Source organism: Acutalibacter muris (assembly GCF_002201475.1).
In the GTDB taxonomy this organism is placed as follows: domain Bacteria; phylum Bacillota; class Clostridia; order Oscillospirales; family Acutalibacteraceae; genus Acutalibacter; species Acutalibacter muris.
In genome coordinates this window covers 1814665-1870838 of the sequence record NZ_CP021422.1, presented here as the reverse complement: position 1 = coordinate 1870838, position 56174 = coordinate 1814665, and the positions used below count along the sequence as shown (strand labels likewise).

The following is a 56174-nucleotide window of genomic DNA, read 5'->3' as shown; positions in this document are numbered from 1 at the left end:
AGAGCTGAATTACGTGATAGCCGCCGACAGCAAGGGGCTCTACGCCCGCCCCGCATGGGTGATCACCACCGCCATTGAGAAGAAGGCCGGGCAGGGGGACAGTACTGTGGATTTCGACTATACGGATTATGAAGTTACTGCCGTAAGCGCCTACAGCGGCGTAATTTTGGAAAGGGAGACGGATATGAGATGAAATTTCTGCTGGCCTTTCGTGTACAGCTCCGTCAGGCGCTATCCTGGCCCGTGGCCCTCTGTGGACTGCTCACGGCCGTGTTGATGGAACTGAGTGTGGCGGGGCTGATAGCCGATCATATTTCTGGGAGGACTCCCTACACCAGCGTGTGGTACCTGATAAATTCTACCGGCACCAATCTGCTGACCTTATTCGTGTTGCCAACCCTGCCCTTTGCCATGAGCCTTGCCCGGGACTGGGACAGCCGCGCCCTGCCCTACTGGACGGTGCGGGCAGGCATAGCCCGGTACACCGTTTCGAAACTGCTGGCAAGTTCTCTTGCAGGCTTTCTGACAATGGCTCTGGGGCTGACGTTGTTCGTACTGGCCAACGGCACGTTTCTGCCCTGGTTTGCCTCCTGCACGAGTGTGGACTATGAGGCGGTGTTTGAATCCGGCCATATTTTCCTGGGGTGGGCCTGTTATATTCTGCATATGTCCCTGTCCGGGGCGCTGATCGGCGCGCTGGGGATGTTCATGAGTATCCTTGTGTCAAACCAGTTTGTGGCTATCTCCGCGCCCCTTGCCATACACCTGACGGTTCTGCGGGTGATGCCAACCCACTTGATTTCGCCCATATCCATCTGGCACCCGGTGAACTGGGTGGAAAGCATCCACTATACCGCCGTGCCAGGGCTGACATTACATGGAAAGTTTTTACTTACCGCTGGATTTTGTGGGCTCATGTGTGGTTTGGGGTGTGTCTGCATGAAAAGGAGGATGGAGCATGGCTGAGATACGGAAATCCCTGCGCTGCTGCGGCATCCTCCTGCGGCGGGATCTGGGCGGCCCCAAAATGTGGCTGATTGTAGTGATGATGGTGGTGTTTAGTTTTTACAACTACGCCCCGCTCTGCACCATTGCCGACTTCTATAAAGTGCCGGTGGCCCCCTGGGCGTACCCCTTTTTCCTGTCATTTCCCACCATGCAGGTGGTGAACAACGGCCTGTGCCTGCTGTTGTTCTCCGACACAGGTGAAACGGATGGCTATGCGGAGCTGATGGTAGCCAGGAGCGGGCACAGAGCCTATATGACCGGGCAGCTGCTGTGCGTGATTTGCATGGCGTTTTTGTATGCCGCAGCGCTCTGGGCGCTGTCCATCTTGTTCACCCTGCCGGAAATTGGCTGGGACGCGGATTGGGGCGTGCTGCTGCACACCCTGGCAGAGTCCTCCGGGCAAGTGCAGGGACAGACCGGAGTGAACCTGTCCATCATTGTTTCTCCGGAGGTGTTGGCAATATTCACGCCTATAGAAACAACTTTAATCTGCCTTGTTTGTATAGGACTTTCGGCGGCGTTTATGGGAGTGCTTATCTGCTTTTTCAGAGTGTTCGTCAGCCGCCAGGCGGGGATATTTGCGTCTGGGGTTCTGACGGCAATGGCGTTGTTCGCAAACTCCCTGGGGGTGTTTACCTTTGGGAAGTGGCTGCAATTTGTTTCGCCGCTGAGCTGGTCGGGCCTGCTGGGGATAGACTGGTACCACAGCGGTTTTGCGCCCGGGCCGGAGTATGTGTTCACGGTCTGGACAGGGGGAATTGTTGTGATGTCATTTGCAGCAGTCTGGAAATTCGGCAGGCGTGATTTGGAGTAGGGAGGACAAAATGGACAACATCATCGAAGTGAAGAACGTGTCGAAAAATTTTCGGGAGACAAGAGCGCTGGATAATATCAGCCTCGACTTTGAGCGCGGAAAAATCCACGGCATCATCGGCAGAAACGGTTCCGGCAAAACCGTGCTCATGAAGTGCATCTGCGGGTTTATGACTCCTACCTCCGGCGAAGTCTTGGTGAATGGGGAGAAGGTTAGGCCGTCGAAAGCCCAGGAGAATATCGGCCTTATCATCGAAACGCCCGGATTTATCGGCGGCAAAAGCGGGCTGAAAAATCTCTTGTACCTGCTTGCCATGGGTGGTAAGAAGGACGTGGCCACAGCACGGAACGCCATGCGCGCGGTAGGCTTGGACCCGGAGAATAAGAAACCGGTGCGAAAGTATTCCCTTGGTATGCGCCAGCGGCTGGGGATAGCCCAGGCCATCATGGAGGACCCGGAGCTGCTAATTTTGGACGAGCCCATGAACGGCTTGGATAATCAAGGGGTGGAAGACATGCGCGGGCTGTTTGCGGAACTGCGAGAGCGGGGAAAAACTATCCTGCTGGCCAGCCATAGCAATGAGGATATCCGGGCCCTTTGCGATACGGTGTGCGAGCTGGATCACGGGCGGGTGATGGCAAGGATTGGGGAGGAGATTGAGGGTTAACGCAAAGGCTGTGCCGCATAACAAAGAAAAGACTTTATGACTCAGCCATCCACTTCTTGAACTCCTCAAAAGACATCTTGCCAGCAGCACACTCATCGCGCTTGCCCTTGGCAGTGGCGCTCCAAGCGTAGAACGTGCCGGGGCTGATTTTCCCGGCCTTAATCCAGTTGAAACGTTTCTTGTACTCTCGGCGGTACTCCTTGAACAGCTCATCCGAGTTTTTCTTCTCTGCCCAGCGCTTCCGCGCACCGACTTCCCGGCAGGTGTAACCGTTTTCATCTACGGTTAGGTTGCAAAATTCCGCCGTGTTACGCCGGGGGATTGCGAAATACTTTCCACAGTAGGAGCAGATGCGCATACGCTGTTCGCGCTTGACGCACTCGCGGAGGGAAAACTCGACCAAGTCATAGATGGAGGTTGGGTGCAAAACTTCTGCAAAGGTTCCCTCGCCAGTTTGCTCATAAGTGGTGGAAATAGGCTGAAACTTGTAAGCATAAAGCGGTTGGTTTTTCTCCCTTTGGAGATAAGCTTTCAGCTTTTCCTGCACGGGTTTCTTCTTGCCGTCGTCAATATCCAGCACATCCTCAAACAGACGCATGATTTGTTTTTGGAGCGTGTCGATGTCACTAGGGATGTGCCGCAACTGCTTGTGGGGCAGGTGTTTCTGAATATCCTTGTCAGGGTGCCGCTCAATATAGCGGAACCGCGACTGCCAGTCAAGGCGCAGAAACTCGAAGTAGATGTGCTCCTTCGCCAGCTTTTTCAACGTGCTCATCACAACGGCCTGAGAATCGAAGTCGGATTTCTGATAAAAGTTCAGCAGAGCGGCATCCATTTTCTTAAACAGATCCTCCATCGGCCAGATGTCCAGATAGGTGAAACGCAAGAGGCTTTCCAGAAATGGGAAGTCTTTTTCTATTGTCCTTGGGCGTTCTACCGTCAGATCTTTGTAGACGAAATACTCCCAGCCCTCCGCAAAGTAAGTGTAGAACTCATAAGCCGCCATGTTAACCGTTCTCCTTCACAAATTAAAAATATTTTTGAAATTGTCCTTGACAAATGAATAGCCGTATGTTACCATAAGACAGTCGAGCAAACTAAACTATCTTTAAGAGTAAGTCTACAACAGACGAACGGAAAAGTCAAGACATTTTTTAGGAGGTGCCAAGTGGTTCAATCCAAGTTCAAGAGTTATGACGAGCTGCCACTGTTTCTCAATGCGAAAACAGTGGCAGAGGTTTTGGGGATTTCTGTGGCAGGAGCCTACGAATTGTTGCATCAGGAGGACTTCCCAGTGCTGAGAATCGGTTCGCGCTTGGTGGTTCCCAAAGAAAAATTCCTCGCCTGGGTTGAGGAACAGACAGGAGGTAATGCAATATGAATAATTTCTTGAGAGCGTCATGCAGCGGAGCAAAGAACTTCTTTCCTCTGCCAAATGCAATTTTCAGTTTGGGATTGTCGGCTGGTGAGCTGGCAGTCTACGCCTATCTCATGTATTGCAAGGACAGGAAGTCGCATCAATGCTGGCCGAGCTACAAGACTATCGGTAGAGCGGTGGGCATGAGTGAGAACACGGTGCGGAAATATGTGCGGGAGCTGGAGTACAAAACGCTCATCCTTACAGAGCCTACAAAGTATGAGAGCGCCGATGGTCGAGTTAGAAATGGCAATTTGATTTTCACGATTCTCCCCATCCAGGGGGCAATCGAGTATCACAACGAGTGCCAGTTATGGAAGTGACCCGTTTGTGGCCCCTGTGAGGGCCGTGTCGGGCGATTTGGGGCCATTCTCGAGGTGCAAGACGAGAGCAGGCCCAGAACGCCGTTTTGGGGCATTTGTGGCGATTTGTGGGACAGTGTCAGCGGTGGATGGGAACTGCTCCAAATATGCAGAGGGTTGCAAGTTTATCCGGCAAAACAGGGCGCAGGAAACGGTCAAAAAGACAAGCAGGTTAAAGCGCGGGGTCTACCGCGCAGGTGACATCGTCCGGCAGAGCCGGTCGGTAGGGAAAAATCAGAGGTTACCGGCCCCTGAAATCAGGGGTCGGTCAGAAAGGAGAGCTTTTGAGCGAGAATAAGCAAAAATATGCATACTGGATGCGGCCCTCGATGGTCACAGAAATCGAGGAAATGCTCCCAGAAGCAAATGCCACCTCAAAGGGGGACTTTGTTTGCAAGGCGGTTGAGTTCTACATCGGGTATCTTCGGCAGCAGAAAAACATCAATTACTTGACTCCTATGTTGGCAGGAGCAATCAAAAGCGAGGTGCGTTCCCTCGGCAAAGATGTGTGTGAAATGCTGTTCAAGCTGGCGGTAGAGATGGGGATTATCAGCAACATTACTGCGGCGGTCAATGATATTCCAGATGATACTCTGGACACTTTACGGCTCAATGTTGCGCAAGAGGTAGCGTGGACAAATGGGATTCTGACCTTCGAAGATGCCGATGAGTGGCAGAATAGGGGTGACTGATTACGGCGAAAATTATTGTCACTAGCAGGTATATGCGGAACACCCCAAAGCGTTCGGCAACGGACTTGGTGAAGTATATGGGTACCCGCGAAGGCGTTGAGAAGGTGGCTGAAGGCATTGACAACTCCCCAGCTACAGTCCGTCAGCAAAGATTAGTGCAGGACATCATCAAGTTTGACTCGTCTGCCAAGGACTATGGCGAGTACCAGGACTACGAAAGCTTTCCCATCAAGAGCAATGCCAGCGAGTTCATCGACGCATTCATCGAGCGTAATGCTGACCGTATCGGCGAACTAGACAAGTCGGTTATTTTTTACGGACAGTTCAATACATGCCATCCTTTTCTGTTCCCTGCTCCTGCGTTTGCTCTCGTTTGACTTCTCCCTCTGTATCCTCTTGGCACAAGCAGGGCAATACTTCGATATGCCAGAGCCGGGGACGTATTCAAAACCACATACCGTAAAGCGTTTCGTCCCACACCTCGTTAAACTCCCTGTGCCGCTGATTCCATTGCTGAAGGTTTCTGTTCCTGCGCTCCATCTGACGAAATTCAATGAATAGCTGTTCTGACACTTCTAGTTCTTGGTGTTCGCCCTGCTCGTCCTTAAAGCTGATAAAATACCTTTTGCCGCTTTCCGTGGATTCCTCCCGAAGCGTGTATGTCTTTGCCCCGTATGCCATTTCCTTTCCTCCTGCTAAAAAGTAGGAGAGAGTTTTTCTCTCCCCACCAGATAGCCCATAGGAAAGCAGGATATATGAGACGCTTATAAAATTTTCCGCAGCTTCTTCCGCAGATGGTTGAGCCTTGCATAGACAGCCCCTGCCGTTAAATGCACAAGCGGGGCAATCTCCTTAGTGGAATAGCCCTGCATTTTCAGCAGGACGATTTGTAACGTGCGTTTATCTACCGTGATTAAAGCAAAGTACAGAGTTTCGCTCTCAATCTCGTCCAGTAAATCAGCAACAGACTTTACCTCCGTCTGCTTCTCCCTGTCCGCCATGCCCTCAAGGTATTCGCCGAAGTCGCTCGCCCATCGGTAAAACCGCCTGTTGGAATTAAAATCTGCCCTGTCGTCTGTGCGGATTTGTTCAATGGTTGCTTCATCAACGCCGCACTCACGCAGAATTTTTTCCTCGGCTTCTTTCCAGATACGCCATTTCCTATCCTCCCGTCCGTGGTTGTATGCCATCCTTATTTCCTCCAATCGAATTGATTGAGAGGGCAGGAAAAAGCCACCCCCATTTTCCCAAAGGAAAAAACAAGGGGGCTGAACGCCTTAAATTTTGTTTTCGATTATCTTTCTCAGCTTCACAAGGATTTTGGTTTTGCGCTTGTTCACAACGCTTTGTGTCACGCCTAACCGCAATCCGACTTCCCGCTCGGAAAGTTCCTCAAAGAAAAGGGCTTTTATCAACGCCTGCTCACTGCCCGACAATAAATGCAGGGCGGCTTTCAGTCTGTCCACCATCACCGCATGGACAACGGTTTCCGCAACGTCCACCGCTTCATCAACAATGAAATCAAGAATATTCCCCTCGCTGTCTGTAAATCCCTCCAATGACAGCAGGCTGTAGTTAATATCCAGTTTTTTCAGATAACGCCACCGTTCTTTATCTTTGTAGAACTCTGCGTACTGTTCCCGCACTACCTCAAGCAGACAACCTTGAATGGGAATAAACAGCTTGTCCATGTAACTCTGGTCGGCTTGCCTGCGGCGGCAGAAGTCCGTATAGGATAATTCCACATAGACATTGTTTTCTTTGATATATACTTTTCTTGGTGCATATTTCACCGTATTTTCCTCCAATCTGAATTTTTAAAATGCTAAAATCCAGATGAAGAGGGCGGCGAACGACAGCCAACAGCAGGAACAGCCCTGCGGCACATTCCGATAAAAAACGACAAAAGAAAAACCGCAAAGGTTCTGTGACCTCTACGGTTATAGGAGATATATGTTCTATTAAGTGGAGATTCTACTTCTGGTTTCATGGTGAGAAGTAGCGTTGCATGGGCAGGGATTTTTTTAACTGGCTTCCTGCCAATCCCCGATATGCTATGTATAAGTTATTTCTGCATTGCATGAGCAGATGGATAACTGCCCGAAAAAAAGACATAAAAAAATCCCTCCAAACTCAAAAACAGGTCTGGAGAGTGTCTGTTAAGTCTTTTCGGGCATAGCAATACCGCCCACCACACACCGTTTTTTTATATGGTGGGCGTTTGCCTTAAAATCCTATGAAATAAAATAGAGCCAACGAACTGTGATTTTATTTCACAAGTTCATCGGCTCTGCGTCTATGCGTCTGGCTCTGTGATGACTGTTATTTGCAAACTTTTGACTTCAATCAAAGTTTCCTGCTTGCATTTCGGGCAATAGAGGGGGTAGTTTTTCAAAACCGTATCTTCTCTAATTCTGTCACGGGTTTTGTTACCGCAAACAGGACAGAGTATCCACTTTTCTTTCATATACACTCCTATAATTGCTATTTATAATCTTTTAAATTACGGCAAACATCTGTATTTCCGACATTGTTAGTACATGGCAGATATTCTTTTAGCTTTTTCCTTTAGAATATTTCTCGCTTCAACAGGTTCAATAATTTCAACATATTCCCCAAAAGAAAGCAGATATAGGAAAGTCCAATCACTAAGCTGGTATCTAAAAGTCACTTCCAATGTTCCATCGTCTAATTTTTTAATGTATTTCTCTTGAAATTCATCATAGACTTTATACGCTATCTTTTCCGAAAAATGTAATACGAATATCGGCGTATTGTATTCTTCCTTGTAGGCAGGGGTAATGGAAAAATCCTTTGGTAATTCACGGTCAAATAATTGGTCTGTTATTTGAAGCTCCCTTATGCGAGACATCTTAAAAGTGCGAATATCATTTTTGCGCTTTGAATAGGCAACAAGATACCATGCATGAGATTTGAAAACCAATTTCAACGGTTCGACAATCTGATTGGTGATTGTCAATTCTGCATTAAAATAAGTGAACGTAATCACATACTTATTGATTATTGCACGTTCTAAAACCGTAATATTGTTTCGTTCCTTTTCAGGACTGCCCCAATAGGAAAAATCAATCTCTAGCCATTCGGACTGCAAATTGTGACTAAACAATCCAGCAATCTTGTTTAATGATTTATCAGCATCGGGATAATTTGATGACTTTAGAATCTGCAACGCCTGTATAATATTCTTTTGTTCTTCCTGCGTAAAATAAGATTTGTCCAGTGAAAAGCCTTGTAATAATGACAATCCTCCGCCATATCCCTTTTGTGATGTAATCGGTATTCCCGCAATCGATAGTATATTGATGTCCCTATATATCGTGCGGGTGGAAACGCAAAGTTCCACCGCCAGTTGCTTCGCAGTTATATTCTCATGCCTTAACAAGAGAAACACAATTTGAATAAGTCTGTCTATCTGCATATTATCACTCTGCCTTTTTGTGTTTAATGGCAAGCTGTTTTAAATGATTCAAATTTTCTGAATTATCACCTAAATTTTCTTCCAGTATAGAACATGGAAATTTGCCACACTCAGCACAACTTCCATAGGGTTTCTTAACGCCACATAGTCTTATTTCACAATCACCGCACATCTTTTGTGACACCATATCAGAATGGCATCCCAAACAATACATATCCTCTTTTGAGAATTTTGTAACATCAGTTGAATATTCGTTTGCCAATTTGATTTGTTCATCTGTATTTTTGCTGATAGTAGCCAAATAAACAGGACATTCATTACAATCCAATCCACAATATGAGAAATCCATTAAAACACTCCCTCTCCTAAATATTTGTCATGCGGAACTATTAAACATTTTTCAATAGACTTCCAATAGCTGTCGTAAAGATTTTTTTGTGCTGCTCCGTAGTTCTCTTTTGTATCAAATTCCCAGTAAAGCATATACTTAACACTTTTTACGATACGGTTAATTTTAAGAGGTGGAAGCCCCTCCTTAATTTGCTCCATGTCTATGCGATACCCTCTTTTGGCGAACCGAAGCAGAAGCAATCCCTCCTGTTTTTCTAAGAGGCTTTTGGCTTCAAGCATCAGAGCTTCAAATTCTTCTACCTTTTGCGGCTTGACTTGATAAATACATATTTCAGTAAACGGCATATTCAATTCCTCCTTCATTTTAGTTATAGCATTAGGAATGTGACAACAAGCATGTCGCATTCCTCAATTTATTTACAGTGAAATGATGATATAGTTCTTTATATTCTACCATGCTGAAACTCCTTCTGGCAAATATCAACTTTAATCAGCCCTATGAAAAGAAAAGTGACAGAACTTTTACATTCTGCCACCTTGCCTATCTATGCGAAAATAATTTCCTCATTCACAATCTCCCTCGCACACGCCCTTATGTTGTTGAGCCGTCCTGAAATCCAAACTTATATAAAATCCAAACTTTTCTGAAAACAGCTTGATAATTGGGGATTCTTGCCGGAAAAAGTTTGGATTTCGTTTCACAAAGTACAATACTCCAATTATGACAAAATGCGTAAAACATTGCTATTTAGCTCTGTTTCAATCAATTTATTCTCATTTCTGACAAGAGAAGTACAAAACAAAATCCAAACTTTTATATCAGAAAATGCCTTGAATAAAGGATTTACAGAGGAAAGTTTGGATTTCTTCTAAGTTTGGATTTTAGGCCAAATCCAAAAGTTTAGATTTGCTTTATCCATTCTAAGGCGTTTTCTTCCTTTAGCCGTTCCGTTATGCCCTGTGCCTGTTTCATGCCCTCTATGAGCCTTTCAAAGCGTTCCTGCGCCTGCCTGTCGATGTCGGCAAGGTAAGTGTTCAGCCTGCCGCTTGTAAGAAGATTGGTGTATGTAACCCTGCGGTACTGCTTCAGATAATCTAGATGCCGCTGTCCCCATGTGCCTATCGGCTGTTCTTCTTCGGCGGGTACGGTTAAGCACGGGATTAAGTAATCTCCTTGCCGCTCGTATTTTCCGCCCAGTTCCTCAAAAATCGTCTTTGCCATTGTCTGTTACCTCCACATTTTTTTATTTTGAATGTCCGCAAAATCCGTCCTACACAAGCTGGTCAGCTATATGGCAGAGCGGCCTGGGGTGGAAAAGCTAGGGTCACACGGGTTGTTTAGTCAGACCAATGACAAGATAGATTTGGATTCCGTCGCGGAAAAAGTGGGCCAGCACAAGGGCATCATCTGGACACACGTCATTAGTTTGCACCGTGAGGATGCGGAGCGGTTAGGGTACAACAGGGCCGAAGCATGGCGGGAATTGGTAAGGCGCAACGTCACCGAGTTGGCTGAGGCTCAGAAAATCGATATCAGTAATTTGCAGTGGTACGGAGCTTTCCATAACACCACGCACCACCCGCATATGCACTTGCTGGTCTATTCCAAGGACGCGAAACAAGGCTGGCTGACAAAAAATGGAATGCAGAACACTCTCAAAATTATGATGTGGGAAGTTCGATTCGGTCAGTGGTCAGCGCTCTATGTAAGCTGATTTCAAAGAGCTATGAAAAGAAGGTGGCACGGCTGAATACCCAAATTGATAGCAAACTCATGAGTAAAATTGAGCAGAAGAAGGCGGCGCATGGGTTGAAAACAGACCGCGGCGTCAGGCAGGAGATGGATGATGAGGACTATGGGATGAGGATGTAAGGAAGCCAAAATTTGCGCCGCAAAACAAAGAATACGGTTTTAGGGAAACCAGAAAAAGTAAGAAAAATGTCAGTGGACTTAGGTGGGTACTATGTGGTAGTGTTGGTAGTCAGAAAGGGGGCCAAGATATGGCGAAACGCAGAGCAAATGGTGAAGGCAACATACGCAAACGCAAGGACGGCCGCTGGGAGGGCCGCTATACAGCAGGCCGTGACCCGGAGTCCGGCAAGGTAATTTACAAGAACGTGCTTGGTAAGACGCAAGCAGAGGTCAAGGAGAAACTTGCTAGGGCTATTGAGGACAACAAGGGCTTGGATATCGTCAAAGCAGGCCAGTATACGGTAGGCCAATGGATGGACGTGTGGTTTGAGAACTACGCTAAAATCAAGGTGCGCCCGTCCTCGCACAAAACATACAAGGGTTATATTGAAAATCACATCAAGCCAAGTATCGGCAGAATACCTCTCGGCAAGCTAACAACGCTGGAAGTGCAGGCACTTTACAGAAAACTGTTGACCAGCGGCAGGGTAGAGCGTACAGAATCCAAGCAACAGCCCAACGGTTTGAGCGCGAAAACTGTGCGGAACATAAATCAGGTGATTTCGTCAGCGATGGAGTTAGCCAAAAGCCAGAAACTCATTACCACTAATCCAACAGACGGTTGCGCCCTACCAAAGGTAGAGCACCAAGAGATGAAAACGCTGACCGCCGACCAACTATCCGCCTTCTTCCGAGAGGCAAAGAACAGTGGTGTGTTCGAGATGTACTACCTGGAGTTAGCGACAGGCTTACGCCGGGGCGAACTGTTGGGCCTAAAGTGGGATGACATCAACTTAGAAACAGGCATAATCCAAGTGAAACGACAGGTAGCCAGAATCGACGGAGAGGTGGTAGAGGCTCCGCTGAAAACAAAAAATTCCTACCGCACGCTGTCCATCGGGGCAGACGCGGTAGAAATCCTCAAAGAGCAGAGGAGCAAAGTGGCTGGTGAGTATGTGTTTCCCTCGCCAAACGGTGGGCCGATTTCGCCCGACAGCGTCCTGCATATGCTACACCGGGTATTGGATAGAGCCGGATTGCCACCCTTGCGCTTTCACGATCTCCGCCACACGTTTTCGACCCTGGCACTCCAAAATGGAGTAGACATCAAGACAGTATCGGGGATACTGGGCCACTATTCGGCCGGGTTTACCCTGGACACCTACGCCCACGTCACCACCGCCGCGCAGAAAGAGGCAGCCCGGACGAAGGACAACTTACTATCCGGCAGCGTGTAGAAGTGCCCGGTCGTTTCCCCGTATGGGTCAGCGTATGGGTCAGCCAAGGGAAACAAAGGGAAAAAGCAAAATGAAATCCCCGGAAACCCTAAAGTTTCCGGGGAAAATTTGGTTGCGGGGGCAGGATTTGAACCTGCGACCTTCGGGTTATGAGCCCGACGAGCTACCGAGCTGCTCCACCCCGCGATATGTGCCGTCCCACTAGACAGCTTAATCATTATACTACAGCTCTCATAAAATTGCAACCCCTTTTTCACAAATTTATTAAAATTTTTTTCTGGGGGCAAAGTTTTGCGAAGGGGCTTTCCAATATCAAGGATTTGTGGTATAATAAAACAACATTTGTAAGTTTAGCACGGCAAAGGAGAGGGTTTTATGTGGGAGGAGCTGGGTATCAGCGGCGGTACGGCGCTGGTGATACTGATTGCGATGTATTTTGTTGTGAAATGGGCCGTGAAGAACGGCTTTGAGGAGGCATATAAGAAGACCTTTCGGAGAGATTTTAAAAAGTATTACGGCTGTTCGGACGATACGAAGGAGGATCAGGAGGAGGAAAAAGCATGATGGAAGAATATACCTTGCCGCTGTCCAAAATAATAGAACATGAGAAGCTGGAGCCCCTGCACCTGCCCAGGGACCCGGAGAATATAATCATACGTTCCCGGGATGTAATCCGTCCGGGCCTGGAGCTCAACGGCTTTTATGAGTATTTCGACACTAATCGTGTTGCAATAATGGGCCGGGCTGAGATGGGCCTATTAAACCGCTTCGGCGAGGAGCAGCGCACAGAGGTCATCGAGCGGTACTTTGCACTGCACCCCGTGGCGGTTATCCTAGCCCGGAGCATCCGTCCCTGGGACGCTATGCTGGAGGCTGCCGAGCGGTATGAGATACCGCTTTTGATGTCCGAGGACACCACCTCAGGGGCGGTTGCCAGCCTTGTGGCGTATCTCAATGTTGAACTGGCCCCACGCATTACCCGGCATGGGGTGCTCATGGAGGTATACGGCGAGGGCATTCTGCTGGTGGGTGACAGCGGCGTTGGTAAGTCAGAGGCGGCGATAGAGCTCATAAAGCGCGGCCACAGGCTTATTGCCGACGACGCAGTGGAAATACGCCGGGTTTCGGCCATCTCTCTCGTCGGCTCGGCCCCGGACAATATCAGGCACTTTATTGAGCTTAGGGGCATCGGGGTGATAAACGCCCAGCGCATTTTCGGCACCGGCGCGGTGAAGCCCAGCCAGAAGATAGAGCTGTGCATCAAGATGGAGCCTTGGGACGCCACCAAGGCCTACGACCGCATGGGTATTGAGAACGAGTTTGCGGAGATATTGGGTATTCGGGTGCCGGTTATTACAATACCTGTGAAGCCAGGGCGGAACCTGGCGGTAATAATCGAGGTGGCCGCCATGAACAACCGCCAGAAGGAGATGGGCTATAACGCCGCCCAGGAGCTCCTCGCCAATATGGGCATGGATTTCGATGAGCTCCAGCCCAAGGATGTGAAGATGGATCTGGATATATGAGCCCTGCGGCGCATATATTTACCGATACTATATTATAGAAGGGGGCCCGGTATGGACGATTTGAAATATCAGGAGCTCGACAGGCTTACAGCGGAGCTTGACTGCGAGCTCGTTCGGGACGAGCCGCTTAGTAAGCACACGAGCTTCAAGATAGGCGGTCCCGTCCGCAGACTTATCACAATATATAATTATGAACCGCTTTCTGGGATACTTCGGGAGCTTTCACGGCTTGAACTGCCGTACTTCGTACTGGGCAAGGGCTCGAATCTGCTGGCGGGGGATGGGGGATATCCCGGGGTTGCCTTAGTGCTCGAAGGAGTGTTCAACTCGGCAGCGGCGATCTCCATAGAGAATGAAGGCATGACCATACGCTCCGGGGCCGGAGTGAGTTTGGCAGCGACCTGCGTTTTTGCCCGGGACGAAGGCCTGACCGGCCTGGAGTTTGCGTGGCAGATACCAGGCTCCGTGGGCGGCGCGGTGTACATGAACGCCGGGGCCTACGGCGGGGAGATGAAGGACGTAGTCAAGCGTGTCTGGTACATGGACACCGAGGGCAGGCTTTTGGACTGCACCGGCGAGGAGCTGGGCTTCGGCTACAGAAAGAGCGCCTTTATGGACGGCGGAAAAATCATCACCAGCGCGGAATTTAAGCTAGCCCACGGCGACAAAGATGAGATAAAAGCTAGGATGGATGAGCTAAAGGCCCGCCGCCTTGAGAAGCAGCCCTATGACATGCCCAGCGCCGGCAGCACCTTCAAACGCCCCAAGACCGGCTACGCCGCCGCGCTTATAGAGCAGTGCGGGCTGAAGGGCCGAAGGGTGGGCGGCGCCCAGGTGAGCGAGAAGCACACGGGATTTATCGTGAACGCCAGCGGGGCCACCTGTAAGGACGTGCTGGAGCTGATGGACATTGTGCGGGAGACGGTGTTAAAAGAGACCGGCGTGGAGCTTGAGCCGGAGGTGCGGGTAATAGGGGAGAACTGAACGCCCGGTGGAAAAGGGAAGGGGAAATGAAAATGGAATTTGTTGTGCTTACCGGGCTCTCCGGCGCGGGCAAGACCCAGGCCATGCACTCAATGGAGGACATCGGCTTTTTCTGCGTGGACAATCTGCCACCGGCGCTGATACCTGTGTTTTACGACCTGTGTGCAGAGTCGGAGAGTACCATGGGCCGGGTGGCGGTGGTTTCCGATACCCGGGGCGGGGAGCTCTTTAAGTCCTTTTTTACGGCTATGAAAACCTTGAAGGAGGATAAAAAACCGTATAGAATACTCTTTTTGGACGCTTCGGACGGTGTGCTGGTGCGGAGGTTTAAGGAGACCAGGCGCAAGCACCCTCTTTCTGATGATTTGGCCGGGTCCCTTGAGCAGGCGGTGCGTCTTGAGCGGGACATGCTGAGGCCGGTGAGGGAGAGCGCAGATTTTGTCATAGATACCACCGGGCTCTCCCCGGCCCAGCTCAGGGGGCGGATAGCCGAGCAGTTTCTTTCAAGCGCCAGCGACTCCATGTCCGTGCACTGTATTAGCTTCGGCTTCAAACACGGCATACCCATGGAGGCTGACCTGGTGGTGGATGTAAGGTGCCTGCCGAACCCATTTTATGACCCGGAGCTGCGCCCAAAAACAGGGCTTGACCCTGACGTGCGGGACTACGTTATGGAAAAAGAAGAGACGATAGGATTTGTGGCCCGGTACATGGCGTTGCTGGACTATCTTCTGCCACTTTATGAAAAAGAGGGCAAGAGCCAGCTGGTGGTGGCAGTGGGCTGTACAGGCGGACATCACCGCTCGGTGGCGCTGGCGCAGTATATCTGCGACTACCTGGGGGAAAAGGGTGTAAAGGCCAGCGTCACACATAGGGATATGCTGAAGCATTAGGGAGAAGTATATGTGTTGCATTTTGGTCTGCGGTATACCAGCTTCAGGGAAAAGCTATGTGGCTAGGCAGCTATCGGAGATACTTGGAATACCCATGTTCTCCAAGGATGATATAAAGGAGCGGCTTTTTGATACGGTAGGTTTCCATAGCAGGGAGGAAAAGGTTGCCCTAGGAAACGGGGCCATGGAGATAATGTACTATGCGGCCGGACAGGTGCTGTCAAGGGGTGGAGCAGTTATTCTGGAAAACAACTTTGAGACCGCATCGATACCTGGCATAAAGAAGCTTATGGAGCGTTTTTGCTGCCAGTCGGTAACAGTCGAACTGACAGGGAAAGCCGATGTGCTTTACGAACGCTTCTTGGCTCGGGATCGGTCCTCCGGGCGGCACCGGGGCCATGTGCTGAATACCTGCTACCCGGAGCTGCCGGGACAGGCTGATACTTACGCGCCCATAAGCCTGGAGCAGTTTATAGAGGGGGTTACCAGGCGGGGCATGGCCGGGTTTGACATTGGCGGGCCGCGCATAGTTGTGGACGTGACAGATTTTCGGAGGGTGGACTGCGCCGCCGTGGCGGAGCAAGTAAGGGCGCTGCTATAGCGGAGTTGGGCAAAAAGTTATCTATTGCAGAGGCTGTAAATGTCATTTACTTCACAGATAAAATCCGAATTGTGCAAAATTGAATTGAAAAAGCAATGCTGTCTGCGGGCTGAATGTTACGGTGCTTGGCTTTTTTCCAAGTGCTTTAGCGTGAAGGAGAGCGCCTTTACTACAGAAAATGTCCATGTGGCACGGCGGATGCTGGAACTGGCTGCGGCCGGGGCGGGGGTCTCCCCCCAGATGACCTATGCGGTAAGCCGCAGGAAACAGCCCGCCTATCGTGTCAGCCTGCCGGAGGAGCAGGAGCGGCTCTGGCTGCTAAAGGAGTTTGGGCACAGCGGTACGGAGCCCAGCCTGCGCATAAACCGCGCTGTGCTTGAGGACGGCTGCTGTCAGGTGGCGTTCCTGCGGGGGGTATTCCTGGTGTGCGGGAACGCCACGGACCCCAACAAGGGCTATCACCTGGAGTTTGCCGCGCCGTACAAAAATCTCGCCGGGGATTTATATACCTTGCTGGGAGAAGCAGAGACTTTTCAGATAAACCCCAGCATGGTGCGCCGTCCGGGGGGGTATGGCATTTATTTGAAGGACAGCGGGCAGATCGAGAATCTGTTGACCTTTTTGGGAGCCACCGGGGCGTCCATGGAGCTTATGCAGGTGAGGATGTACAAGGAAGTTAAGAATAATATAAACCGCAAGACCAACTTTGAAACTGCCAATATGGATAAGACCTATTCGGCGGCGGCAAGGCAGATCGCCGCTATCGCGGCCATAAATGACACAATAGGGCTGGGCTCGCTGCCGGAGAATTTGCAGGAGCTGGCGGCACTGCGGCTCAACGACCCGGAGCTTACCCTGCGGCAGTTGGGGGAACGGCTGGGCATCAGCCGCAGCGGCGTTAATCACCGGCTGCAAAAGCTCCTTGAGATTGGCGAGAGAATAATTGAGGAAAAGGGTATAGATGGGGTTATGTAAATTTATTTGCGGTTATGTGTAGCAAAAGCTGAAGGGAGTGGTATACAGTGGCCTTTGCGCATCTGCACGTGCACACGGAGTACAGCCTTTTGGACGGAGCCTGCCGTATCGAACGGCTCTTGGACCGGGCCCAGGAGCTGGGGCAGGACATGGTGGCTATCACTGACCACGGCAATATGTACGGCGTTATCGACTTCTATAAAGCCGCAAAGAAGCGCGGGATAAAGCCTATAATCGGCTGTGAGGTCTATGTGGCCAAACGCACGCGCTTTGACAAGGTCAGCGAGTTTGACCGGGAGAACCGCCATTTAGTGCTGCTGTGCGAGAACCAGACTGGCTACCGCAACCTTATCGCAATGGTCTCCAAGGGCTGGATCGAGGGCTTCTATAACAGGCCGCGCATAGACTTCGAGCTGATGGAGCAGCACCATGAGGGTATTATTGCCCTGTCCGCCTGTGTTTCGGGGGAGATTCCCCGGGCAATACTGCGCGGGGACTATGAGGGCGCGAAGGAGGCAGCCCTGCGGTATAGGGACATTTTCGGTCCCGATAACTTCTTCCTGGAGCTTCAGGATCACGGATTAAACGACGAGCATTATGTAAACCCAAGCGTAATTAGAATATCCGAGGAGACCGGGATCCCTCTGGTGGTCACCAACGACTGCCACTATATAGCCCCAGAGGATCAGGAGATGCACAGGGTGCTCATGTGCATCCAGACCGGCCGCACCATAGAGGACGAGGGCGGTTTGGATTTTGGCTCGGGGGAGCTGTATGTGAAAAACGAGGAGGAAATGCGCTCTCTTTTCCCGGAGCACCCGGAGGCAGCGGACAATACCGTGAGGATAGCGGAGCGCTGCAACGTGGAGTTTGAGTTCGGCAAGACAAAGCTGCCAAAATTTGACACCCCGGACGGCACACCTAACCAGGAGTTTTTCGAGCGCATATGCCGGGAGGGCTTGCGGCAGCGTTATGGCGACAACCCCTCGAAAGAACTTATAGACCGGCTTGAGTACGAGATGGACACCATAACCAGTATGGGTTATGTCAACTACTATCTGATTGTGTGGGACTTTATACGCCACGCTAAAAGCATAGGCATACCTGTGGGGCCGGGGCGTGGCTCCGGGGCGGCCAGCATTGCGGCATATAGTATTGGCATCACTAATATCGACCCTATTCGCTATAACCTTATATTTGAACGCTTTTTGAACCCGGAGAGGGTGAGTATGCCCGACTTCGACATAGATTTCAGCGACGAGCGAAGGGACGAGATAATCGACTATGTGTTGGAGAAGTACGGCGCGGACCACGTGGCGCAGATAGTTACCTTCGGCACCATGGCCGCCAGAGCGGCTATCCGTGACGTGGGCCGGGCCATGGCCATACCCTTTAACAAGGTGGACCAGGTGGCAAAGCTGGTGCCCATGGACCTGGGCATGACCCTGGAAAAGGCCCTGAAGTCCTCCAAGGACTTTAGGGAGAAATGCGAGTCCGACGCCCAGGTCAAGGCCCTTGTCAGTATGGCCATGAAGGTGGAGGGTATGCCTCGTCACGCGTCTACCCACGCGGCAGGGGTGCTTATCACCGACAGGCCGGTGATGGAGTATGTTCCGCTGGCCAAGAACGATGATGTGGTAGTCACCCAGTTCACCATGACCACGGTGGAGGAGCTGGGCCTGTTGAAGATGGACTTTCTGGGCCTTAGGAACCTGTCGGTGATAGACAACGCGGAGAAGCTTATCCGCGCCTATCAGCCTGAGTTCTCCATGGAAAGCGTGCCCCCGGACGATAAAGAGACCTTTGATATGCTGGCAGAGGGCCACACCGTGGGAGTGTTCCAGTTTGAATCCGCCGGCATGACTAGGCTGCTGGTCCAGTCCCAGGCGGAGGGTATAGAGGATCTGATAGCTATAATTTCCCTGTACCGTCCGGGGCCAATGCAGTTCATACCAATGTATCTCGAAAACCACAAGGAGACGGCCCGTGTTAAGTACCAGCACCCTCTTTTGAAGCCCATACTTGACGTGACCTTCGGCTGCATAATCTATCAGGAGCAGGTGATGCAGATATTCCGGGACCTTGCCGGGTATTCCCTGGGCCGGGCCGATATCGTGCGCCGGGCCATGTCAAAGAAGAAACACGACGTGCTTGAAAAGGAGCGGCAGATATTTATCCACGGCCAGCAGCGCGAGGACGGTACCTGGGAGGTGGAGGGCTGCCTGAACCGGGGGGTGGACCAGGCCACGGCGGAGACGCTGTTTAAGGAGATACAGGATTTCGCTTCATATGCGTTCAATAAGGCCCACGCGGCGGCATATGCTCTTGTGGCGTACCAGACGGCATACCTCAAGTGCCATTACCCCAGGGAATATATGGCGGCACTCCTGTCCAGTGTGCTGGGCAGTACCGGCAAGGTGGCAGAGTATATGGAGGAGTGCAAACGCCTTGAAATTTCTGTGCTGCCGCCTCACGTAAACTACAGCGGTGCGGGCTTTGCCGTGGACGGCCAGAGCCTGCGCTTCGGTCTGGCGGCTGTAAAGAACCTGGGGCGTCCGGCCATCGCCCGTATGGTGCAGGAACGGGAGGGCGGGGGGCCCTTTGGCTCCTTCCGGGACTTCTGCAGGCGCATGAACGGCAAGGACATGAACCGCAGGGCCCTTGAGAGCCTTGTAAAATGCGGGGCTCTGGACGGCCTTGGCAATAACCGCCGGGAGATGCTCATGGGCCTTGAGAGCATTATGAACCAGCTGGACAGCGCGAAGCGCCGAAATATAGAGGGCCAGATGGGCTTCTTTGACTCGCTGGAACCAGATGGGCAGCCAAAAGAGGAGCCGCTGGAAAAAGCGGAGGACTTCTCACAGATGGACAAGCTGTCTCAGGAGAAGGAGGTCACGGGCATGTATCTGAGCGGCCACCCCATGTCAGCCTATTCCACGCTGTACTCTGGTGGGCACTACGCCAGGAGTATAGATATCCTTCAGAGTGCCCAAGGAGAGGGGGCCTATGCCGACGGCCAACGGGTATCAATGCTGGCTATAGTGACCTCGGTGCGGCGCAAGGACACCCGCTCGGGCTCTACTATGGCGTTTGTAACCTTGGAGGATATGTCTGGAGCAGTGAACGGCCTGGTGTTCCCCAGTGTCCTTGATCAGTACGGCAATTTGCTGTATGAGGGCGCTGTGATAGAGGCCCAGGGACGGCTGAGCTTCCAGGAGGATAAGGAGCCGGAGCTTCTTATGGACAAGGCGGCACTGCCGCCAAAAGCTGGGGATAAAGCGGGGCAGAAGCCCTCCGGCCGACCGGGGTTGTACCTGCGGGTGGATTCACAAGAGGATCCGCGCTTTAAAAAGGCAATGCAGTATGTGGAGATTTTTGACGGCGGACATAACGACCTTTATATCCTGTTTAAGGACACAGGCAAGCTGGTGCGGGCCCCAGCAAAGTACCGGGTGGAGATGAGCCGCCAACTCCTGGGGGCCCTGGAGCGGCTCCTGGGCAGTGAGAATGCCCAATATGTGCGGGCTGTGTAGGGATAATCAAAAATATATTGCTAAAATCACAATACGTGCCGGCAAAATCTAAACTAACCCCTTGATAATTCCAATAAATTTGGTATAATGTAAGGGTGAAAATGTAAATGACCGGGCGTGGCCCGGTAAACTTTGGAGGGAACAAATATGGGAGCAAAAACAATAGCAGTATTGACCAGCGGCGGCGACGCCCCAGGCATGAACGCGGCCGTCCGGGCGGTGGTGCGCAGCGCCATCTCCTTTGGCATGAACGTCTACGGCGTCATGCGCGGCTATAACGGCCTGCTAAATGGCGATGTAAAGGAGATGAATATGCGCAGCGTCTCCGACATTATGCAGCACGGCGGCACAGCTCTGTTCACCGCCCGCAGCCCCGAGTTCAACACCCCCGAGGGCGTAAAGAAAGCGGCGGACTTCTGCCGTGAAAAGGGCATCGAAGGCGTGGTCGTCGTCGGCGGCGACGGCTCCTTCAGAGGAGCTAGGGACCTGTGCGGGGCTGGCATCTCCTGCATAGGCGTGCCCGGCACCATCGACAACGATATCGCCTGCACAGACTACACCATCGGCTATGACACCGCCCTGAACACAGCCATGGAGATGATCGACCGCATACGCGACACCACAGAGTCACATGACAGGTGCAGCGTGGTGGAGGTTATGGGCCGCCGCTGCGGCGACATCGCCCTGAACACCGGCATCGCCGTAGGCGCTATGGCCACCCTGGTGCCCGAGGTGCCCTATGACTTCGAGCGGGACATCGTCGAGCGCATGAAGGCCGCACAGCGGACCGGCAAGCGCCATTACATCATCGTTGTGGCTGAGGGTGTGGGCCACACCCAGGAGCTTACCGAACGCATCCAGGCCGCCACCGGCATAGAAAGCCGGGCCACGGTCCTGGGCCATGTACAGCGCGGCGGTTCCCCCACCTTGAGGGACCGTGTGGTCGCCAGCCGCATGGGCTATCACGCCGTGGAACTGCTGAATAATGGTGCTTCCAACAGGGTTGTGGCCATGAAGGGCGAGCAGATCGTGGACTTCGACATTACCGAGGCGCTGAATATGCCCAGGATATTTGACGAGAACCTGTATAGGGTGTCCGCAAGGCTTTCTATTTAAGATGAATTTTGATGAAGCTTTTTAACCAGCTGGTCCTTGTTAATTATTCTCACCCAGACTGTGTGCCCCTTCTGAACATCATGCGTCTGCCGAAGGAGGAGGCGTTCCGCTTGGCGGAGGAACTTGCCAGGAAGCACCCGGAGGGCACTGCTTTCGGCGGCTCTATGAGGAGAACGGTGGGTATCAGGCCCTTTTGGAACAGTCCGGCTGCCACTATGTAGAGGCCCAGCTTTGGAGCGACAGATATGTAAAATGAAAAAGAGAGGGCAGGCCCTTCGGCTTACCCTCCTTTTTTATACCCTTCGCTCTCTCAAAAGTCCGCACAGCGCCATTGCCGGAAGGGTCAGACCGAACCACAACAGAGAGTAGGGCAGACAGACCTGTCCCATAATGTTCATGGGCATGTCTGAGTAATCCCATACCCCAAGGCCCATCACTTGATTTACAATAATGCCTGCCGCAAGCTCTACCCCAGTTATTAGCCCGGAGCCCGCAAGGCACCGGGTGAAAAGGCTGTGGCTCTCCAGCATTCCGCAACAGACATGATCGATAAGGCACAGGCATACCCCGCCTGCCAGGGCCATGGAATAGTGGGTATGGCCCCGCCAGGCCATCTCTAAGGTGGGATAGGCACAGCTGCCCGTTAAAAATAGAATACTGTCTTTTCTCATATCAACTACACTCCCTTACATTTATCGCTTTGATGCCGCTGCGGTTATTATCCCCGGAGAAAAGAGAACTATTTTGCGTTTTTTCAGTAATATATTGACGATTTACTGAAATATCCTTGCTATTTTCCCCTTCTATGCCTATAATATTTGCAGAAGCGGTAAACCGCAAAATCAATTGAAAGGCGGGAAGCAAGATGAAAATTTTGGTAACAGGCGGTGCTGGATATATCGGCAGCCACACCGTGGTGACCCTTTTGGAGCAGGGGCATCAGGTGGCAATAGTCGATAACCTGTGCAACAGCAAGCGGGCTGCGGTGGAGCGGGTAGAGCAGATAACCGGCAAGGAGGCGGCCTTCTATGAGATCGACGTACGGGACGAGGAAAAGCTGCGGGAGGTCTTCATAAAGGAGCAGCCGGAGGCAGTCATACACTTTGCCGGGCTCAAGGCCGTGGGCGAGTCGGTGCGGGAGCCGCTGATGTACTATGAGAACAACCTGAACTCTACCCTGGTGCTCCTGAAGGTCATGGAGGAGCAAGGTGTGAAGAACATCATCTTCTCCTCCTCGGCAACGGTGTACGGCGAGCCCGCCACGGTGCCCATCAGGGAAGACTTCCCACTGCCCACCAGCGCAAACTGCCCCTATGGCAACACGAAGCTGATGATAGAGCATATCCTGGAGGACTACGCCGTGGCCCATAAGGACTTCAGCCCGGTGCTTCTAAGGTACTTTAACCCTGTGGGCGCCCATGAGAGCGGACTTCTGGGGGAGGACCCCAACGGCATACCCAACAATCTGGCCCCCTATATCGCCCAGACCGTGGTGGGCAAGCTTGAAAAGCTTCATGTTTTCGGCAACGACTATCCCACCCCCGACGGCACCGGCGTGCGGGACTATATCCATGTGGTGGATTTGGCGGAGGGTCATGCCGCCGCTTTGAAGCTCTTTGAGAACGGCCCCTGCGGCGTGAAGGTCTACAACCTGGGCACTGGGCACGGAGTCTCTGTGCTGGAGATGGTGGCCGCGTTCTCAAAGGCCGCCGGGAAGCAGGTGCCCTACGTGATAGACCCCCGCCGTCCCGGCGACATTCCCACCTGCTATGCGGACTGCTCCCTGGCCGAGAAGGAGCTGGGCTGGAAAGCTAAGAAGACCGTTGACGATATGTGTGCGGACACCCTGCGCTGGCAGAGAAGGAATCCCAATGGCTTTGAGGATTAAGGAAAAGCTGGTGCTGGCCTCTCAGTCTCCCAGCCGCAGGAGGCTTCTGGAGCAGGCGGGGGTAGACATAGAGGTAATAGTTTCAGGCGCGGACGAAACGGTCCCGGAGGAATATACCCCCTCTGAGACGGTGGAATGTCTCGCGCAGCGCAAGGCTATGGCCGTGGAAAGGCTCTGCCCCGGGCGGGCCATTATAGCCGCCGACTCGGTGGTAAGCATAGACGGCATGATAATCGGCAAGCCCGAGGACGACGAGGCCGCGAAGGCTACCTTACGCAGGCTCTCCGGGCGGATCCACAAGCTGTATACGGGGGTTTGCCTAAGTGTGAGGGGAAAGCGCCGGGTATTCCATCAGGTTACGGACGTGACCTTTTATGAGCTTACCGGGGAGGAAATAGCCGAGTATGTTGCCATGGGCGAATCCACCGGCCGGGCAGGAGGCTACGGCATAGAGGGCATAGGGGTCATGCTGGTGAAGGAGATAGCCGGGGACTACTCCAATATCGTTGGGCTCCCGGTGGCCGAGACTTTGCGCCGCCTCCGCGAAATGCTCTGAGAAAGGCAAATACGAACCAAAACACCACCCTCTGCGTAAGATAGCAGGGGGTGGTGTTGGTATGCGTTACATACGAAAAAAGTTTCCGCGGCGTTATCGTGGCGGCGGTAAAAAGCGGCGCTGGGCGGTATGGCTGGTCCTGGCGGTAATAGTGATAGCGGTGTTCTGCGAGCGGGCCATATCCGGCGTTTCGCCGGAGCTTATAGAGGAGGCCGCCAGAGGGTATGTTTTGGAATGTATCTCCGAAGCGGTGGACGCGGAGATGGAGGAGGATAAGGGCCCCTTTGTGAACGTGGAGAAGGGGAGCGAAGGCCAAGTCTCATTGGTCAGCGCAGACCAGGAACGGCTGAACAGCCTGCGTGCGGGGGTGCTGGAAAGGCTCTCCCATTCCCTAAAGGGGCGGGCAACGGTCTATGTGCCGGTGGGCAGCCTCACGGGCGTGGGACTTTTTAACGGCAGAGGGTTCCCGGTGCCGGTAAAATTGCAGCTTGAGGGCTCGGCCATTGTAGAGTTTTCAACAGAGTTCACCGGCGCGGGGATGAACCAGACCTGCCACCGGCTGGTGATGACCGTTCGGGCCAGGGCTTATTCGCCGTCCAAGCGCTTCGAGACCTCTGTTGAGACGGAGACCGCCACGGTGCTTGCTGAGACCATGGTGGTGGGCGAGGTGCCGAAGATGAACCTGCAACAATAAAAATAAGGCCAGGAAGACGATGTTCCTGGCCTTATTTCATTTTGTAGGCTGATGAATAAGCTTCTTTAAGTCTATAGAGGACATTTTCGAGCGGTAAAGCTGGGTTTCGCCGGAATAGTAAAAATCCACATAATCGCCGTTTATGTCCACGACGGCGGTGGGTCCCGCCTGACCGTCCCGGGTGATGGTCAGGGTCATGTCGGGATAATAGGCAAAAAGGGAGAAGTCCTTATCTAAAGGCTGTGCGTCCTCGGTAACAGCGGCAAAGTCCTCAATGCGCTGCCGGTTCTTTGCATTGCTTGCGTTCAAGTGCAGAAGCTTTGTTTGGTGTCCGTAGCCCTGGGTCAGGTCCATTTGAAGGGTGTCCGGCGAAGAACAGCATGGAAAAAGAAGGAGTAATAGGACTGTGCAGAGCGCACAGAGAAATCTTTTCATGACGAAGCCCCCTTCTACAAAAAATTACCAGTATTATTCTACCCCATGGAGTGAGAAATGTCAAGGTCTGAATCAAAGCACCCGCTTTAGTTTCCCGCCGCAGGGGCAACGGTAGCGCCAGGGGGATTTTACGGCCTTTGACATGCGCATACGCTTTATCTGTGCGCCACAGCTCTGACATTCCAAAATATATTTTATTTCCTCGTGCCGCAGGGGCCCAATAGGGGTTTCGGTCCTGACCGTGCGCTCTATCCTGTACCCAAGCTTTTCGTTTACTATCTGGGCGTAGGCCCTCCACCGGGCCCCGTGGTCCCGGCATTTCGGGCAGGTATGCAGCAGCTCATGGACTAGAGTCTGCTTTAGTAAAGCCTCATTTTCAAGCACCTTTTGGGAGACCTCTATCCAGTAGCGGCCTGACTGGTAAAAGCAGCAGCCCAGCCGCCGCTTGGCCCGGGTATTCACTCTAACCTCCGGCTCCAGCCTGCTGGACACAGGAATTCCAAGAGCCAGGAGTTCCAAACGAAGTCCGGCCATGAGTCCGTCAAGTTCTCTTTGCAGCACAGTATACACCCCCGCCGATATATTATAGCAGGAGAAGGGAGAATTGACAAGGGTCAGCCGCCTTTAGGCTGCTTTTTGATTATCAGCTGTTTACCATCGGTGCGGGCGGTCATGATGAAAACTTCTGAAAGCTCAGTACCCTGGCATTTGAGTTGCTCCCGCAGCCAGTGGGGGTCCTTGCCGCATAATTTAAGGGAGTGCTGGGAAATACGCCCGTCGCTTATGACCACTACCTCTAACGCCTCCTCCGGGACGTTTACCCCCGCCTGTTTGGGGGTAAGGGAGTCGGCGGCGGATTTTTTCAGCACGCTCAATTCGCCGTTGGTCTCGACAATGGCATAGGCCACCTCCTCCAGGGCAAAGGCGCCTGCCTGGCGCAACTCCTCGAACAGATCCTCCGTACTCATGCGCAGGCGGCGCATCTGATCCTGGAGCACCCTTCCGTTCTGGATAACTATCATGGGATTCCCGCATACCGCCTGGCGGAACTTGCCGCATTTGAGCATGAGCAGCGATACGACTATTTCGCATACTACCAGCACCAGCATGGGTATAAGGCCGTTCCACAGCGGGTCGTCATGCTGCTGGATCGGCATGACCGCAAGCTCGGATATCAGCAGCGTGACCACCAGCTCTGAGGTTTGCAGCTGGCTTATCTGCCGCTTGCCCATAAGCCGCACGCTTATTAAAATGGCCACATACATAACGACGGTGCGCACAAGAGATATAAGCATAGTTCTCCTCTTTCCGATAATTACTATAATTATGCCGGTATTATCCCTCGCTCACGGCGGATTTATCCGTATAATCACGCTGTATTTGCCCAAACTATCCGTGATTAGAAATTGGGGGGCGGGGAATTGGAGAAGGTTTCAGCGGCATTGGAGGACAACAAGAAATATTTGCAGGACGAGTTCAAAAACTCTATGGACTTTATGATGCGTGAACTGGACCTGTCCGGCACGGGCGCCGCGCTGTTTGCTCTTGACGGGCTGGTGAGCAAGCAGATCATTACCCTCAGCATATTGAACCCGCTGATGGAGGCGGGAAATATGCCCGGACAGGGGACGGAGCAACTGGGGCATATTGAGCGGGCGGTGCTGGGGGCTGTGGAGCAAAAGCACGAGACGAAGATGGACCAGATACTCCTGCTGCTTATGAGCGGCTTTGCTGTGCTTATAATTGACGGCTGTGACGAGGCCCTGGTCTTCGGCGTACAAGGTTTTGAGAGCCGCGGTCTGGACGAGCCACAGAATGAGGTCATGCAGCGGGGGGCAAAGGACGGGTTTAACGAGAGCTACCAGAACAATATGGCGATGATTCGCCGCCGGATGAAGACCACCTCGCTGAAGTTTGAGAAGGCGGAGGTGGGCGGGAGGAGTCATACTCCCCTAGCCATATGCTATCTTGAGGGTATGGCCAGCCCGGAAATATTGAGAAAGGTGAAGGAGCGTCTGAAGGCCTACGACCTACAGACGGCCCTCGGAGCGGGATACCTCACCAGTTTTTTAGAACGAGGCGGAGTGTTCAGCGGCGTGGGGCAGACCGAACGCCCGGACGTGGTATGCGGAAAGCTGGAGGAAGGCCGCATAGCCATTCTGGTGGAGGGCACGCCCAGCGTCATAATAGTACCCTTCCTGTTCGTTGAAAATTTCCAGACCCTGGACGACTACCTGACAAGGCCCTTCTACGGCACCTTTATCCGCTGGCTGAAGTACGCGGCGTTCTTTCTCAGCACCTTCCTGCCGGGACTGTATGTGGCCATCGCCACCCACCACCCCGAGATGCTGCCTGAAGCCCTGCTTCTCAAAATATCCGAGTCGGAGTCTCAGACCCCGTTCCCGGTTATGGTGGAAACGCTTATCCTGTACTTCCTGTACGAGGTACTGAGGGAAGCAGGACTCCGCGCCCCAAAGTCCCTTTCAGCAACAGTGAGCATAGTGGGCGGGCTTGTGATAGGAGATACGGCGGTATCGGCGGGGCTTGTGAGCGCGCCGTCGCTGATGGTGGTGGCCCTGACCGCCATAGCCGGGTATGCCGTGCCAAGGCTCTATGAGCCCCTGGCCCTTCTGCGGCTGGCGTTTTTGCTGGCGGGAAATTTCTTGGGCGTATGGGGCGTGATGATAGGATTGGTGCTGCTTTTAATGGACCTCTGCGGTACGGACAGCTTCGGCGTGCCGCTTCTGTCTCCGGTAGCTCCCTATAACGGCCGGCTGGCCTTTAGGGACGTGTTCATGAGGGCGGGCTGGCGGCGGCTGGCGAAGGGCAGCGCCAATGTGCAGGATATGCCGGGCAGCAGAGAAATAGGCGAATAAGGGGGGAGCGAGATGGTCCGTACCAAGATAAGTCAGGCTCAGTTTTTTGTGTCAATGTTCGTGTCGCACATTCTTGTCACCATTGCCCTAAACGCCAAGTATACCGGCGGCGAAAGTATCTTGGACAATATCGTGTCTTATGCTATTGCCATGATAGCGGCTGTAATTATAGCGTTGCCAATCTGGCTGTGCCAGAAACGTGGCACTGTGCCGGAGTTGGCGGTGAAGTCCATGGGGAGCGTGGGCTATATTGTGCCGGCGGCATACTGGCTGTACTTTGTGCTGGCAGGCAGCTCCTCTCTTGCGCTGTTTCAGATATTCCTGATGGACACAGTGAATCCGGGGTTTTCGGCCAGCCTTGTGACGGCCGCCATCATCGGAGTGGCCCTTTACGGCGCTCTGCATGGCATAGAGACCGTGGCCCGCTGTGCGTCCTGTGTGCTTATAGTAATGCTGCTGGGCTGCGTGCTGGTGTTCGGCATAGTGGTGGCGCGGTTTGACCCAAAGAACCTAGAGCCGCTCTTTCAGTACGGATACTCCCAGACAATCCAGGGGACTATACTGTTTATAGCGCGCACCTCTATTTTTGCGGACATGGCGGTGCTGCTGCCCCAGGTAAAGGGGCGAAAGGGGTGGGGATTTGCGGGCTGGATATTAGGGACAGCCGCTTTTGTGTCCCTGACCCTCCTGCTTATTGCCGGGTGTCTGGGCAGGTACGCCTATACCCAGAACTTCCCGGTATACGTACTGGCCGCGCTGACAGAGGTGCGCTCCCTACAGCGGCTGGACGCGGTTTTCACCGGGGTGTGGATGATGGGACTGGTCATAAAGCTGGCGATGGACCTATATGCCTGCCGGGTGTGCTTTTTTTCCATCACTGGAAACAGGGAGAGAAAATGGCCGGTTTGCGGGACGGCCATACTATTACTGGGGCTGACAATGCTGGCGGTGGGCAATTCCACGGTACAGGGGTGGCTGCTGGACCCGTGGGCGCTTTTTCTGTGCACGGTAGTAAGCGGGTCAGTCCTGCCGCTTGTATCATGGCTTGCGGCAATAATTCGTGGGAAGGGGGCAGTGAAATGAGGAAACTGGGTGCGGGGGTTTTGGCGTTGGCGCTGTGTGTAAGCCTGTCCGGCTGTAGCTATCCCGAGCTCTATGAGCGGGTTCTTATCCACGGAATAGGGGTTGACTGGACCGGCGATGGCTATAGGGTGACGGTACGCTCCTCCGCTTCGGCTGAAGACGAGGGGGAGGAGCTGTTTGTCTCAGAGGGAGAGACAGTGCTGCAAGCTCTCTCAGATTTGTCCCTTACCACGGGCCGTGAGCCCTTCTATTCCCACAACTACCTGGTGGTGTTCGGCATGGACTGCGCTTTAAACGGTCTTGACGACTGTTTGGATTTCTTTGTACGGTACTATAACACAAGGCCCGCGGTAAAGATGTTTCTCTCCGCTACCACCGCCCAGGAGGTGCTGTCCACTGAAAAGGACGGAAAGCTAATGAAGATGTCCCAGCTCCAGGCCCTAGGCCGGGGCGGACAGTATAACGGACAGGCCGCCGAAGTGGAGATACTGGACTTTGTAAACGCCGTGGAGGGGGAGGGCTCCTCCCCAGTACTTCCGGCACTTAGAACAACAGAAGAAGGTGTGGAGGTTTTCGCTACAGGCTATTTCAGCGGCTGTAAGCTGACTGGACTTATGGACCCGAGAGGGACCCGGGGATGGCTGGCGGCGACGGACAAGCTGAAAACTGGGGAACTGACTCTGGAGGACCCTGAGGGCGGTACGGTTACTCTCAGTCTGCGCAAGACCTCCGGGAGAATAAAGGTTGATAAAAGCGGCGGGCCCTCCTTTGAGGTAGAACTTGAGGTTGACGCGGATATCAGCTCTGCGGACCGGGTGCAGCTGGAGCGGCCGGACGCTTATAGCAGGATTGAGGACGCCGCCCGGCAGCTTCTGGAGGAGGATACCCGCGACGCTATCGAACAAGCCGTGATCAATGACGGCTGCGATATCTTCGGGTTTGGCAGGCTAATGTACCGCGAGGAACCGGGGCTCTGGCGGGAGAATAAAGAGCGCTGGCCGGACCTGATGAGGGAATGCCAGTATCAGGTATCGGCCAGCGTGAAGGTCCGCCGCTTGGAGCAGGAGAACAGGAACGGGATAGGCTAGAGCTTTAAAGGTCGATATAGATATTATAGTGCAGGAGCCAATAGTTTATCTGGATAAGGTATGCCAGCATCTGCGGTCCGGCCATCAGCTGGCCGAACCAGGGCTTTCCGTAGTCAAAGCTTTGGTTCAGCAGCGACTGGGCAGCTTCCTCCGACAGTATTTTGTGTATGGGCTGCATTTTGTCCCGCAGAATATAATGGAGCCTTTGCTTTAAGATCCGCTCATAACCTGGATTATGGGTCTTGGGGTAGGGGCTCTTTTTGCGCCGCAAAATCTCCTCGGGCAATAGTCCCGCTGCCGCGTCACGGAGCAACCCCTTGGGCTCACCTTTGGGGCATTTGAAGTCCCAGGGCACGTTAAAGACATACTGGGCTATGCGGTGGTCGCAGTAGGGAACCCGGACCTCCAGGCCGCTGTACATGCTGCACCTATCCTTGCGGTCAAGAAGAGTTGACATAAACCATTTAATATTTAGATAAGATATCTGTCGCATACGCCGCTGCTCCAGGGTTTCTCCCTCAAGTACCGGCACATCGGCAAGAGTCTCCGCAAGCCTTGAATTTACGTAATCCTCCATACCCAGCTGCTCCCTTATCTCGGGCTTTAGTAGGGACTGCCGGGTATCAAGGTTATTGCTCCAGGGGAAGTGGGTGCCATCGAACATCTCCCTGCGGTGGAACCATGGGTAGCCGCCGAATATCTCATCCGCGCACTCGCCGCACAGAGCTACCACATGCTTCTCCTTTACCTGCCGGCAGAAATGCAGCAGCGATCCGTCTATGTCTGACATACCGGGAAGGTCCTTGGCTATGACCCCCTCAAACAGCGAGTCGGCAAGCCGGTCGTTATCACAGAGCAGCGTGGTGTGATCGGTTCCAAGTATTTGGCTTACCCTTTGTGCCCAGGCCTGATCCCGATCGGGCTGGAAGGAGGAGGGGGTGAAGTATTCCTCGTTGCCCTCAAATTCAAAGGAGTAGGTGGAAAGGCTTTTACCTTGCTCCTTTAAAAGCTTCGCCGCTATGGCTGTCACAACGCTGGAATCCAGTCCGCCTGAGAGAAAGGTGCACAGGGGTACGTCCGCTATCATCTGGCGCTTTACGGTATCTACCAGCAGCTCCCGTACAGTCTGCACCGTGTCCTTATAGGTATCTGTATGGGGTGTGGCGGTCAAGTCGTAGTATTTGTCGTCACGCCAGCCCTCACGGTCAAAAACGGCAAAATGCCCGGGCCGAAGCTCGCTTATTCCCTCGAATACCCCGTGCCCTGGAGTGCGGGCGGGACCCAAGCCGAAGACCTCGCAGAGGCCCTCTCGGCCTATCACCGGGTTCACCCCCGGGAACTCAAAGAGCCCCTTTATCTCCGAGGCGAAGGCCAGCCGCTGATTTTTGAAGGTGTAGAACAAGGGCTTTACCCCGAAGCGGTCCCGGCAGAGGAAAGTGCGCTGCCTTATGCCGTCGTCTACAGCGAAAGCAAATATGCCGTTGAGCTTTTCAGGGCACTCCTCGCCATAGCAGAGGTAGGCGTTCAAAACCACCTCTGTGTCACAGTCGGTATAGAAGGTATAGCCCTGTCTTTCCAAATCAGCCCGCAACTCGGCAGCGTTATATATCTCGCCGTTATAGGCGATAGTGCACTCCTTCCCCTCGCATACGGCGGTCATAGGCTGCTGGCCGTTCTGGGGGTCTATGACCGACAGTCGCATATGAGCCAGCGCGCAGTGGGCGGAGACGTGGGCTCCATGTCCGTCGGGCCCCCGATGGGAAATTCTGCGGGCCATACGCCTGGCTAAAGCCATCCACAGATATTTTTCATCCAGTAAGCTGTCGTCATAGTCGGAAAATCCTGCAAATCCGCACATAAAACCAAACCCTTTCCAGTAAGTTAACATTCCCATTATATGCAAAGGTGTGTGCAGATTTCATCGTGAAATGACGAAAAAAACTACATAAGGCTACTGCTTTTTTGACTTGCCGTTTTCCTGAGTGCCGTCAGCACTTGCGATCTCATATAAAATCCTCTCAGCGGCAGCCCGCTTGGCGTTGGACTCCGCTGCCAGCCGCAGGGCTTCCCGCCGCAGGTCCGCTCCAGAACAGCAGCTTTGTTCCAGTTCACGGCAGGTCTCCCGCACCGCGCCCGTGTGCGCGTCAAGGAAAGCTTTATACAGCTCTGGGTCCATGGAACGGTCCTGAAGCAGAGTGCCGATGTCCTGTATTGCCAGTACCTGCTTTAACATACATATCACCGTCAAAGCGGCCATGTGCTCACGGCTGTACTTTTTCTTCTCCGGGTGGGGTAATACATTCTTTTTCACATAGTTGTTTATCATGGAGTTTGTAAGAAGCACATCGGCCTCATCCCGCTCGAAAAACCGCAGGCTGTCCCTAAGATATTGAAGTACCTGGTCTACGTACAGTGGGATGGCGGGCAGCTGTTCCCATTCTGGACAGGAGAGATTGTTCCCCTCCCGGGCCCACGCAAGTATCTTTTCATCAGCGCTCATGTTCACCCTCCTTACAGCAGCTTCAAAAGGCCTGATATCCTATCTATGCCGGGTATGCCCTCCACGGGCTCGATCCCAGGCATGGCCCGGATAAGCACAGGGTTTATCCCCGCCGCTTTGGCCCCCGCCAGATTGCGGGCGCTGTCGTCGATAAAGACGGTGCTCTCAGGAGGCAGGCCCATCTTTGAGAGCGCGTCCTCATACATGCGCCGGTCCGGCTTGAAGGTGCCCAGCTCAAAGCTGAAGGTGATGCAGTCAAAATATTTCGATATATCCAGGTATTCCAGCAACGGCACAATGGACGGCCAAGTGTCGGAGATTATGCCCAGCTTATACCTGCCGTAGACAGCCTTCAGCGTCTCGAGGCTGTCGTTGAACAGTCGGTAATTGTCCGCCTTGTTATATACCTTGTCATCGGTCACTGTGCGCAGGTCCTCGTCTGTAAGCCCCAGCTCCGGCAGGGCCGCCGATACTGCGCGGTAGTATTCATAGAACTGCGCGTACTCCTCATCGGTGCTGTGCAGCAGGTGGTTCTCGTCCAGCCTGCGGCTGGCTTCGGCCATGGCCGCCTGGACGGAGGGTTCGCTCAGTCTGTCCTTTGGGAAATACCTGTAGGCAAGCTCGGAGAACCTCCAGCTGCCCGAGGGCGGGTAGATAAGAGTGCCGCCCAGGTCGAAGAATATGCCCTTGATATTTTTCAGCTTTTCCATATAGTCAGCTCCTTTGCTTTTTCCAGTATTGTAAACCATATCACGGGTTTTGTCAAATGTTTCCCCGCAAAAAAGTCTTGACAAGTAAACTTGGCGGTGATATACTGGGCTTATACCAAGTAAACTTGGCAAAAACATACCGGGAGGCAGCATAATATGAACAGGGAAGAGATACTTGAAAAGAGCAGGAGGGAGAATAAGAACCAGGACGTTTACGAGCAGGAGGTGCTAAAGCAGTCCAACGAAGTGGCGGCGTTTGTCATGGTTTTACTTGCGGCGGTATTTTGGCTGGTGCAGATTTTTACGGACGGCAGCATAAACTACGGCCTCTGGGCCCTGGTCTTCGCTCAAAACATGACAACCCTCTGGGTGAAATACACAAAGCTTCGCCGTAGGCGCGAGCTGATATTTGCAATTATGTACACCGCGGCAGTAATTTTGGCCTCCGCGTGCCATATCCACAAGCTGATTACGGCCCCCTCCGCTGTGTAAGGTGGTGACAGTTTGGACGATAAGCTTGTACTGAAGAACCGCCTGAAAGAGGTTCGGGCTGAGCAGGGGCTCTCCCAGAGCCAATTAGCGGCGCTGGTGGGCGTGTCCAGAAACACCATCAGCTCCATCGAGACCGGACAGTTTAGCCCCACGGCGAAGCTTGCGCTGATACTTTGCATTGCCCTTGACAAAAAATTTGAGGAGCTTTTCTACTTTTGAGAGGGAAAAACCCAAATGTTAATGTCCGTTGCTTGCGGCAACGGGCGGCTTTGCGTATAATAGAGCCAAAAATTGAAGGAAAAGAGGTTTTATCTATGCTGAGCGAAAACATCAGAGCCATAAGGAAGTCAAAGGGACTCTCCCAGGAGGAGCTTGCCGTCAAGCTGAACGTGGTGCGGCAGACCATATCAAAATGGGAGCAGGGGCTATCGGTACCTGACTCGGATATGCTTATCGCCCTGTCGGAGGTTCTTGAGACGCCGGTGAGCACCCTGCTTGGAGAGAAGGTGGCCGAAGAAGAGGCCGACGGTTTGAAAACGCTTTGCGAGAAGCTGGAGGTCATAAACCTACAGCTGGCCAAGAGAAAGTCGGCGCGGAGAGAGGCGCTTTTTTGGCTGCTTGTCGCTGTGTGCGCGGCGGTGCTTATATGCTTCATTGTTCTGACGGCGCTGGGCAGCCAGTATCTGGACTGGGACTGGAGCGACCCGGAGCTCGCTATCGTCGGCACGGCATATCACGCTTTCGAGTGGGTATTCATTAGAATAGCGCCCCTACTGCTCATGGGCGCTGTGGCGGGCATTATACTGATAAAGAAAAAAGGTTAGCAGGAGTAGAAGGGAAAGGGACGGCCCTCATATGCGGGACTGTCCCTTTGCTTTTTTGAGCGTAAAAACGGTTGCCTTTCAGCCCGGCTTATGGTAAAATTTAAAAGATCAGTATTTATAAAGGAAAGGTAACGAGAAAATGAGCTGTGATAAAGAGGAAATACTAGAGCTTCGCCGCAGGGTGCTGAAAAAGGACTTCTCCCGCATGAACGACCGCCAGCAGCAGGCCGTTTTCCATACAGACGGCCCGGTGCTCATACTGGCCGGTGCGGGCAGTGGAAAGACTACGGTGCTTGTGAACCGCATAGCCAATCTGGTGCGCTATGGCAAGGCGTATGAGAGCACGTTTATACAACCGGAGTTTACTGAGACAGACGCGGATAGCTGCAAGAGCTATCTTAAGGGCGGGGAGATCTCGGAGGTCACCCGGGCGCGGCTCTCGGTGTCGGCCTGCCAGCCCTGGCGGATCATGGCCATCACCTTTACAAATAAAGCGGCGGGGGAGCTTAAGGAGCGCCTCTGCTCCATGCTTGGGGAGCCCGGACAGGATATTTGGGCATCTACCTTCCACTCTAGCTGTGCCAGGATGCTCCGCCGTGATGGGGAGCGGCTGGGGTACAGTTCCCACTTCACCATATACGACACCGACGACAGCCGCCGGCTCATGAAGGACGTTATGAGGGATCTGGAGATAAACGAGAAGACCCTCTCCCATAAATCCATACTCTCGGAAATTTCCCGGGCAAAGGACAGTCTGATATCCCCGGAGGAGTATGAATCCCAGGCAGGGGCGGACTTTCGCCTGAAGGTGATAGCTAGGGCCTATATGGCATATCAGCGGCGCTTAGCGGATTCGGACGCTATGGACTTTGATGATCTGCTGGTGAACACAGTGCGGCTCTTTGAGAAGTGCCCGGAGGTTTTGGAGTATTATCAGGACCGCTTTAAGTACATTATGGTGGACGAGTACCAGGACACGAACCATGCCCAGTACCGTTTTGTCGGCCTGCTGGCGGCAAAGCATAATAACCTCTGTGTGGTGGGCGATGACGACCAGAGCATCTATAAATTCCGAGGGGCTACTATTGAGAATATCATGAATTTCGAGCAGGATTTCCCCGGGGCCATGGTGGTGCGCCTTGAGCAGAACTACCGCTCCACCCAGAACATACTGGACGCGGCCAACGCCGTTATAGCCCACAATCTTGAGCGCAAGGGCAAGACCCTCTGGACCGCCGCCGGTGCCGGGGAAAAGCTGCGCCTGCACACGGCGGAGAACGAGCAGGACGAGGCCGACAGGGTGGCAAGGGTGATACTTGACGGCGTGGCCAAGGGCAGGAGGTTCTCGGATTACGCTATACTTTACCGCATGAACTCCCAGTCGCTGACCTTCGAGAGGATGTTTGCAAAGTCCGGCGTGCCCCACAGAATAATCGGCGGCACCCGCTTCTTTGACCGCAAGGAGGTTCGGGACATGATAGCATATCTCAGCGTGATAAATAACCCCGGCGACGAAATAAGGCTTCGGCGCATACTGAACACCCCCAAGCGGGGCATAGGGGACAAGACCGTCGACACAGCTTCCCAGATAGGCCAGCAGGTGGGGGAGAGTATGTTCCAGGTCATAAGCCACCCGGAGGAGTATCCGGCCATAACGAAGGCCGCCGCCAAAAAGCTCTCCGACTTCTCACGGATGATGCGGGAACTGATAGATAAAAGTGAAGAGGGTATGGCTCCCAGTGAGCTGTATGCCGAGCTTTTGGAGCAGACAGGCTATCTCATGTTCCTGCGCGCGGAGGAGCCTGAGAAGGCCGAGGAGCGCATAGAGAACGTGCAGGAGCTCTCCACCATGCTCCAGCGCTATGAGCAGGAGAACGGTGAAGAGGCCAGCCTTTCGGGATTCTTGGAGGAGGTGGCGTTGTTTACGGACATTGACAACTACGACGCAGAAGCGGATTCTGCGGTGCTCATGACCATACACTCAGCAAAGGGCCTGGAGTTCCCGGTGGTGTTTTTACCCGGCTGGGAGGAGGGAGTATTTCCCGGAAACTCGGTGCTGTACGACCCTTCGGAGGTGGAGGAGGAGCGCAGGCTTGCGTATGTTGCCATCACCAGGGCCCGGGAGGAGCTATATATCTATAATGCCGAGAGCCGCATGATATTCGGCTCCACCAGTCACAATAGGATATCTCGCTTTGCGGACGAGATACCGGGGGAGCTTGTAGAGCGCAGCCGCTCAAGGGAATACGCCTATAGGCCGGAAAGCATAACTTTCGGCAGCGCACTAAGCGGCGGGGAGGGGACGGCCCCCAAGGCCAAGACAACATATAGGCCGCCAATCCATAAACCCGCTCCCGCCGGTACATATAAAGTGGGGGACAGCGTGCAGCATAAGACCTTTGGCACTGGGCTGATTCTCAGCGCCACGCCCATGGCGAATGATACTCTTTTGGAGATAGCCTTTGACAAGGCTGGTACGAAAAAGCTGATGGCAAACTTCGCAAGGCTGACTAAGCTGTAAGGAGGAAAATATGAGAGTATGTTTGATGGTGCCGGAGCGCTTTGCTGCAGAAAAGGAGCTGCCAAGGCTTCTGGGTGAGCCGGCCGATTTAACTGTATTCCCAGAGGGTTTCCTTCGCTCAAAGGAGGACCTGACGCTGGCCTTGGGGCTGACCGCAGAAAGACCGGGCACTGTGCTTGCGGGGTACAGGGAGGGAAACCTTGAGAAGGCTGTTGTGATAGAAAGCGGTAAGGCCATAGATGAGTACACAAAGTGCATACTGACGGCTACAGAACGGGAGAAGAAGCGGCCGGGGAATATTATTCGCTGTCTGAACAGCAGTCTTGGAAAGCTGGCCGTGCCCATCTGCTATGAGGTGCATTTCCCCGAGGTCTGCCGGGTGATGGCCCTTGAGTGTCCAGCGCTGATGGTGAACATTATAGGCACCGGCATGTATCACCGTTTGCAATATGACCAGTGGCGAAGCCTTGCTAAGGCAAGAGCTATCGAGAACGAACTGCCTGTGGTGGGCTGCTGCCATTTCTGCGGAGAAATACCACTGGCTTTCGCTTTTGACGCAAGCGGCAGGGAGCTTCTTGAAATTGAAGGGAAGTACGGTGCCTTTACAATCGAGGTGGAAACAGGCGGCGAAAAGCCTGTCGGCTATACAGCTGATAGAAGGCCGGAGTTGTTCACGACACTTTCTATGGAATAAGGGAGGCAGCGGGAGAACATGATAATAGAGGTAACAGAAAAGGATAAAAGAGAGCGTGTCTGTCGTGAGATACTGAGATCTCTGCCGGACTGGTTTGGGAACCGGGAATCTGTAGAGGAATATGCCCTGGGCTGCCGGGAACTGCCGGTGTGGGCGGACACAGATTCCGACAAGGCTAGAGGCTTTACAGCGTTTAGGCCCACCAGCGGCTGTGCCGGGGAGATATATGTGATGGGCGTATCAAGAGAGCATCACCGTAAAGGGCTGGGCCGGGAGCTGTTTTGGGCACTGTATAGGTACGCTAAAGACGAAGGCTTTAAGTTCCTTACAGTGAAGACAGTACAGATGGGCTGTTATCCTGACTATGACAGGACAAATCTGTTTTATCAGAGCCTAGGCTTTCAGGAGCTGGAGACTTTCCCAACACTCTGGGACGAGCAGAATCCCTGCCAAGTCTACATTATGGAGGTTAAATAAACTGGAAGGAGGAAGCAACTGATGAAAAAGCTATTGATTTACATGAAGGGCTTCCGCAAGGAGTGTGTGCTGGGCCCCCTGTTCAAGCTGTTGGAGGCCTCCTTCGAGCTGCTTGTGCCACTGGTGATGGCGGCGGTAATAGACACCGGTATAGGAAACAGGGACAGGGATTATATTATACGTATGTGCGCGGTGCTGGTGGGCCTGGGCGTGGTGGGGCTCGCCTGCTCGCTGACGGCGCAGTATTTCGCGGCAAAGGCCTCGGTGGGCTTTGCCGCGAGGCTGCGGGCGGCGCTGTTTGAGAGGATACAGGGGCTGAGCTTCTCGGACATGGACGTACAGGGACCATCGACCCTGATCACCCGCATGACAAGTGATGTAAACCAAGTGCAGAACGGAATGAACCTGACCCTGCGGTTGCTGCTGCGTTCACCGTTTGTGGTGCTTGGAGCCATGGTGATGGCTTTTACCATCGACTGGAGGGCGGCGCTTATCTTCGCAGCAGTGATACCCCTATTGTCTGTGGTGGTTTTTGGGGTAATGCTGTGGACCATGCCACGCTATAAGCAGGTACAGTCCGGGCTTGACAAGGTGCTGAGCGCTACCAGGGAGAACCTGACTGGTGTGCGTGTGGTCAGAGCCTTTGGCAGGGAGGAGTCCGAGACGGAGGACTTTGAACGGGAAAACAACGCGCTGACCCACTTACAGGTGTTCGTGGGCAGGGTATCGGCATTGATGAACCCCATGACCTATATACTCATAAACCTCGGGGCCATGGCGCTAATCTGGGTGGGAGCTATACGCGTTGATACCGCCATTATTACTCAGGGCGCGGTGGTGGCGCTGCTGAACTATATGTCGCAGATACTGGTGGAACTGGTGAAGCTCGCAAACCTTATCATAAATATTTCAAAGGCTCTGGCCTGTGCCAACCGTATTTCAGGTATACTGGACATAAAGCCCAGCTTGACTGGACCATTGGACGGGCAAAAAGCCGGGAACGCAGGAGTATCCTTTCATAATGTTGAACTTACCTATAAGGGAGCCGGCGGACCCTCCCTTTCGGGTGTCAACTTTGAGATAAAAGCGGGTGAAACCGTGGGTATTATCGGCGGCACGGGCAGCGGCAAGTCGTCCCTTGTAAGCCTGATACCCCGCTTCTACGACGTTACCGGCGGAAGGGTCTCTGTGGGAGGCCTGGACGTGCGGGACTGGGACCTTGAGGCCCTTCGGAGCCGGGTGGGGGTGGTGCCCCAGAAGGCCGTGCTCTTTACAGGCACCCTCCGGGACAACCTGCTCTGGGGCAACGAGGACGCCACGGACAATGACCTCTGGCAGGCCCTTGAGACCGCCCAGGCCAGTGAGTTCGTATCGGCGAAGCCAAAGGGCCTGGACGAGCCCGTGGAGCAGGGGGGCAGAAACTTCTCTGGGGGCCAGCGACAGCGGTTGACCATAGCCCGGGCGCTGGTGCGAAAGCCAGATATCCTTATACTGGATGACAGCGCCAGCGCTCTTGATTTTGCCACGGATCTGAAGCTGAGACAGGCCATAAGCAGTCTCCCCAATAAGCCCACCATATTCATCGTCTCCCAGCGGGCCTCCTCTATTCAGCACGCTGACACTATCGTTGTGCTGGACAATGGCCAGGCCGTGGGTATTGGCACACATCAGGAGCTGCTATTGGGCTGCGAGCTGTACCGCGAGATATATGAATCCCAATTTGACAGGGGGGACAGAAAGTGAATAAAAGGGCTAAGAAGGGGACGCTAAAAAAGGTGCTGCGGTACATCAGACGGTACAGCTTTTTTGTGGGACTCTCGGTGCTGCTGGCGGCGGCGTCAGTGGCGGCGACTCTGTATATCCCCATACTCACCGGCGATGCGGTGGATCATATCATAGGTCCTGGTAATGTGGATTTTGCCGCCATTTTCTCCATACTAGTGCGGATAGGAATTATAATAGGCTTAGCGGCTTTGGCTCAGTGGGTCATGAGCCTGATAAACAACCGCATTACCTATAGGGTAGTGCGGGACATAAGGAACGAAGCCTTTAGAAAGCTCCAGAAGCTCCCACTAAGCTATATCGACTCCCACCCGGCCGGTGAGGTGGTCAGTCGGGTAATAGCTGACGTGGACCAGTTTGCGGACGGTCTTTTGATGGGCTTTACCCAGCTTTTTACAGGGGTCATTACCATTCTCGGCACCCTGGGCTTTATGTTCTCCGTGAATATCACCATTACCCTGGTGGTGCTGCTTGTCACGCCGGTATCCCTTGTAGTGGCGGCATTTATCGCCAAAAGCACCTATAATATGTTCCGGCTCCAGTCACAGGTGCGCGGTGAGCAGACCGGCTTTGTAGAGGAGACCGTGGGCAACGGGAAGGTGGTCCAGGCCTTTGGACAGGAGCGCAGGACTATGGACCGCTTTAACGAGATAAATGAACGGCTTAGAGCATGTTCACTGAGAGCAATCTTCTTTTCTTCCATTACCAACCCGAGCACGCGCTTTGTGAACTCACTGGTGTACACCGGCGTTGGCATTGTGGGGGCGCTGTCCGTTGTAGGCGGCGGGCTCAGCGTAGGACAGCTCACATGCTTTCTCAGCTACGCAAATCAGTACACAAAGCCCTTCAACGAAATATCCGGCGTAGTAACGGAATTGCAGAACGCTCTGGCCTGCGCCGCCCGGGTCTTTGGGCTTATCGAGCAGGAACCCCAAGTGCCTGACGTGCCGCACGCTTTGGAGCTGGCGGACGCAAGCGGCGCTGTGCGGATAGATGACGTCTTTTTCTCCTATAAGCCCGGCCAACGTCTTATTGAGGATTTTTCACTTGATGTGAAGCCCGGCCAGCGGGTGGCCCTGGTAGGCCCTACCGGCTGCGGAAAGACCACGGTGATAAACCTTCTTATGCGCTTTTACGATGTAACCTCCGGCAGCATAGGGGTAGACGGTACGGATATTAGAGATATCACCCGCAAAAGCCTTCGCAGAAACTATGGCATGGTGCTCCAGGATACGTGGCTGAAAAACGGCACAGTAAGAGAGAATATAGCCTATAGCTCTCCGAAAGCCACCCTTGAGGAGGTGGTGGAGGCCGCCAAAGCCGCACATGCGCACAGTTTTATAACGCGAATGCCCAGGGGCTATGATACGGTTATCGGCGAGGATTTAGGCGGGCTGAGCCAGGGGCAAAAGCAGCTTCTCTGCATCGCTAGGGTTATGCTCTCCCTGCCGCCAATGCTTATTCTGGACGAGGCCACCTCCTCCATCGACACCCGTACGGAGATACGCATACAAAAGGCCTTTGCAAAAATGATGAAGGGCCGGACCAGCTTTATAGTGGCCCACCGGCTCTCCACCATCAGGGACGCGGATGTGATACTTGTGATGAGAGACGGACATATTATTGAGCAGGGCAGCCACCATGAGCTTTTGGAGCAGGGCGGCTTCTATGCGGAGCTCTATAACAGCCAGTTTGCAGCCACATAAAATATATTGAAGCAGAGCAAAAGCCGTGGCACCCACTGCGGCTTTTGCTTTTGTCATTCACCGATTCGGCCTGTTTTCCATAATATGGAATATCCCGGAGAAGGGGGCGGGCAAGCCCCTCTGGGCAGAATTTGTTGGGAGCGAGGATATGGCTAAGAATACTTTTGGCATAATCGGAGGGGACGAGCGGCAGATATATCTTGCGCGCTCCATGCAGGAGGACGGGTATGAGGTGTCGGTTTGCTGCCTGGAAAACGCCCGCAATACAATGGGACTTCGCCAAACTGGGATGCACAGCCTTGTGGAGCGCTGCAATGTTATTATATTGCCGCTGCCCGCCACTCGGGACGGATGTTATCTGAATACGCCGCTCTCTAATCTTGAGGTGCGGCTTGACGGCGATTTTGCCCGGTTATTCCTGAACAGCCGGGTATTCGGCGGTATGCTGCCGAGGCTGACCGCGACCTCGGACCTTTGGAGGGGTATTGATTCCCGGGACTATTACTCCCGAGAGGAGCTGGTTACCGGCAATGCCTATTTGACTGCCGAGGGAGCGATAGGGCTGGCGGTGCAGGAGTATGAAGGTGGATTAGGGGGTTCGCAGTGCCTTGTAACGGGCTATGGGCGCATAGGCAAGGCTCTGTGCGGAATGCTCAAGGGTATGGGAGCTAGGGTGTCGTGCAGCGCCAGGAGGGCCAGCGACCTGACCAGCATCAGGGCCACAGGCTGCCGGGCATTGAGCTATAGTGAGCTTGTGAATTCCTTCGACATCATATTTAACACTGTGCCCGCAAGGGTGCTGGACGCACAAATACTGGAAAGCCAGAGGACTGATACGCTGATTATTGAGCTGGCTTCTGCGCCCGGTGGCATTGACCTTGAGACAGCCGGCAGTCTGGGCCTGCGGGTGCTGGCCGCGCCGTCGCTTCCAGGGAGGATGTCGCCGAAGGCCTCAGGAGAGCTGATAAAGGAGACGGTTTATAATATGCTGAATGAAGACAGAAAGGAGATGGTCTGATTGCAAACGCTGGGTTTCGCCATGTGCGGCTCGTTCTGTACCATGGGAAATGCGATGGAGCAGTTGGCAGAGCTGCGGAAGAAGTATTTTGTTCTCCCAATTATGTCCCGTAACGTCTATGAGACAGATACCCGGTTTGGCAAAGCGGCGGATTTTATAAAGAAAGCGCAGGAGCTCACAGGGCAGAAGGTGCTGCACAGCATTGTTGAAGCCGAGCCCATTGGCCCGAAGCATCTGGTAGACGCCATGGTGGTATGCCCCTGTACGGGGAACACTCTGTCGAAGATGGCTTTAGGCATTACGGATACACCTGTGACTATGGCTGTAAAATCCACACTGCGCGTTGGTCTGCCGGTAATTATATGCCTTGCCAGCAACGACGCCATAGCGGCATCAGGGCAGAACGCCGCGCGGCTTATGAATACAAAAAACGTATATTTTGTGCCTCTGCGCCAAGATGACCCGATAAAGAAGCCGTTCTCATTGGTGGCCGATTTTACGCTTTTAGGTGAAACAGTTGAGCTTGCGCTGGCAGGCGAGCAGCTGCAACCCATATACCGCTAGACAAAAAGGCCCGGCAGGCTACGGAGCCCGCCGGGTTATTTTTGCGTTAAAGCTATGCGTTCTGGTACTCCTCGATAATACGCTTTGCAAGCCTTGCGTCTACCACGGAGAAGTCTTCCGGGTCAGAGTAGTTCAGCGTCCGCAGCACCTCCTGGGACTGGGCATACACCTCAATACGGGTAGAGTGATACACAGGTTCCGGTTTTCTGGGAAGGTAGATGGCGAACTCTAGCTTTTCCTCCTCTATCCTGCTAAAATAGGCGTGGAGCCGGACATTGTTATAGCTGCGCCGGATTATGGTGCACAGGGCGTTTTTAACCAGCTCCACGGCCACATCATCCAGCTTGCTGTCAAAAATCAGGATCTTTTCTTTCAGCTCGGCCAGGTTTTTCACCCGGCGCTTTACATAGGCTTTAAGCGGCGGGGTAGCCTCTACCGTGCTGCCGCTTCCACCAGGGGCCACACAGACCACAAAACCTGCTTCGTTGTCGATATAGACAAAGGGATAGGCCATGGCGGCAAAGTAGTTGCAGCGCTTACAGCGCCAGTCGAACAGTGTCTCCTCAAGGATACTCTGCTTCAAATCCTTGTGCTCCTTGGCGTTTATGCTGGCATAAAGCCTATATTTCTGTGATTCGCCGCACTGTGGGCAGACGATATCCTTTACGATTTCCGTTGACATTCCCTTATCCCTCCCGACCTAGCCTTCAAAGGGCAGTCCGTCATTCTCGTCGAGTTCGGCACCGGTGAACTCGGGTTCAGACAAAGTTTTAGGCTTGATTGCCGGCGCTTCAGCCGCGGCGGAGGAAACGGTCTTCTCCTGCATAGGGTCATAGTCAAAGCTTTCTATGCCGCATAAATCTATTTCCTCACTGTCCTCCTCAGGGTGATACACGGTGCCCCTTGTCACGGTGATCTCAAGGGGGCCGCGGCCAAAGTGGAACAGGGTGCTTTCTTTTTTAGGCTCGTTAATATACACGTTGGTGGGACCGTCCTCGCCGCCAATTATACCGATGCTAACGGCCTCCTGCTCCCGTACGGCTTCCTCAAGGGTTTTCAGAGTGCTGTCTATCATGGCGTTCAGATGGTCCAGTTTTTTACAGTGTTCCTCGGCCACCTGGGTTTCCTTGTCACGCAGAGCATTGTAGTAATAACGCCCCAAGGCCATGTACTCCTTCTCAGCGGCCTGCTCCTGGCAGCGGATAACGGTGCGCAGACGATTCAGCATAGCGGCATACCGGTTCTTCTGCTCAATTCCGGCAGCCAGTTTTTGGGCTTTAGCCTTCGCTAGTTTTGCGTAATCCTTCCAGTTTGCCATTTCCATACCTCCGTATTTTGAATCTCTGTTATATATAATTATACACTCCTAAGGCCCGTTAAGTCAACCTGGCAGCGCTATAAAGCCTAAATTTTTACATTCCAGGCAGAAAATCCTGCATTTCGTGCTGCTGGTATGCCACTCACTCTGAAACATGCTATATTATTGTTGTAGTACTGTGTTCCTCCCCAACAGCTTGCGGATCCATTGTGGTGCGTTCTTGGGGCGTACCCATAGTTTAGATTTTGGGTTTTATAGCGAGCATATAAATTATCTGATTGATGTGATTTTCCTAAAAAATAGCGTTACAACTGGAAGTTGGATAGGAAAACAAGTATAAGGCCAGATATAGGGGAGATGGACAATGAAAAAGGCTACGCGCCAGGAGGTCCTTGGCGTTGAGTTTCCCTCCGGCAACGCCGAGACAGGCGCAGAAAAGGCATTGAATGAAGGACCTACGATTGAACAGCTGGAACATGAGCTGAAGCTCGAACAAAAGAAACACTTTTGGACCATGGTGGTTCGGAACACGCTGTTTTTCCTATCTGTTGTGTCGGCTGCGGTGGTTATCCTTGTGGTATTCCTGTTTCCTGTAGTACAGCTTGAAGGTACGTCAATGACCCCTACACTGCAAAATGGCGACGTGATAGTTTCGGTAAGCGGCACTAAGATTGCCTCAGGAGATATTATAGCTTTTTATCACAACAATACCATTTTTGTAAAGAGGGTAGTTGCCGTGGGCGGAGACACAGTTAATATCGACGGCGACGGTGTGGTCTATGTAAACGATGTGCCGCTGGAGGAGCCTTATCTTGAAGAGAGGGCAAAAGGCAGCTGTGATGTGGCGCTGCCATATCAGGTGCCAATAGACCAATACTTCGTATTGGGAGACCACAGATCAGCCAGTATCGACAGCCGCCATGCCGCAGTAGGGTGCGTGGGAGCAGATATGGTGCTGGGCAGGGTAGCCTGCCGCATCTGGCCGCTGGACAGGATTGAGCTGTTCTGAGCGAAACATAATTATTTTGAGTATAAACTGATGGTATCAGGAATAACTAGCATGGATTTATGGTTTATGAAGGAGGCTGCAGTATGGAATCTCCAAATAGGCAGGCAGTTAAATTATTGCGCGAGCAGAGAAGGCGCAGGAAAAGGGTAGCGGTTTTTCTGGGCATGGCAAGTTTCGTGGTAATAGGCACGGTTATGGCCTTGCGTATGAGCGGCCGCGCGATGAACAGCCAGGTGCTCGATTGCGTGCTCTCTCACGACCTGCCACACCAGCATACTGAGGCGTGCTATTATACGCCACCGCAGGAGGGGGCGCAGAAGCTGTTGGTTTGCGGTATGGCGGACTTTGTGGTGCATAAGCACGACTCTGAAAGCTGCGTTGATAATATGGGGAACCTTATATGTATACTTCCTGAGATAGAGGAGCATATTCATACAGAGGAGTGCTATCAGGAGCAGCGTGTCCTTACCTGCACCCTACAGGAGGGGGAGGGAGGACATATACATTCGGACAGCTGCCAGGGGCCGGATTATTCTGCCGAGCCTGTTTGCGGTATTGAAGAAACATTGGGTCATACTCATGATGTCGGCTGCTACGACGAGGAGGAACAGTTGATTTGCGGACTGGAGCCGGGCAACGGACATACTCATGACGACAGCTGTTATCCGACAGTGCTAACCTGCGGTTTTGAGGAGGGCACCGGCGGACATATCCATTCAGAGGCCTGTTATACTATGGAGTCTACTGTTATATGCGGAAAGCGTGAAGTGCAGCTGCATACACATAATGAGGATTGTTATCTGCACACGGTGGATCAGCTTGACCAGGCCCAGATACAGGAACTGACCGAAAAGGGCGTTGATGTAGATACAGTTGCCTTCTCCAGCTTTGGAGAAGCTCCGGCAGAAGAGAACCGTGTGTGTGACCAGTGGGGAGCCCCCGTGCTGAAATGCGGGCAGCTCCAGGTCCTGGAGCATATACATGGCGACGGCTGCTATGCAGCTGTTGATACTGAGGGCAAGCTGGTGTCCCAACTCGGGAGCGGAAACGAGGAGGCGGATATGCCCGGGCAGCGGACCGCTGTGTACCAGGGAGCCAGTTTGCGCGTGACTGCTATTTATGACGGCGAAGATTTCCCCGAGAATACCAGGGTCAACATAGAACGGGTAGATGAAGAGGAGAGCCTGCCTGAGAAGCAGGAGCAGTTAAGCAAGGCGGTACCCGGAGATGAACTTCAGCTGAATGCGCTATTAAAGGTAACTGTATCCGGGGCTGACGGCGAGCCGGAGCTGTCTGAGCCTATCCGGCTTCTTGTGGAGCCCTCAGAGCAGGGAACTGTAATGGCTGCGGCGTGGTATAACAGCAGTGAAAGCCTTGATGAACAGAATATTTTTGTGCAAAGTGAAGATGCAAAATTTGAACTTCTGGAAATGGCTGAACAGGAAAGTGGTGGGTTTGCCACGGAAGTATATCCTGGGGCCCTGGTAGGTATAACTCAACAGCCGGCGGAGGAGCCGGGCAGTAATGAGAGCACAACGGATAGTATGGATACTACCGGCGATCAGAATGTCGGCAGCGTAGTGCTTAATATATCCCAGTCCTTTGAATATGAGGACGACGACTATAGGATGATTTTCAATGTCAAGGGTATCGCGCGGCCCAAAGCCGGAGCAGACCAGCCAGGCCATGACGAAATCCAGCCGGCAGAACCCAATGTAGTTGATATAGAGCCGGTAGAGCCAGCAGATGGTGATGCTTCGGTAGATGATGGAGTCCTGTCAAAGCCAGAAGCCACTTATGAAGAGGACGCTGTTTCTGATGATGGGATATACTTTATAGAACCGTCAGCAGAGGACAGCCAGCAGGAGAAAAGCGGAGTTGGGCCAGTGGCAACTGAAGAACCCACAGCCACCAAAGAGCCGGTTGATGTAATGGATCCCTCCTTAACTGAAAGCTCGGAGGCTGCACCAACTGCGGAACCCGTTATATGGAATACTGAGCCGGAGGCAGATAATATTACGATAGCGGGCGGCACACTACCGGCAAATGTGCTGGAGGATCAGGATAATCCTCTTGGGCTGATGGTTGAACGGAGGGACGAGGATTCGCAGGAGTATGGGTTATACGCGGACTATGCCGAGGGCGTGGATGATGATAATGGACTGCCCGGCCTAAAAGTTCTGTCCTATACTATGTACTATAAGGGCGTAGAACTGGATATCTCCGAGTGCACGGTGACCTTAGAGATCACTGCCAAGGAGAAGCTGATGGCGGCTGCTGCAGAGTTGAGTGAGAAACAGGAGTCTATGGCAGCGGAGGACGCAGAGCTTCCCAGCGTTGCTATGCTCACTATCGTACCTGTGGAGACAACATCGGAAGATAAGGCTGAAACTGGGTATGAAGATGACTACTCCATGCCTGCCACTGGCGCTATGCTCAGCCAGATTGACCTTGAGACAAAGCTGCTTGATATTGCCAATGAAAATGTCAGCGGCGACTCGCCGGTGATTGCTAATGGGGCGGCTGTGCTTGGTGACGGTACTGAACCGCAGACTGTCAAAACCGTGCTGCGCACCGCCGGCAAGAGCAGAAGCATTGATGACGGGGTTAATAAAGATCATTTTGGTGTGACGGCCAACACAAAGGACAATCCGAACTTTACGGTGCAGTATTATGCATGGCTGGATGTTGTAAATAAGCAAGGCACAGATTTGGCTGTTATCAATACGTCAGGAGGAGACCTTCCTAAAAATGGCGGCGGCAAGGATAAAAGTCCTAACGGCAATCAACTGATGGGACTGAATCTTAAAGATAATAAGATCGAGACAAACTCTGAATGGCGTGAGATTTTCACTGAAGTTTCTTCACTCTATATTCAGCGGCCAAACCTGAGATATTTTAAACCAGTAGGAACCGAGACATTTTATAACCTCAAGCAGATATGGGTTCTCAAAGAAGGCGGGAATGCTAATATTAAAGATGCGGACATCTCCGCTAATTGGGATGTTTACGGTTTAAGTAACCTTGGCAATGCTGAAGTTCCTGTAGATAACGTGGTAAGCGACTTCGATCTATGCCATTTCACAAATAAGCCCAATAGTGGTGACAGTGTTTCCGAAGCAGACAAGTATAAGCCGTTCCAAAAAGATGGAAACTGGTATTTCCCAATTAAAAAAGATACTGTTATCCGTCTGGTTTTTGAGCCGAGTTCTGGTGAAAACCCGGTTAAAGCGAATTTCTATGACTATGACATCACTGACGGAGCGGCAAAAGGCAAAAATGGAGGCACTGTCAATACTACAAATTATGGGATCAATAAATATAACGGCAGCGAAGAATATAACGCGAGTAGCTCTACGGATGCTAGATATGCATTTGGTAATGGAAATGCTGGGACAAATTACGGCGATGTAGTCTGGAATAGCTATACGCTGAACAAAGCAAATGGAAACAGTTATGGGAATTGTACTTTTCAAATAGCCACAGGAATTGCCGCTAACGGCAATGTTATCTTCAACGCTGGAATTGACGGGCCAAATCTTTTCGGCAGTGGCAGTCAAAGCGGGAGGACGGTATATGGAAATAGCGGTCTGAATTTTAAAAGACAGGGAGATACGTACACGCTTATTTCTGCCTCGGTTTACGACAATGAAGATAATTCGCTATCATCAAAAAGTGATTTGACTTCTTTTTCAGCCAGGTTTTATCATGGCTATACTCCGCAACCAGACCACACGCAAAAATGTAGTGATCCTAGATGTAGGGTGGTGGCTTCCAATAACTTTTGGCCCCTGGATAAAATTATGAATGACGATTTGCACTTTGGAGCGGATACAGCTAATCAAAAGTTTGATAACACCAATGGCAACGGCAAGACTGGACAACTACCTCCAAGTGATGATGCACAAGACCACAACAGCTACTTCGGTATGAATTTCAGTGTGATTTTTGACCTGACCACCGAATATAAAGGTCCGCTGGAGTACCTGTTTTTCGGCGACGACGATATGTGGGTGTTCCTCACTCAGGTGGATAAAGATGGAAACCCAATAACGGGTGCGGAAACCAAGCTTATCTGCGACATTGGCGGCGTGCACTCCTCAGTCGGCGAGTATGTAAACCTGTGGGACTATGTCGGCAAGGATAAAGGTACAATTTTTGAAAATAACCCGGATTATTTGACGACAGAGGACGACGAAAGCGAACATGGGATCGCACACTACAAGCTGGACTTCTTCTACACCGAGCGCGGTGCCTCCGGCTCTACGTGCTGGATGCAGTACACGTTGCCCTCAGTGCGCAGCGCTACGAGTACGCAGACAGAGGATGAGTTGCGCCGGCTGGAGATAAAAAAAGAGGTCACGAAAACTCCTGTCAGCGGCGAGTTCGGGACGGAGGATAAAACGGAGCAGTATGATGATTCGACCGACGAGTTCCTGTTCAAGCTTACACTGAAGAATAAAGATGGCACCAAACTAACAGACAACTATAGCTATTTTAAGTACAGTGACAGTCAAGAAGGCGGCGAAGAAGATGATGAGGATACGGACAATTTTGAAGCTATCCTTCTGGATCCTGACGTTGTAAGTGACGGAGCTTATTTCACCTTAAAGCATGGGCAGTATATTGTGATTGACCATCTGCCCGCAGAAACTCAGTTTACTATTACGGAATGTGGAGTATATGACGGTTACGATATAGGTACTGACGGAAAGTTACACTTTAAATTTAAGGAAGGCGAGTATGACTACGAAGTGGGCGCTACAATAAAGCAGGGAGATGGAGGCAATAAGCCGATGGGATCTACTTCGGAGGAAAATGGTAAAAAGGTTTTTTCGGGTGAAATAAAGGATAATGTCTCTGCCTCAGTAGTTTTCAACAACAATTTCAAAACCTACCAGCTGCCCAAAACCGGCGGCAGGGGCATATGGGGACTCACCGGCGCGGGAGCGCTGATGATCCTTGCCGTAGGCTGTCTGCTGGCGCGAAAGCATGGTAAGAAAGACTGAATGTAGAGGGGGGAGGACCATTGACCGACAAGGAACTTCACAAGTTAGGCCGCAGGGAGATGCTGCAGCTGATGCTGGCTCAGGGCCGGGATGCCGAAAAAGCAAAGCAGGAGCTGGCCGATACCCAGGAGAAGCTGCGCCAGCTTGAGGAAAGCTATGAACGGTTAAAGCGCCGGCTGGACGATAAGGATGCGCAAATACATAAACTGCGCTCCGCCTTACAGTCCGTGCAGGGGGGTGTAGGCGGGCCCCAGACCGCTGCGGCCCGGACCCTTCCTGTGCCCGACGATTATTACGCTCCGCCACAGGAGGCTTCAGTCTCACAGCAGACTGCGGCTTATCATCAAACTATGCCGCAAACGCCGCAGGAAACGGTAGTACAGCGGCCGCTCACTCCGTCTGTACAGCCGGAGCCTGCTCCGCCATCCCAGACGGCTCAGCCGCGAGTATCGGCCACCCCGCAGCCTGACCCGCCATATGGGGGCACGCCAAGACCTGAGCTGCCGCCCGCCCAAAGGCACACCCGCAGGGAGCAGGAGTATTACGACTACCTCTTCGGCCCGGTAGCAAACCAGGGCCATCAGGTCCAGCAGCAAAAGGAGCGGCAAAAGACTCAGCCGCCGCCGGCTAGGGCACCTTTGTCGGCTCCAGCCGAGCCAAGGGCCCAGCAGTGGACTGTGCCGCAGCAATATAATGTAAGGCCGCCGGCGCCGGGGGGATATTACAGTGCGCCCCAGCAGTACAGGCAGCCGGAACCCCAGCCGGCCTATCAATATGAGAAGGAGCCGCAGCCACAGGGCGCGCACTTCGCGCCTGAGCCGCGTTTTCCCCGGCAGGCGCAGGACGAGTTCATACCTGTGCCCGAAAAAGAGCCGGAAAAAGTACAGATGCTGAACGTGGTAGAAATAGTCAACGGCCTGCCTGTTTCCCGGAATCAGGTGCTTCGTCGGTCGCCCTAGGCAAGAGGGATATTGATGAAGAGCAAACAGGTGGATCTGCCAACTATTGAGCAGATTGAAGCCGAGCTGAAAAAAGAAAACCACAAGAAAGAGTACAACAGGGTGCTTAGGACCACCATATTCGTGTTGCTGGTGGTGACAGCCGCGGCGGTTATTGTGGCGGTGCTCATGTTCCCGGTGCTGGAGATAAAGGGCGACGCCATGAACGCGACTTTGCAAAACGGCGATTTCGTCGTCACCGGCAAGGCCGCCCAGTATGGCCGGGGGGATGTGATAGCTTTTTACTATAACAACACGCTCCTTGTCAAACGCATTATCGCTGTGGGCGGGGACGAGGTGGATATAGACGAGGAGGGCAATGTTACGGTGAACGGTCAGGCGCTCTCAGAGCCGTATGTGACCGGGAGGGCCCTTGGCGAGTGCAACGTGACGTTTCCCTACAGCGTACCGAAAGACGAGTTCTTTGTATTGGGTGACAACCGAAGCCAGTCCGTGGACAGCCGAAACACGGCACTGGGGCCGGTTACACAGGACCTTATCGTCGGCAAGCTGCTGTTCCGCGTGTGGCCGTTTACGGTCATAGGCGGGGTGGAGTGAGTCGGGCGGGGGCCCGATATAAAATTATATTTTGAAAGGATATGAGAGAATGAAAAACATCAAAAAGCTCTTGGCTCTGGTTTTGGCCTTAGCCATCTGCGCAGCATTCGCGTTGCCAGCGTTGGCTACTGCTGATGAAGCCGGCAAGCCCGCGAGTGAAGGGCCCTTTATCCTCACCATGAACACCCCTCAGAAGGGGCACACGTATGAAATTTACCAGTTGTTCAAGGGTAACCCGGCCCAGGACGGTGAAAACTGGATCCTTGCCAATGTTCAGTATGGTTCCTCAGGTTGGAAGATGGAGTCAAGTGAAAACACTGAAATGACTGCCGCAAAAGCTGCGGAGAAAATTTCAGAGTTTACCACCCAGGAACTGAATGAGTTTGTAGCGGGCTTGGATTATGAAAACATGACCGCAGTTGATGACTCTTTAAAAAATGCGGATGACGCTACAACTCCTCTTACCTGGGAGCTTGAAGGCGGCTACTATGTGATTAAGGATACCACAGAGCTTGCAGAAGGCTCTGAGGACGTTGTGTCTGGTATCATGGTGCGAGTTGTTGGCCCCACTGACGTTACGCCCAAGCCCACCAAGCCCACACCGGATAAGGACGTTGATAAAACTGACCCCATTGTTGTTGGCGGCCCATATGACTACAACGTAGGCGATATGATTCCCTATGTTCTTAAAGCAACCGTGCCGGTTAAAGACTTGGGCCAGTTTGTTAAGCCTGGTGACGACAAGGAAAAATCCACATATAATCTCACTTTCCGCGATTATATGGAGGAGGGACTGCTCTATTTGCCTTCTGAGGCTGATTTCCATGTATATTATACTGTCAATGACGAGCGCAATGAGATTGATAAAGCGTATTACAACATCAATAATAGCCCCGCAGCTACTGGTGAAAAGACCCCGACCTTTGAGGTATCCTTGGATCTTTTCAAAATTATTGGCACGGATACCAATAATTGGTCGCAGTTTATTGACGGTGACAATATCGTGATCGAAGTCACCTACAAGGCTCTGCTTGAAAAAGTGGAGCAGGTAGGAACAGGCGTTAAAAACGAAGTGACCCTTGTTTACCCCAACAATCCCTATGACGATGATCAGACCGGCTCCAGCGTGTCACCCCCGGTTGATGTTCCCGTATACTCCTTTACCCTTGAGGGTACCAAGGTTGATGGTGAAGATGGGACAAAGGTTTTGAGCGGAGCTGAGTTCCAGCTGAAGGACAGCGAGGGCAATGTCATCAAGTTTGTGGATGTCGACGGCCAGTTTATCCGTTGGAGTGACACTGCTTTCTCAGAGGAGAAGACTGAGGGCGAAGGTGAGAACGCTACCACTTACGTTTATAAAGTGGAGGGCGAGGACGAGAACGGCTCCCCCAAATACGTCATGGAGGGCGAGAACCCCAAGAAGTATACTGTGGTAGAAACTGTCACCTCCGACGAGAACGGCAAGTTTAATTTTGGTGGTCTGGCTGCTGGTACGTATACTCTGGTAGAGACCAAGGCCCCCGCTGGGTATAATAAGCTTGAAAAGGATATAACCGTTGAGGTGATCGCTAAAATTGATGAAGAAACCAAAAAAGTGACGTGGACTGTTGCTGTCAATAACGAGGAGCAGGAGGGCGCAGCCATTACTGTTGCCAACAACAAGGGTTCCACTCTCCCCAGCACCGGCGGCATGGGCACAACGATACTGTATATCGTTGGCGCGGTCCTGGTGGTCGGCGCGGGCGTGGTGCTGTTCACCAAGCGGCGCATGAGCAACTAAGCTTTTGAACTTTTCGGCATTGAACTATTAGCACGTTAGTCAGGAATTTTATACCCGCCGCTGTCCGGCGGCGGGTATCCCCTTCGGGGGGACATCATTAAGGAGAGCCTTGTTTATGGCAAAATGGCTAAAAAAGAATTTAACAAATATATTTTTGGCCGTCATTGTGCTGGCGGGGCTCTGCTTACTGCTGTACCCTTCCTTCTCCGACTGGTGGAACTCCATGCACCAGTCAAGGGCCATAGCGGCATATGTGGAGACTGTTGACGCCATGTCCCAGGAGGAGATCGACGAAATTCTGAACGCCGCCCGGGAGTATAACGAACGGCTGTGGCACAGACAGAACCGCTGGGTGCTCTCGGAGGAGGAGCAGGCCGAGTACGAGAGCTTGCTGGACGTGAGCGGAAACGGCATAATGGGCTATATCAATATCCCGGTGATAGGGGTGAACCTGCCCATCTATCACGGCACGGAGGAGTCGGTGCTGCAGGTGGCCACCGGGCACCTCTCCGCAACGTCGCTGCCCGTGGGGGGACCGGGGACCCACGCGGCCATCTCCGGCCATAGGGGGCTGCCCTCGGCAAGGCTCTTTACGGACCTGGACCAGCTTAAGGTGGGCGACATCTTTACTGTTTCCGTCCTCAACGAGGTTTATACCTATCAGATAGAGCAGATAGTCACGGTGGTGCCCGAGGACACCTCCCAGATGAACCTATATCAGGGCGAGGACCTGTGTACGCTTCAGACCTGCACGCCCTATGGGGTGAACAGCCATAGGCTACTGCTGCGGGGGCGGCGCATAGAGGACGTGGACGGCGCGCTGATGGCGGCGTCAGAGGCTATAAGAGTGCCGAACTATATAGTGATACCGGCGGTGGGCATACCGATACTGTTCCTCTTGCTGGTGGTGGCGCTGATATATTTCCGCCGCCGCAAGCCCAAAATAACGCCGGAGGACCTTAAGGACCTGCTAAAAAGGAAGTAAGCTTTAGATTCAAGGAGGAGTTGCCATGAAAACAAGACGTTGGGCGGCGGTATTAATGGCGGTGCTGCTGGCCATGGGGTTGGCGGGCCAGATATGGGCGGCTGCCGCCGATGATACCCTGGACCTTAACCGGGACTGCATTCTGAAGGTCAACCCTTGTGACAGCAAGGCCCAGGGCAATGAGGACATGGCCAAGGACCTGTCCGAGGCTGATATAGTGATTGATCTGTATAAGGTCGCGGATTGGAGGATTGAAGAAACGCTATATGGCTTCACACGGGTGGATCCTTTTGACCTGGATATTTCGCAAAATATAACCAATGAAGGCTGGGCTGAGATGGCCCAGAAGGCCGCTGAAACGGCGCTCCTGCCGGAGGCCAGGAAGCCGGATATGAGCGTGGACAGCGGCGTTAATGCGACGCTTAAGCCGGGGGTGTATCTCCTGGTGGCCCATAAACGCGGCGACGCTGACTTTGTCAAGACCATCAAGGATAAAGAGGGGAATTCCCGCATAGTTACCCAGGTGGAGGCCGGCACCAGTGTGTACACCTTTAACCCGGAGCTGGTGGCCCTTCCCAGCAAGACCCCTGGGGAAAGTGGGATCAATACCGCGAATCCCGGTGAGTGGCTGTATGATTTGGAGGTTAACCTAAAGCCCGAGCGCGATGATTTAAAGGGCAAGCTTGAGATTGTAAAGACCTTGAAGACCTATGAGACCTCCGCTCCGGCTACATTTGTATTCCAGATAGACTGGGAGGAGAACGGCGAGCATCGCAGTGATGTGCGTACCATAACCTTTACCGCGCCAGGAGAAAAAGTCCTTACGGTGGAAAATCTGCCTGTGGGGGCAGTGGTAACGGTCAAGGAAGTATACTCCGGGGCTGTGTATGTGCTCGAAACAGAACCTGAGCAGACGGCGACCATAATGGCCGATGAAATTGCACGAGTGGGTTTTGTAAATAACTATAACGAGAGCCACAACAGTGGCGGTGCGATAACCAACCGCTTCACCTATGACGGTGGGTGGAAGGTGGAAAAACTGGTGGACAATACCGGCGAATATGATGCTTTAGAGTAAGGA

Annotated in this window: 60 protein-coding genes and 1 tRNA gene (1 of these 61 running past the window's edge); 42 read left to right on the top strand and 19 right to left on the bottom strand. The window is 52.9% G+C overall.

The genetic code is table 11. The annotated features are described in order from the left end of the window. The 4 genes in view from ADH66_RS09490 to ADH66_RS09475 are tightly spaced (at most 10 nt apart) and all read left to right on the top strand, a layout consistent with a single transcriptional unit that may run on beyond the window. Positions 1 to 193 carry the end of a hypothetical protein gene (locus ADH66_RS09490; protein WP_066541382.1) on the top strand. It extends 971 nt beyond the left edge of the window, so only the last 193 of its 1164 coding nucleotides appear in the window; its start codon lies beyond the left edge, outside the window; it ends in the stop codon at positions 191 to 193. Then, the gene (locus ADH66_RS09485; RefSeq protein WP_066541383.1) at positions 190 to 966 is read left to right on the top strand and encodes a hypothetical protein; all 777 of its coding nucleotides are present in this window, start codon (positions 190 to 192) and stop codon (positions 964 to 966) included. Before ADH66_RS09490 ends, ADH66_RS09485 begins: the two co-directional genes overlap by 4 nt. Next, positions 959 to 1822, top strand: coding sequence for a hypothetical protein (locus tag ADH66_RS09480; protein WP_066541385.1), 864 nt, complete (start codon positions 959 to 961; stop codon positions 1820 to 1822). Before ADH66_RS09485 ends, ADH66_RS09480 begins: the two co-directional genes overlap by 8 nt. A 10-nt stretch (positions 1823 to 1832) precedes the next feature. Further along, positions 1833 to 2489 carry an ABC transporter ATP-binding protein gene (locus ADH66_RS09475; RefSeq protein ID WP_066541390.1) on the top strand — a complete coding sequence of 219 codons (657 nt, stop codon included), beginning with the start codon at positions 1833 to 1835 and terminating at the stop codon, positions 2487 to 2489. A gap of 34 nt (positions 2490 to 2523) precedes the next feature. Here ADH66_RS09475 and ADH66_RS09470 read toward each other — a convergent pair whose 3' ends face one another. Beyond that, the gene (locus tag ADH66_RS09470) at positions 2524 to 3495 is read right to left on the bottom strand and encodes a DUF6076 domain-containing protein (RefSeq protein WP_066541392.1); all 972 of its coding nucleotides are present in this window, start codon (positions 3493 to 3495) and stop codon (positions 2524 to 2526) included. A gap of 162 nt (positions 3496 to 3657) precedes the next feature. Between ADH66_RS09470 and ADH66_RS09465 the strand changes: the two genes are divergently transcribed. The 4 genes from ADH66_RS09465 (at position 3658) to ADH66_RS19995 (ending at position 5337) form a co-directional block, all read left to right on the top strand. Further along, complete coding sequence (locus ADH66_RS09465) at positions 3658 to 3870, top strand: helix-turn-helix domain-containing protein (protein ID WP_066541394.1); 213 nt, start codon at positions 3658 to 3660, stop codon at positions 3868 to 3870. Further along, positions 3867 to 4229 (top strand): helix-turn-helix domain-containing protein, encoded by a 363-nt coding sequence (locus ADH66_RS09460; protein ID WP_066541396.1) that lies wholly within the window; start codon positions 3867 to 3869, stop codon positions 4227 to 4229. Before ADH66_RS09465 ends, ADH66_RS09460 begins: the two co-directional genes overlap by 4 nt. Before the next feature lie 323 nt (positions 4230 to 4552). Further along, positions 4553 to 4960, top strand: coding sequence for a hypothetical protein (locus ADH66_RS09455; protein WP_084384567.1), 408 nt, complete (start codon positions 4553 to 4555; stop codon positions 4958 to 4960). 77 nt (positions 4961 to 5037) lie between these two features. Further along, a complete protein-coding gene (locus ADH66_RS19995; RefSeq protein WP_157130723.1) occupies positions 5038 to 5337 on the top strand; it encodes a hypothetical protein in 300 nt (99 codons plus the stop codon). Positions 5338 to 5404: 67 nt separating this feature from the next. On the opposite strand, the gene ADH66_RS09445 is transcribed toward ADH66_RS19995, so the two are convergent. From ADH66_RS09445 to ADH66_RS09410, 8 genes are all read right to left on the bottom strand, one after another. Continuing rightward, the gene (locus ADH66_RS09445) at positions 5405 to 5641 is read right to left on the bottom strand and encodes a hypothetical protein (RefSeq protein WP_456236490.1); all 237 of its coding nucleotides are present in this window, start codon (positions 5639 to 5641) and stop codon (positions 5405 to 5407) included. Positions 5642 to 5724: 83 nt separating this feature from the next. Then, a complete protein-coding gene (locus ADH66_RS09440) occupies positions 5725 to 6150 on the bottom strand; it encodes an RNA polymerase sigma factor (protein WP_066541398.1) in 426 nt (141 codons plus the stop codon). A gap of 87 nt (positions 6151 to 6237) precedes the next feature. Then, complete coding sequence (locus ADH66_RS09435; protein WP_066541399.1) at positions 6238 to 6753, bottom strand: sigma-70 family RNA polymerase sigma factor; 516 nt, start codon at positions 6751 to 6753, stop codon at positions 6238 to 6240. A gap of 503 nt (positions 6754 to 7256) precedes the next feature. Then, positions 7257 to 7427, bottom strand: coding sequence for a cysteine-rich KTR domain-containing protein (locus ADH66_RS09430; RefSeq protein ID WP_084384569.1), 171 nt, complete (start codon positions 7425 to 7427; stop codon positions 7257 to 7259). A 66-nt stretch (positions 7428 to 7493) separates the two neighbouring features. Beyond that, on the bottom strand, positions 7494 to 8399 hold the full coding sequence (locus ADH66_RS09425) for a helix-turn-helix transcriptional regulator (RefSeq protein ID WP_066541401.1): 906 nt from the start codon (positions 8397 to 8399) through the stop codon (positions 7494 to 7496). A gap of 4 nt (positions 8400 to 8403) precedes the next feature. Then, positions 8404 to 8748 carry a DUF3795 domain-containing protein gene (locus tag ADH66_RS09420; RefSeq protein ID WP_084384570.1) on the bottom strand — a complete coding sequence of 115 codons (345 nt, stop codon included), beginning with the start codon at positions 8746 to 8748 and terminating at the stop codon, positions 8404 to 8406. Continuing rightward, positions 8748 to 9095 carry an antibiotic biosynthesis monooxygenase family protein gene (locus ADH66_RS09415; protein ID WP_084384571.1) on the bottom strand — a complete coding sequence of 116 codons (348 nt, stop codon included), beginning with the start codon at positions 9093 to 9095 and terminating at the stop codon, positions 8748 to 8750. Before ADH66_RS09415 ends, ADH66_RS09420 begins: the two co-directional genes overlap by 1 nt. 556 nt (positions 9096 to 9651) lie before the next feature. Then, positions 9652 to 9972, bottom strand: a complete 321-nt coding sequence (locus ADH66_RS09410; protein WP_066541403.1) for a TnpV protein — start codon at positions 9970 to 9972, stop codon at positions 9652 to 9654. 31 nt (positions 9973 to 10003) lie between these two features. On the opposite strand from ADH66_RS09410, the gene mobP3 reads away from it, so the two are divergent. Next, positions 10004 to 10465: a MobP3 family relaxase gene (gene mobP3 / locus ADH66_RS09405; RefSeq protein ID WP_272482108.1), complete on the top strand. Its 462-nt coding sequence runs from the start codon at positions 10004 to 10006 to the stop codon at positions 10463 to 10465. A gap of 286 nt (positions 10466 to 10751) precedes the next feature. Next, on the top strand, positions 10752 to 11900 hold the full coding sequence (locus ADH66_RS09395; RefSeq protein WP_066541410.1) for a tyrosine-type recombinase/integrase: 1149 nt from the start codon (positions 10752 to 10754) through the stop codon (positions 11898 to 11900). 109 nt (positions 11901 to 12009) lie between these two features. On the opposite strand, the gene ADH66_RS09390 is transcribed toward ADH66_RS09395, so the two are convergent. Beyond that, positions 12010 to 12086 (bottom strand) — tRNA-Met (locus ADH66_RS09390). 189 nt (positions 12087 to 12275) lie between these two features. Here ADH66_RS09390 and ADH66_RS09385 point away from each other — a divergent pair. The 9 genes from ADH66_RS09385 to ADH66_RS09345 all read left to right on the top strand — a co-directional run bounded on the left by ADH66_RS09385 (position 12276) and on the right by ADH66_RS09345 (position 21749). Next, entirely contained in the window at positions 12276 to 12464 is a 189-nt protein-coding gene (locus tag ADH66_RS09385) for a DUF6019 family protein (protein WP_066541412.1), read from the top strand. After that, a complete protein-coding gene (gene hprK, locus ADH66_RS09380) occupies positions 12461 to 13426 on the top strand; it encodes an HPr(Ser) kinase/phosphatase (RefSeq protein WP_066541416.1) in 966 nt (321 codons plus the stop codon). The genes ADH66_RS09385 and hprK overlap by 4 nt, the downstream gene beginning before the upstream one ends. Before the next feature lie 51 nt (positions 13427 to 13477). Then, positions 13478 to 14410 carry a UDP-N-acetylmuramate dehydrogenase gene (gene murB, locus ADH66_RS09375; RefSeq protein WP_066541417.1) on the top strand — a complete coding sequence of 311 codons (933 nt, stop codon included), beginning with the start codon at positions 13478 to 13480 and terminating at the stop codon, positions 14408 to 14410. Positions 14411 to 14442: 32 nt separating this feature from the next. Further along, positions 14443 to 15303 carry an RNase adapter RapZ gene (gene rapZ / locus ADH66_RS09370; RefSeq protein WP_066542051.1) on the top strand — a complete coding sequence of 287 codons (861 nt, stop codon included), beginning with the start codon at positions 14443 to 14445 and terminating at the stop codon, positions 15301 to 15303. A gap of 10 nt (positions 15304 to 15313) precedes the next feature. Continuing rightward, positions 15314 to 15904 (top strand): AAA family ATPase, encoded by a 591-nt coding sequence (locus tag ADH66_RS09365; RefSeq protein ID WP_084384572.1) that lies wholly within the window; start codon positions 15314 to 15316, stop codon positions 15902 to 15904. Positions 15905 to 15943: 39 nt separating this feature from the next. Further along, complete coding sequence (gene whiA, locus ADH66_RS09360; protein WP_066541418.1) at positions 15944 to 16879, top strand: DNA-binding protein WhiA; 936 nt, start codon at positions 15944 to 15946, stop codon at positions 16877 to 16879. Between the two features lie 47 nt (positions 16880 to 16926). Continuing rightward, on the top strand, positions 16927 to 20412 hold the full coding sequence (locus tag ADH66_RS09355) for a DNA polymerase III subunit alpha (RefSeq protein WP_066541421.1): 3486 nt from the start codon (positions 16927 to 16929) through the stop codon (positions 20410 to 20412). 147 nt (positions 20413 to 20559) lie between these two features. Beyond that, a complete protein-coding gene (pfkA, locus tag ADH66_RS09350; protein ID WP_066541423.1) occupies positions 20560 to 21528 on the top strand; it encodes a 6-phosphofructokinase in 969 nt (322 codons plus the stop codon). 11 nt (positions 21529 to 21539) lie between these two features. Continuing rightward, complete coding sequence (locus ADH66_RS09345) at positions 21540 to 21749, top strand: hypothetical protein (RefSeq protein ID WP_066541425.1); 210 nt, start codon at positions 21540 to 21542, stop codon at positions 21747 to 21749. Between the two features lie 72 nt (positions 21750 to 21821). Here ADH66_RS09345 and ADH66_RS09340 read toward each other — a convergent pair whose 3' ends face one another. Beyond that, positions 21822 to 22199: a putative ABC transporter permease gene (locus ADH66_RS09340; protein WP_066541427.1), complete on the bottom strand. Its 378-nt coding sequence runs from the start codon at positions 22197 to 22199 to the stop codon at positions 21822 to 21824. A 194-nt stretch (positions 22200 to 22393) separates the two neighbouring features. Here ADH66_RS09340 and galE point away from each other — a divergent pair, with 194 nt between their 5' ends. The 3 genes from galE to ADH66_RS09325 all read left to right on the top strand — a co-directional run bounded on the left by galE (position 22394) and on the right by ADH66_RS09325 (position 24666). Next, complete coding sequence (galE, locus tag ADH66_RS09335; protein ID WP_066541428.1) at positions 22394 to 23416, top strand: UDP-glucose 4-epimerase GalE; 1023 nt, start codon at positions 22394 to 22396, stop codon at positions 23414 to 23416. After that, positions 23400 to 23972, top strand: a complete 573-nt coding sequence (locus ADH66_RS09330; RefSeq protein WP_066541429.1) for a Maf family protein — start codon at positions 23400 to 23402, stop codon at positions 23970 to 23972. The genes galE and ADH66_RS09330 overlap by 17 nt, the downstream gene beginning before the upstream one ends. A 61-nt stretch (positions 23973 to 24033) precedes the next feature. After that, positions 24034 to 24666 (top strand): sporulation protein YunB, encoded by a 633-nt coding sequence (locus ADH66_RS09325; RefSeq protein WP_066541430.1) that lies wholly within the window; start codon positions 24034 to 24036, stop codon positions 24664 to 24666. Positions 24667 to 24702: 36 nt separating this feature from the next. Here ADH66_RS09325 and ADH66_RS09320 read toward each other — a convergent pair whose 3' ends face one another. The 3 genes from ADH66_RS09320 to ADH66_RS09310 form a co-directional block, all read right to left on the bottom strand. Next, positions 24703 to 25101 carry a hypothetical protein gene (locus tag ADH66_RS09320; protein WP_088364416.1) on the bottom strand — a complete coding sequence of 133 codons (399 nt, stop codon included), beginning with the start codon at positions 25099 to 25101 and terminating at the stop codon, positions 24703 to 24705. Between the two features lie 72 nt (positions 25102 to 25173). Next, positions 25174 to 25662 carry a SprT-like domain-containing protein gene (locus ADH66_RS09315; protein WP_236757224.1) on the bottom strand — a complete coding sequence of 163 codons (489 nt, stop codon included), beginning with the start codon at positions 25660 to 25662 and terminating at the stop codon, positions 25174 to 25176. A 53-nt stretch (positions 25663 to 25715) separates the two neighbouring features. Then, positions 25716 to 26396 (bottom strand): DUF421 domain-containing protein, encoded by a 681-nt coding sequence (locus tag ADH66_RS09310; RefSeq protein WP_066541433.1) that lies wholly within the window; start codon positions 26394 to 26396, stop codon positions 25716 to 25718. A 126-nt stretch (positions 26397 to 26522) separates the two neighbouring features. Here ADH66_RS09310 and ADH66_RS09305 point away from each other — a divergent pair, with 126 nt between their 5' ends. From ADH66_RS09305 to ADH66_RS09295, 3 genes are read left to right on the top strand one after another with little or no spacing between them, the layout of a single operon-like run. Continuing rightward, positions 26523 to 27977 (top strand): spore germination protein, encoded by a 1455-nt coding sequence (locus ADH66_RS09305; protein WP_084384573.1) that lies wholly within the window; start codon positions 26523 to 26525, stop codon positions 27975 to 27977. A 12-nt stretch (positions 27978 to 27989) separates the two neighbouring features. Then, positions 27990 to 29060: a GerAB/ArcD/ProY family transporter gene (locus tag ADH66_RS09300; protein WP_066541440.1), complete on the top strand. Its 1071-nt coding sequence runs from the start codon at positions 27990 to 27992 to the stop codon at positions 29058 to 29060. Then, the gene (locus ADH66_RS09295) at positions 29057 to 30148 is read left to right on the top strand and encodes a Ger(x)C family spore germination protein (protein WP_066541441.1); all 1092 of its coding nucleotides are present in this window, start codon (positions 29057 to 29059) and stop codon (positions 30146 to 30148) included. Before ADH66_RS09300 ends, ADH66_RS09295 begins: the two co-directional genes overlap by 4 nt. A gap of 4 nt (positions 30149 to 30152) precedes the next feature. Here ADH66_RS09295 and asnB read toward each other — a convergent pair whose 3' ends face one another. The 3 genes from asnB to ADH66_RS09280 all read right to left on the bottom strand — a co-directional run bounded on the left by asnB (position 30153) and on the right by ADH66_RS09280 (position 33358). After that, a complete protein-coding gene (gene asnB, locus ADH66_RS09290; RefSeq protein WP_066541442.1) occupies positions 30153 to 32006 on the bottom strand; it encodes an asparagine synthase (glutamine-hydrolyzing) in 1854 nt (617 codons plus the stop codon). 93 nt (positions 32007 to 32099) lie between these two features. After that, positions 32100 to 32648 carry a DUF1836 domain-containing protein gene (locus tag ADH66_RS09285; protein WP_066541444.1) on the bottom strand — a complete coding sequence of 183 codons (549 nt, stop codon included), beginning with the start codon at positions 32646 to 32648 and terminating at the stop codon, positions 32100 to 32102. Positions 32649 to 32659: 11 nt separating this feature from the next. Next, entirely contained in the window at positions 32660 to 33358 is a 699-nt protein-coding gene (locus ADH66_RS09280; RefSeq protein WP_066541445.1) for an HAD family hydrolase, read from the bottom strand. 156 nt (positions 33359 to 33514) lie between these two features. Between ADH66_RS09280 and ADH66_RS09275 the strand changes: the two genes are divergently transcribed. From ADH66_RS09275 to ADH66_RS09230, 10 genes are all read left to right on the top strand, one after another. Then, positions 33515 to 33850 carry a DUF6442 family protein gene (locus tag ADH66_RS09275; protein WP_066541447.1) on the top strand — a complete coding sequence of 112 codons (336 nt, stop codon included), beginning with the start codon at positions 33515 to 33517 and terminating at the stop codon, positions 33848 to 33850. A gap of 12 nt (positions 33851 to 33862) precedes the next feature. Beyond that, on the top strand, positions 33863 to 34069 hold the full coding sequence (locus ADH66_RS09270; RefSeq protein ID WP_066541448.1) for a helix-turn-helix transcriptional regulator: 207 nt from the start codon (positions 33863 to 33865) through the stop codon (positions 34067 to 34069). A gap of 95 nt (positions 34070 to 34164) precedes the next feature. Next, complete coding sequence (locus ADH66_RS09265; RefSeq protein WP_066541449.1) at positions 34165 to 34674, top strand: helix-turn-helix domain-containing protein; 510 nt, start codon at positions 34165 to 34167, stop codon at positions 34672 to 34674. A 139-nt stretch (positions 34675 to 34813) separates the two neighbouring features. After that, a complete protein-coding gene (locus ADH66_RS09260) occupies positions 34814 to 37195 on the top strand; it encodes an ATP-dependent helicase (RefSeq protein WP_066541450.1) in 2382 nt (793 codons plus the stop codon). Between the two features lie 10 nt (positions 37196 to 37205). Beyond that, on the top strand, positions 37206 to 37889 hold the full coding sequence (locus tag ADH66_RS09255) for a carbon-nitrogen hydrolase family protein (protein WP_066541453.1): 684 nt from the start codon (positions 37206 to 37208) through the stop codon (positions 37887 to 37889). 18 nt (positions 37890 to 37907) lie between these two features. After that, positions 37908 to 38366 carry a GNAT family N-acetyltransferase gene (locus ADH66_RS09250; RefSeq protein WP_066541454.1) on the top strand — a complete coding sequence of 153 codons (459 nt, stop codon included), beginning with the start codon at positions 37908 to 37910 and terminating at the stop codon, positions 38364 to 38366. A gap of 21 nt (positions 38367 to 38387) precedes the next feature. After that, complete coding sequence (locus tag ADH66_RS09245; protein WP_066541459.1) at positions 38388 to 40109, top strand: ABC transporter ATP-binding protein; 1722 nt, start codon at positions 38388 to 38390, stop codon at positions 40107 to 40109. After that, complete coding sequence (locus ADH66_RS09240) at positions 40106 to 41854, top strand: ABC transporter ATP-binding protein (protein WP_066541463.1); 1749 nt, start codon at positions 40106 to 40108, stop codon at positions 41852 to 41854. The genes ADH66_RS09245 and ADH66_RS09240 overlap by 4 nt, the downstream gene beginning before the upstream one ends. A 148-nt stretch (positions 41855 to 42002) precedes the next feature. Then, entirely contained in the window at positions 42003 to 42872 is an 870-nt protein-coding gene (locus tag ADH66_RS09235) for a dipicolinate synthase subunit DpsA (RefSeq protein WP_066542055.1), read from the top strand. Further along, entirely contained in the window at positions 42873 to 43436 is a 564-nt protein-coding gene (locus tag ADH66_RS09230) for a dipicolinate synthase subunit B (protein WP_257789565.1), read from the top strand. A 52-nt stretch (positions 43437 to 43488) separates the two neighbouring features. Here the strand turns inward: ADH66_RS09230 and ADH66_RS09225 are convergent, their stop codons facing one another. After that, positions 43489 to 44118, bottom strand: a complete 630-nt coding sequence (locus ADH66_RS09225) for a CpXC domain-containing protein (RefSeq protein WP_066541467.1) — start codon at positions 44116 to 44118, stop codon at positions 43489 to 43491. 18 nt (positions 44119 to 44136) lie between these two features. After that, positions 44137 to 44754, bottom strand: coding sequence for a hypothetical protein (locus ADH66_RS09220; RefSeq protein WP_066541468.1), 618 nt, complete (start codon positions 44752 to 44754; stop codon positions 44137 to 44139). 364 nt (positions 44755 to 45118) lie between these two features. Here ADH66_RS09220 and lepB (ADH66_RS09215) point away from each other — a divergent pair, with 364 nt between their 5' ends. From lepB (ADH66_RS09215) to ADH66_RS09185, 7 genes are all read left to right on the top strand, one after another. After that, positions 45119 to 45763: a signal peptidase I gene (lepB, locus tag ADH66_RS09215; protein WP_084384576.1), complete on the top strand. Its 645-nt coding sequence runs from the start codon at positions 45119 to 45121 to the stop codon at positions 45761 to 45763. An 83-nt stretch (positions 45764 to 45846) separates the two neighbouring features. Then, entirely contained in the window at positions 45847 to 50772 is a 4926-nt protein-coding gene (locus tag ADH66_RS09210; RefSeq protein WP_066541469.1) for a DUF7601 domain-containing protein, read from the top strand. Positions 50773 to 50792: 20 nt separating this feature from the next. After that, positions 50793 to 51731, top strand: coding sequence for a hypothetical protein (locus ADH66_RS09205; protein WP_066541470.1), 939 nt, complete (start codon positions 50793 to 50795; stop codon positions 51729 to 51731). Between the two features lie 15 nt (positions 51732 to 51746). Next, positions 51747 to 52328, top strand: a complete 582-nt coding sequence (lepB, locus tag ADH66_RS09200; RefSeq protein WP_066541474.1) for a signal peptidase I — start codon at positions 51747 to 51749, stop codon at positions 52326 to 52328. A 49-nt stretch (positions 52329 to 52377) separates the two neighbouring features. Next, positions 52378 to 54108, top strand: a complete 1731-nt coding sequence (locus tag ADH66_RS09195; protein ID WP_066541477.1) for a SpaA isopeptide-forming pilin-related protein — start codon at positions 52378 to 52380, stop codon at positions 54106 to 54108. A 115-nt stretch (positions 54109 to 54223) separates the two neighbouring features. Continuing rightward, positions 54224 to 55093 (top strand): class C sortase, encoded by an 870-nt coding sequence (locus ADH66_RS09190; protein ID WP_066541478.1) that lies wholly within the window; start codon positions 54224 to 54226, stop codon positions 55091 to 55093. A 25-nt stretch (positions 55094 to 55118) separates the two neighbouring features. Further along, positions 55119 to 56171, top strand: coding sequence for a DUF5979 domain-containing protein (locus tag ADH66_RS09185; RefSeq protein ID WP_066541480.1), 1053 nt, complete (start codon positions 55119 to 55121; stop codon positions 56169 to 56171). Positions 56172 to 56174 lie beyond the last annotated feature (3 nt).

Bases quoted from the DNA above. Each gene is read 5' to 3' on its own strand.
- ADH66_RS09225 (WP_066541467.1), bottom strand. From the start codon at position 44,118: ATGTCAACGGAAATCGTAAAGGATATCGTCTGCCCACAGTGCGGCGAA.
- ADH66_RS09325 (WP_066541430.1), top strand. From the start codon at position 24,034: ATGCGTTACATACGAAAAAAGTTTCCGCGGCGTTATCGTGGCGGCGGT.
- ADH66_RS19995 (WP_157130723.1), top strand. From the start codon at position 5,038: ATGGGTACCCGCGAAGGCGTTGAGAAGGTGGCTGAAGGCATTGACAAC.
- ADH66_RS09425 (WP_066541401.1), bottom strand. From the start codon at position 8,399: ATGCAGATAGACAGACTTATTCAAATTGTGTTTCTCTTGTTAAGGCAT.
- ADH66_RS09210 (WP_066541469.1), top strand. From the start codon at position 45,847: ATGGAATCTCCAAATAGGCAGGCAGTTAAATTATTGCGCGAGCAGAGA.
- pfkA (WP_066541423.1), top strand. From the start codon at position 20,560: ATGGGAGCAAAAACAATAGCAGTATTGACCAGCGGCGGCGACGCCCCA.
- ADH66_RS09415 (WP_084384571.1), bottom strand. From the start codon at position 9,095: ATGCCGTTTACTGAAATATGTATTTATCAAGTCAAGCCGCAAAAGGTA.
- asnB (WP_066541442.1), bottom strand. From the start codon at position 32,006: ATGTGCGGATTTGCAGGATTTTCCGACTATGACGACAGCTTACTGGAT.
- ADH66_RS09480 (WP_066541385.1), top strand. From the start codon at position 959: ATGGCTGAGATACGGAAATCCCTGCGCTGCTGCGGCATCCTCCTGCGG.
- lepB (WP_084384576.1), top strand. From the start codon at position 45,119: ATGAAAAAGGCTACGCGCCAGGAGGTCCTTGGCGTTGAGTTTCCCTCC.
- lepB (WP_066541474.1), top strand. From the start codon at position 51,747: ATGAAGAGCAAACAGGTGGATCTGCCAACTATTGAGCAGATTGAAGCC.
- ADH66_RS09395 (WP_066541410.1), top strand. From the start codon at position 10,752: ATGGCGAAACGCAGAGCAAATGGTGAAGGCAACATACGCAAACGCAAG.
- ADH66_RS09320 (WP_088364416.1), bottom strand. From the start codon at position 25,101: ATGAAAAGATTTCTCTGTGCGCTCTGCACAGTCCTATTACTCCTTCTT.
- ADH66_RS09485 (WP_066541383.1), top strand. From the start codon at position 190: ATGAAATTTCTGCTGGCCTTTCGTGTACAGCTCCGTCAGGCGCTATCC.
- ADH66_RS09300 (WP_066541440.1), top strand. From the start codon at position 27,990: ATGGTCCGTACCAAGATAAGTCAGGCTCAGTTTTTTGTGTCAATGTTC.
- murB (WP_066541417.1), top strand. From the start codon at position 13,478: ATGGACGATTTGAAATATCAGGAGCTCGACAGGCTTACAGCGGAGCTT.
- hprK (WP_066541416.1), top strand. From the start codon at position 12,461: ATGATGGAAGAATATACCTTGCCGCTGTCCAAAATAATAGAACATGAG.
- ADH66_RS09385 (WP_066541412.1), top strand. From the start codon at position 12,276: ATGTGGGAGGAGCTGGGTATCAGCGGCGGTACGGCGCTGGTGATACTG.
- ADH66_RS09260 (WP_066541450.1), top strand. From the start codon at position 34,814: ATGAGCTGTGATAAAGAGGAAATACTAGAGCTTCGCCGCAGGGTGCTG.
- ADH66_RS09430 (WP_084384569.1), bottom strand. From the start codon at position 7,427: ATGAAAGAAAAGTGGATACTCTGTCCTGTTTGCGGTAACAAAACCCGT.
- ADH66_RS09340 (WP_066541427.1), bottom strand. From the start codon at position 22,199: ATGAGAAAAGACAGTATTCTATTTTTAACGGGCAGCTGTGCCTATCCC.
- ADH66_RS09280 (WP_066541445.1), bottom strand. From the start codon at position 33,358: ATGGAAAAGCTGAAAAATATCAAGGGCATATTCTTCGACCTGGGCGGC.
- ADH66_RS09285 (WP_066541444.1), bottom strand. From the start codon at position 32,648: ATGAGCGCTGATGAAAAGATACTTGCGTGGGCCCGGGAGGGGAACAAT.
- ADH66_RS09195 (WP_066541477.1), top strand. From the start codon at position 52,378: ATGAAAAACATCAAAAAGCTCTTGGCTCTGGTTTTGGCCTTAGCCATC.
- rapZ (WP_066542051.1), top strand. From the start codon at position 14,443: ATGGAATTTGTTGTGCTTACCGGGCTCTCCGGCGCGGGCAAGACCCAG.
- mobP3 (WP_272482108.1), top strand. From the start codon at position 10,004: ATGTCCGCAAAATCCGTCCTACACAAGCTGGTCAGCTATATGGCAGAG.
- ADH66_RS09445 (WP_456236490.1), bottom strand. From the start codon at position 5,641: ATGGCATACGGGGCAAAGACATACACGCTTCGGGAGGAATCCACGGAA.
- ADH66_RS09295 (WP_066541441.1), top strand. From the start codon at position 29,057: ATGAGGAAACTGGGTGCGGGGGTTTTGGCGTTGGCGCTGTGTGTAAGC.
- ADH66_RS09265 (WP_066541449.1), top strand. From the start codon at position 34,165: ATGCTGAGCGAAAACATCAGAGCCATAAGGAAGTCAAAGGGACTCTCC.
- ADH66_RS09440 (WP_066541398.1), bottom strand. From the start codon at position 6,150: ATGGCATACAACCACGGACGGGAGGATAGGAAATGGCGTATCTGGAAA.
- ADH66_RS09190 (WP_066541478.1), top strand. From the start codon at position 54,224: ATGGCAAAATGGCTAAAAAAGAATTTAACAAATATATTTTTGGCCGTC.
- ADH66_RS09460 (WP_066541396.1), top strand. From the start codon at position 3,867: ATGAATAATTTCTTGAGAGCGTCATGCAGCGGAGCAAAGAACTTCTTT.
- ADH66_RS09220 (WP_066541468.1), bottom strand. From the start codon at position 44,754: ATGGCAAACTGGAAGGATTACGCAAAACTAGCGAAGGCTAAAGCCCAA.
- ADH66_RS09255 (WP_066541453.1), top strand. From the start codon at position 37,206: ATGAGAGTATGTTTGATGGTGCCGGAGCGCTTTGCTGCAGAAAAGGAG.
- ADH66_RS09365 (WP_084384572.1), top strand. From the start codon at position 15,314: ATGTGTTGCATTTTGGTCTGCGGTATACCAGCTTCAGGGAAAAGCTAT.
- ADH66_RS09475 (WP_066541390.1), top strand. From the start codon at position 1,833: ATGGACAACATCATCGAAGTGAAGAACGTGTCGAAAAATTTTCGGGAG.
- ADH66_RS09345 (WP_066541425.1), top strand. From the start codon at position 21,540: ATGAAGCTTTTTAACCAGCTGGTCCTTGTTAATTATTCTCACCCAGAC.
- ADH66_RS09275 (WP_066541447.1), top strand. From the start codon at position 33,515: ATGAACAGGGAAGAGATACTTGAAAAGAGCAGGAGGGAGAATAAGAAC.
- ADH66_RS09185 (WP_066541480.1), top strand. From the start codon at position 55,119: ATGAAAACAAGACGTTGGGCGGCGGTATTAATGGCGGTGCTGCTGGCC.
- whiA (WP_066541418.1), top strand. From the start codon at position 15,944: ATGTCATTTACTTCACAGATAAAATCCGAATTGTGCAAAATTGAATTG.
- galE (WP_066541428.1), top strand. From the start codon at position 22,394: ATGAAAATTTTGGTAACAGGCGGTGCTGGATATATCGGCAGCCACACC.
- ADH66_RS09330 (WP_066541429.1), top strand. From the start codon at position 23,400: ATGGCTTTGAGGATTAAGGAAAAGCTGGTGCTGGCCTCTCAGTCTCCC.
- ADH66_RS09235 (WP_066542055.1), top strand. From the start codon at position 42,003: ATGGCTAAGAATACTTTTGGCATAATCGGAGGGGACGAGCGGCAGATA.
- ADH66_RS09420 (WP_084384570.1), bottom strand. From the start codon at position 8,748: ATGGATTTCTCATATTGTGGATTGGATTGTAATGAATGTCCTGTTTAT.
- ADH66_RS09310 (WP_066541433.1), bottom strand. From the start codon at position 26,396: ATGCTTATATCTCTTGTGCGCACCGTCGTTATGTATGTGGCCATTTTA.
- ADH66_RS09410 (WP_066541403.1), bottom strand. From the start codon at position 9,972: ATGGCAAAGACGATTTTTGAGGAACTGGGCGGAAAATACGAGCGGCAA.
- ADH66_RS09470 (WP_066541392.1), bottom strand. From the start codon at position 3,495: ATGGCGGCTTATGAGTTCTACACTTACTTTGCGGAGGGCTGGGAGTAT.
- ADH66_RS09245 (WP_066541459.1), top strand. From the start codon at position 38,388: ATGAAAAAGCTATTGATTTACATGAAGGGCTTCCGCAAGGAGTGTGTG.
- ADH66_RS09250 (WP_066541454.1), top strand. From the start codon at position 37,908: ATGATAATAGAGGTAACAGAAAAGGATAAAAGAGAGCGTGTCTGTCGT.